This window comes from Nocardiopsis sp. CNR-923, assembly GCF_001942255.1.
In the GTDB taxonomy this organism is placed as follows: Bacteria; Actinomycetota; Actinomycetes; order Streptosporangiales; family Streptosporangiaceae; genus Nocardiopsis.
The window spans coordinates 1-57671 of sequence record NZ_MKKC01000075.1 but is presented as its reverse complement, the minus strand read 5'-3'; the positions used below and the strand labels follow the sequence as shown (position 1 = coordinate 57671).

Annotated in this window: 44 protein-coding genes and 6 pseudogenes; 19 read left to right on the top strand and 31 right to left on the bottom strand. The window is 72.0% G+C overall.

Annotation, left to right across the window (positions count from 1 at the left end; translation table 11 throughout):
- The first annotated feature begins 204 nt into the window (after positions 1-204).
- Positions 205-1056 carry a glyoxalase gene (locus BJF83_RS10460; protein ID WP_262391458.1) on the top strand — a complete coding sequence of 284 codons (852 nt, stop codon included), beginning with the start codon at positions 205-207 and terminating at the stop codon, positions 1054-1056.
- 37 nt (positions 1057-1093) lie between these two features.
- Here BJF83_RS10460 and BJF83_RS10455 read toward each other — a convergent pair whose 3' ends face one another.
- From BJF83_RS10455 to map, 9 genes and pseudogenes are all read right to left on the bottom strand, one after another.
- Positions 1094-1693, bottom strand: coding sequence for a PadR family transcriptional regulator (locus BJF83_RS10455; protein ID WP_075926130.1), 600 nt, complete (start codon positions 1691-1693; stop codon positions 1094-1096).
- A gap of 3 nt (positions 1694-1696) precedes the next feature.
- Positions 1697-3667, bottom strand: coding sequence for an acyl-CoA dehydrogenase (locus BJF83_RS10450; protein ID WP_075926129.1), 1971 nt, complete (start codon positions 3665-3667; stop codon positions 1697-1699).
- A 137-nt stretch (positions 3668-3804) separates the two neighbouring features.
- Complete coding sequence (locus tag BJF83_RS10445; RefSeq protein WP_075926128.1) at positions 3805-4071, bottom strand: helix-turn-helix domain-containing protein; 267 nt, start codon at positions 4069-4071, stop codon at positions 3805-3807.
- Positions 4072-4444: 373 nt separating this feature from the next.
- A pseudogene (locus tag BJF83_RS10440) lies at positions 4445-5451 on the bottom strand (LD-carboxypeptidase).
- Between the two features lie 87 nt (positions 5452-5538).
- Entirely contained in the window at positions 5539-6912 is a 1374-nt protein-coding gene (locus BJF83_RS10435) for a M20/M25/M40 family metallo-hydrolase (protein ID WP_075926127.1), read from the bottom strand.
- 137 nt (positions 6913-7049) lie between these two features.
- Positions 7050-7883, bottom strand: coding sequence for a M55 family metallopeptidase (locus BJF83_RS10430; protein WP_075926126.1), 834 nt, complete (start codon positions 7881-7883; stop codon positions 7050-7052).
- Between the two features lie 194 nt (positions 7884-8077).
- Positions 8078-8329 carry a hypothetical protein gene (locus BJF83_RS10425; protein WP_075926125.1) on the bottom strand — a complete coding sequence of 84 codons (252 nt, stop codon included), beginning with the start codon at positions 8327-8329 and terminating at the stop codon, positions 8078-8080.
- Positions 8330-8722: 393 nt separating this feature from the next.
- Positions 8723-8977 (bottom strand): hypothetical protein, encoded by a 255-nt coding sequence (locus BJF83_RS10420; protein ID WP_075926124.1) that lies wholly within the window; start codon positions 8975-8977, stop codon positions 8723-8725.
- Between the two features lie 546 nt (positions 8978-9523).
- Positions 9524-10375: a type I methionyl aminopeptidase gene (map, locus tag BJF83_RS10415; RefSeq protein WP_075926123.1), complete on the bottom strand. Its 852-nt coding sequence runs from the start codon at positions 10373-10375 to the stop codon at positions 9524-9526.
- 119 nt (positions 10376-10494) lie between these two features.
- On the opposite strand from map, the gene BJF83_RS10410 reads away from it, so the two are divergent.
- Both BJF83_RS10410 and npdG read left to right on the top strand, forming a co-directional pair.
- Positions 10495-10674 (top strand): hypothetical protein, encoded by a 180-nt coding sequence (locus BJF83_RS10410; RefSeq protein WP_143831847.1) that lies wholly within the window; start codon positions 10495-10497, stop codon positions 10672-10674.
- A gap of 144 nt (positions 10675-10818) precedes the next feature.
- Positions 10819-11514: an NADPH-dependent F420 reductase gene (gene npdG / locus BJF83_RS10405; protein ID WP_075926121.1), complete on the top strand. Its 696-nt coding sequence runs from the start codon at positions 10819-10821 to the stop codon at positions 11512-11514.
- 150 nt (positions 11515-11664) lie between these two features.
- Here the strand turns inward: npdG and BJF83_RS10400 are convergent, their stop codons facing one another.
- A complete protein-coding gene (locus BJF83_RS10400) occupies positions 11665-12705 on the bottom strand; it encodes an LLM class F420-dependent oxidoreductase (RefSeq protein ID WP_075926120.1) in 1041 nt (346 codons plus the stop codon).
- Positions 12706-12902: 197 nt separating this feature from the next.
- Complete coding sequence (panB, locus tag BJF83_RS10395) at positions 12903-13757, bottom strand: 3-methyl-2-oxobutanoate hydroxymethyltransferase (RefSeq protein WP_075926119.1); 855 nt, start codon at positions 13755-13757, stop codon at positions 12903-12905.
- Between the two features lie 266 nt (positions 13758-14023).
- Between panB and BJF83_RS10390 the strand changes: the two genes are divergently transcribed.
- The 5 genes from BJF83_RS10390 (at position 14024) to BJF83_RS30475 (ending at position 20467) form a co-directional block, all read left to right on the top strand.
- Complete coding sequence (locus tag BJF83_RS10390) at positions 14024-15628, top strand: MFS transporter (RefSeq protein WP_075926118.1); 1605 nt, start codon at positions 14024-14026, stop codon at positions 15626-15628.
- A gap of 43 nt (positions 15629-15671) precedes the next feature.
- Positions 15672-16118 (top strand): Rrf2 family transcriptional regulator, encoded by a 447-nt coding sequence (locus tag BJF83_RS10385; protein WP_075926117.1) that lies wholly within the window; start codon positions 15672-15674, stop codon positions 16116-16118.
- A 129-nt stretch (positions 16119-16247) separates the two neighbouring features.
- A complete protein-coding gene (locus BJF83_RS10380) occupies positions 16248-17429 on the top strand; it encodes a globin domain-containing protein (RefSeq protein ID WP_075926116.1) in 1182 nt (393 codons plus the stop codon).
- A 93-nt stretch (positions 17430-17522) separates the two neighbouring features.
- The gene (locus BJF83_RS30480) at positions 17523-19007 is read left to right on the top strand and encodes an AAA family ATPase (protein ID WP_158070353.1); all 1485 of its coding nucleotides are present in this window, start codon (positions 17523-17525) and stop codon (positions 19005-19007) included.
- Complete coding sequence (locus tag BJF83_RS30475; RefSeq protein WP_316042246.1) at positions 18929-20467, top strand: LuxR C-terminal-related transcriptional regulator; 1539 nt, start codon at positions 18929-18931, stop codon at positions 20465-20467. Before BJF83_RS30480 ends, BJF83_RS30475 begins: the two co-directional genes overlap by 79 nt.
- A 265-nt stretch (positions 20468-20732) precedes the next feature.
- Here BJF83_RS30475 and BJF83_RS10370 read toward each other — a convergent pair whose 3' ends face one another.
- The 3 genes from BJF83_RS10370 to glnA (BJF83_RS10360) all read right to left on the bottom strand — a co-directional run bounded on the left by BJF83_RS10370 (position 20733) and on the right by glnA (BJF83_RS10360) (position 24086).
- On the bottom strand, positions 20733-22106 hold the full coding sequence (locus BJF83_RS10370; RefSeq protein ID WP_075926115.1) for a rhodanese-like domain-containing protein: 1374 nt from the start codon (positions 22104-22106) through the stop codon (positions 20733-20735).
- 121 nt (positions 22107-22227) lie between these two features.
- Positions 22228-22497: a metal-sensitive transcriptional regulator gene (locus BJF83_RS10365; RefSeq protein WP_075926114.1), complete on the bottom strand. Its 270-nt coding sequence runs from the start codon at positions 22495-22497 to the stop codon at positions 22228-22230.
- A gap of 227 nt (positions 22498-22724) precedes the next feature.
- Complete coding sequence (gene glnA / locus BJF83_RS10360) at positions 22725-24086, bottom strand: type I glutamate--ammonia ligase (RefSeq protein WP_187347124.1); 1362 nt, start codon at positions 24084-24086, stop codon at positions 22725-22727.
- Positions 24087-24312: 226 nt separating this feature from the next.
- Between glnA (BJF83_RS10360) and BJF83_RS10355 the strand changes: the two genes are divergently transcribed.
- Together BJF83_RS10355 and BJF83_RS28905 are read left to right on the top strand one after the other, a co-directional pair.
- Positions 24313-26100: an NAD+ synthase gene (locus tag BJF83_RS10355; protein ID WP_075926112.1), complete on the top strand. Its 1788-nt coding sequence runs from the start codon at positions 24313-24315 to the stop codon at positions 26098-26100.
- A 129-nt stretch (positions 26101-26229) separates the two neighbouring features.
- Positions 26230-27666, top strand: a complete 1437-nt coding sequence (locus tag BJF83_RS28905; RefSeq protein WP_262391457.1) for an RNA polymerase sigma factor — start codon at positions 26230-26232, stop codon at positions 27664-27666.
- 137 nt (positions 27667-27803) lie between these two features.
- Here the strand turns inward: BJF83_RS28905 and BJF83_RS10340 are convergent, their stop codons facing one another.
- Together BJF83_RS10340 and BJF83_RS10335 are read right to left on the bottom strand one after the other, a co-directional pair.
- The gene (locus BJF83_RS10340) at positions 27804-30812 is read right to left on the bottom strand and encodes a LuxR family transcriptional regulator (RefSeq protein WP_075926110.1); all 3009 of its coding nucleotides are present in this window, start codon (positions 30810-30812) and stop codon (positions 27804-27806) included.
- Between the two features lie 153 nt (positions 30813-30965).
- Positions 30966-31151, bottom strand: coding sequence for a hypothetical protein (locus tag BJF83_RS10335; RefSeq protein ID WP_075926109.1), 186 nt, complete (start codon positions 31149-31151; stop codon positions 30966-30968).
- A 289-nt stretch (positions 31152-31440) separates the two neighbouring features.
- On the opposite strand from BJF83_RS10335, the gene BJF83_RS28900 reads away from it, so the two are divergent.
- The 4 genes and pseudogenes from BJF83_RS28900 (at position 31441) to BJF83_RS10320 (ending at position 34723) form a co-directional block, all read left to right on the top strand.
- Positions 31441-31860 carry a hypothetical protein gene (locus tag BJF83_RS28900; RefSeq protein ID WP_262391456.1) on the top strand — a complete coding sequence of 140 codons (420 nt, stop codon included), beginning with the start codon at positions 31441-31443 and terminating at the stop codon, positions 31858-31860.
- A 64-nt stretch (positions 31861-31924) separates the two neighbouring features.
- Complete coding sequence (locus BJF83_RS28895) at positions 31925-32053, top strand: hypothetical protein (RefSeq protein ID WP_262391455.1); 129 nt, start codon at positions 31925-31927, stop codon at positions 32051-32053.
- A gap of 100 nt (positions 32054-32153) precedes the next feature.
- Positions 32154-32492 (top strand): hypothetical protein, encoded by a 339-nt coding sequence (locus tag BJF83_RS10325; protein ID WP_075926108.1) that lies wholly within the window; start codon positions 32154-32156, stop codon positions 32490-32492.
- A gap of 379 nt (positions 32493-32871) precedes the next feature.
- Positions 32872-34723 (top strand): annotated as a pseudogene (locus tag BJF83_RS10320) (carbohydrate-binding module family 20 domain-containing protein).
- A 13-nt stretch (positions 34724-34736) separates the two neighbouring features.
- Here BJF83_RS10320 and BJF83_RS10315 read toward each other — a convergent pair.
- Positions 34737-37787: pseudogene (locus BJF83_RS10315) on the bottom strand (bifunctional [glutamine synthetase] adenylyltransferase/[glutamine synthetase]-adenylyl-L-tyrosine phosphorylase).
- A 140-nt stretch (positions 37788-37927) separates the two neighbouring features.
- Complete coding sequence (glnA, locus tag BJF83_RS10310) at positions 37928-39352, bottom strand: type I glutamate--ammonia ligase (protein WP_075926107.1); 1425 nt, start codon at positions 39350-39352, stop codon at positions 37928-37930.
- A 329-nt stretch (positions 39353-39681) separates the two neighbouring features.
- Between glnA (BJF83_RS10310) and BJF83_RS10305 the strand changes: the two genes are divergently transcribed.
- Both BJF83_RS10305 and BJF83_RS10300 read left to right on the top strand, forming a co-directional pair.
- Positions 39682-40152, top strand: a complete 471-nt coding sequence (locus BJF83_RS10305) for a transporter (RefSeq protein WP_075926106.1) — start codon at positions 39682-39684, stop codon at positions 40150-40152.
- 278 nt (positions 40153-40430) lie between these two features.
- Positions 40431-41864, top strand: coding sequence for an LCP family protein (locus BJF83_RS10300; protein WP_075926134.1), 1434 nt, complete (start codon positions 40431-40433; stop codon positions 41862-41864).
- 266 nt (positions 41865-42130) lie between these two features.
- Here BJF83_RS10300 and BJF83_RS27445 read toward each other — a convergent pair whose 3' ends face one another.
- The 11 genes and pseudogenes from BJF83_RS27445 to BJF83_RS10245 form a co-directional block, all read right to left on the bottom strand.
- Complete coding sequence (locus BJF83_RS27445) at positions 42131-42406, bottom strand: hypothetical protein (protein ID WP_158070352.1); 276 nt, start codon at positions 42404-42406, stop codon at positions 42131-42133.
- A 187-nt stretch (positions 42407-42593) separates the two neighbouring features.
- A pseudogene (locus tag BJF83_RS10290) lies at positions 42594-43315 on the bottom strand (DUF4191 domain-containing protein).
- Positions 43316-43533: 218 nt separating this feature from the next.
- The gene (lipA, locus tag BJF83_RS10285; RefSeq protein ID WP_075926105.1) at positions 43534-44484 is read right to left on the bottom strand and encodes a lipoyl synthase; all 951 of its coding nucleotides are present in this window, start codon (positions 44482-44484) and stop codon (positions 43534-43536) included.
- A 97-nt stretch (positions 44485-44581) separates the two neighbouring features.
- Entirely contained in the window at positions 44582-45286 is a 705-nt protein-coding gene (gene lipB, locus BJF83_RS10280; protein ID WP_075926104.1) for a lipoyl(octanoyl) transferase LipB, read from the bottom strand.
- 9 nt (positions 45287-45295) lie between these two features.
- On the bottom strand, positions 45296-46228 hold the full coding sequence (locus tag BJF83_RS10275) for a TIGR01777 family oxidoreductase (protein ID WP_075926103.1): 933 nt from the start codon (positions 46226-46228) through the stop codon (positions 45296-45298).
- Between the two features lie 322 nt (positions 46229-46550).
- Positions 46551-47192 (bottom strand): NADPH-dependent FMN reductase, encoded by a 642-nt coding sequence (locus BJF83_RS10270; RefSeq protein ID WP_083678482.1) that lies wholly within the window; start codon positions 47190-47192, stop codon positions 46551-46553.
- A gap of 168 nt (positions 47193-47360) precedes the next feature.
- Positions 47361-48890, bottom strand: coding sequence for a 2-oxoglutarate dehydrogenase, E2 component, dihydrolipoamide succinyltransferase (sucB, locus tag BJF83_RS10265; protein WP_262391459.1), 1530 nt, complete (start codon positions 48888-48890; stop codon positions 47361-47363).
- The gene (gene lpdA / locus BJF83_RS10260) at positions 48811-50187 is read right to left on the bottom strand and encodes a dihydrolipoyl dehydrogenase (protein ID WP_075926101.1); all 1377 of its coding nucleotides are present in this window, start codon (positions 50185-50187) and stop codon (positions 48811-48813) included. The genes sucB and lpdA overlap by 80 nt, the downstream gene beginning before the upstream one ends.
- A 122-nt stretch (positions 50188-50309) precedes the next feature.
- Positions 50310-51822, bottom strand: a pseudogene (locus BJF83_RS10255) (leucyl aminopeptidase).
- Between the two features lie 306 nt (positions 51823-52128).
- Positions 52129-52886 (bottom strand): annotated as a pseudogene (locus tag BJF83_RS10250) (adenosylcobinamide-GDP ribazoletransferase).
- A gap of 26 nt (positions 52887-52912) precedes the next feature.
- A complete protein-coding gene (locus BJF83_RS10245; RefSeq protein ID WP_075926100.1) occupies positions 52913-53905 on the bottom strand; it encodes a bifunctional adenosylcobinamide kinase/adenosylcobinamide-phosphate guanylyltransferase in 993 nt (330 codons plus the stop codon).
- 206 nt (positions 53906-54111) lie between these two features.
- On the opposite strand from BJF83_RS10245, the gene BJF83_RS10240 reads away from it, so the two are divergent.
- Positions 54112-54318: a hypothetical protein gene (locus BJF83_RS10240; RefSeq protein WP_075926099.1), complete on the top strand. Its 207-nt coding sequence runs from the start codon at positions 54112-54114 to the stop codon at positions 54316-54318.
- 224 nt (positions 54319-54542) lie between these two features.
- Here the strand turns inward: BJF83_RS10240 and BJF83_RS10235 are convergent, their stop codons facing one another.
- On the bottom strand, positions 54543-55547 hold the full coding sequence (locus BJF83_RS10235) for an aldo/keto reductase family protein (RefSeq protein ID WP_075926098.1): 1005 nt from the start codon (positions 55545-55547) through the stop codon (positions 54543-54545).
- Between the two features lie 132 nt (positions 55548-55679).
- A complete protein-coding gene (locus BJF83_RS10230; RefSeq protein ID WP_262391454.1) occupies positions 55680-56321 on the bottom strand; it encodes a DUF3043 domain-containing protein in 642 nt (213 codons plus the stop codon).
- A 117-nt stretch (positions 56322-56438) separates the two neighbouring features.
- On the opposite strand from BJF83_RS10230, the gene BJF83_RS10225 reads away from it, so the two are divergent.
- Both BJF83_RS10225 and BJF83_RS10220 read left to right on the top strand, forming a co-directional pair.
- Positions 56439-57197, top strand: a complete 759-nt coding sequence (locus BJF83_RS10225) for a PspA/IM30 family protein (protein WP_075926096.1) — start codon at positions 56439-56441, stop codon at positions 57195-57197.
- The gene (locus BJF83_RS10220; RefSeq protein WP_075926095.1) at positions 57194-57472 is read left to right on the top strand and encodes a hypothetical protein; all 279 of its coding nucleotides are present in this window, start codon (positions 57194-57196) and stop codon (positions 57470-57472) included. Before BJF83_RS10225 ends, BJF83_RS10220 begins: the two co-directional genes overlap by 4 nt.
- The last annotated feature ends 199 nt before the right edge of the window (positions 57473-57671 follow it).

The window sequence follows — 57671 nt, the reverse complement described above, 5'->3', positions numbered from 1 at the left end:
GCGCGCCAACCCGAAGCCGAAGGTGTCGCCCAGCCGAACCTGACGTGAGTCCTCCTCATGTCAGGGGTCTTCCGGGTGTCGCGGAAGCCCCAGTGCGCGGGCCTCGGGCATCCCGGAGCCGCCTCAGTAGTCAAGTTTGACTAGATGTACTCGTGCGGCCTACGCTCGCTGAGTAGTCAAACTTGATCAATTGGGGGTCGGGTCATGGTCGGACGCGTCGGGACGACGGGGGACGAGTACGTGGGCACGTCGCCCACCGAGCGCGAGCAAGGCCCCGAGCGGCGGTCGACGGGCGTGCGCGCCAACGAGAGGGTCGTCCCGGTGCTGCACTGTTTCGATCCTGAGGCGACGATCGAGTTCTTCCGCGCGATCGGCTTCGAGGTCACCCACGACCAGCGCAGGCCCTACCTCTACCTCGCGTTGCGCTGGAGCGGCTTCGACCTGCACTTCGGCCGCCCGCCGAAGGGCCTGGACCCCGCGATGGAGCACACCGGCGGGTGCCTGGTCATGGTCGACGACGTCGCCGCCTACCACGCCGCCGTCACCCAGGGCATGCGCCGGACCTACGGCAGGGTCCTTGGTCGCGGTCTCCCCCGCGTCACCCGGTACCGGCCCGGCGCGAGCCGCTTCACCCTGATGGATCCCTCCGGCAACTCCATCATCGTCATCCAGCGCGACGAGCCGGAGGAGCTGGAGTACGGCGGCTCCAAGGATCTGCCGCCGCTCGCTCGGGCCCTGGACAGCGCCCGGATCCTGCGCGACTTCAAGACCGACGATCTGTCGGCGTCCCGGCAGATCAAGTCGGCCCTGCGCAGACACGGGGACCGGGCCACCGACGTGCAGCGCGCCACGGCTCTGGCGATGCTGGTCGAATTGTCCACCGCGCTGGGCGAGCACGAGGACGCGGCGGACTGGCTCGGCCGACTGCGCGGCACCGCCCTCACCGAGGAGGAGCGCCGCGTGGTCGAGGCGGAGTTGCGCAATGCGGATGACCTGCGCCTCTGGCTGGACGGGGGAGCGGGCGGGCCGGACGACGGAACGGTCGGCAGTCCCTGACGGTCGCTCCGGTCCCGGCGGCCCCTGCCCCGGCCGGTTACGCGTCCCCGGCCAGCAGCCCCTCGAACGGCGCGCCGCCCTCGCCCGCGAAGGCGTGCGCGCCGCCCTCGATCCGCCGGATCAGCGCACGGGTCCACTCGGCGTCGGACTCCGCCGTGTGCGTCCACAGGTCCATGATCTCGCCGATGTGGCCGTCCCCCTCGGGCCCCCGCTCCGGGTCGTAGTGGTCGAGCACGCCCGCACGCCACGACTCCAGGCCGCAGACGCGTCGGCGCAGCAGCCCGAGGACCTCCTCGCGCGGCAGGTCCACCATGAACCCGAGCGCCGCGGACAGCGCGTCCAGCCGTTGGTCGTGGCTGGACAGCGCCGCGCGCAACAGGGACAAATACTCCTGTGTCCCCCGCTCGGTCATCCCGTACTCAGTGCGCGGCGGCCCGCCGGCGGTGGACGGCGCGACCTCGTGCGCGACCAGCAGTCCCTGCCGGGCCAACTGCTTGAGCGCGTGGTAGACCGACCCGGGTTTGGCCGTGGACCACTCGTGCGCGCCCCAGTGCTCCAGGTCGGCGCGCACCTGGTACCCGTGCGCGCGGCCGTGCAGCCGGACCGCGCCCAACACCAGCAGTCTGATCGCCGACACCGTTCAGTCCCGGGCCGGCGCGGCGTCGCCCTGGCGCGCGTGCTCGGCTCCCAGGGCGATCGGCGCGCCCAGCCAGGCGTCGCGTAGACCGAAGGCGTTCACCAGTGTCACCGCGTAGGGGCGCAACCCCCGGCACAGTTCGTTGACCGCCTGGCTGACCGCCTTGGCCCGGGTCGCGGACAGGCGCTCGTGTTCGAGGAACCAGGCGCGCTCCTCCTCGACGACCGACAGCACGTACAGGTCGCACACCCGGTTGAGCAGCTTGGCGGTCGCCTGGTCGCCGCAGCGGTCGATCCCCGCCACGAACGCCTCCAGCACCACCCGGTCCATGTGCGCCCGTCCCGCCGTCAAGACGTGGTCCTGGGCCCGGTTGAACACCTCGAAGGCGTCGCCGCCGTCCCGCCGCGCCCTGCGCAGCCGCCGGGCCAACCCCTCGACCACGTGCTTCTCCCGGTCCTCCAGCAGCTCCAGCTGCCAGCCCCGGTTGTACAGGTCGGCCTCCTCGCCGCGCCCGGGCGCGGCGGCGATCAGCCGGTCGATCAGCGGCTTGGCCGCCGTGCGCTCGATGACGCCCTCGAACACCCGGCCCGCCATGAACCGCACGAGGCCCAGTTGGTCCAGGTCGCCGAAGGACTCCCGGAAGTCGGTCAGCAGACCCTTGGTGAGCTGCTGGAGCAGGACCGTGTTGTCGCCCTCGAACGTGGTGAAGACGTCGGAGTCGGCCTTGAGCTGGGGGATGCGGTTCTCCGCCAGGTATCCGGCACCGCCGCACGCCTCACGGCAGGTCTGGATGGTGCGGGTCGCGTGCCAGGTGGCCACCGCCTTGATCCCGGCGGCCCGCGACTCCAGTTCGCGCTGGGCGTGCTCGTCGCGCTCGGTGGCGCGGGACAGCTCGCTCAGGCGGGTGACCAGCTCCTCATGGGCGAAGTGCAGCGCGTAGGTGCGCGCCAGCGCGGGCAGGAGCTTGCGCTGGTGGGCGAGGTAGTCCAGGATGCGGACCTCGTGCTCGGGCTCGCCGTCGGAGGCGGGCCGGATGAACTGGCGCCGGGTGTCGGCGTAGCGCGTGGCGATGGTCAGGGCCGCCTTGGTCGCCGAGCCCGCGGTGCCGGCCACACTGATGCGGCCCCGGACGAGGGTGCCGAGCATGGTGAAGAAGCGCCGGTTCTCGTTGTCGATCGGGCTGGAGTAGGCGCCGTCGGCGGCGACGTCCCCGTACCGGTTGAGCAGGCTGGTGCGCGGCACCCGCACCTGGTCGAACCACAGGCGGCCGTTGTCGACGCCGTTGAGCCCGGCCTTGACTCCGCAGTCCTCGATCCGCACGCCCGTCGCGGGTGAGCCGTCCCCGTCGCGGATCGGCACCATGAGGGCGTGCACGCCGTGCTCCGTGCCGCCGGTGCTCAGTTGGGCGAAGACCACGGCCACGCGGCCGTCGCGGGCGGCGTTGCCGATGTAGTCCTTGCGCGCCGACTCGTCGGGGGTGTGGACCACGAACTCCTCGGTCGCGGGGTCGTAGGTGGCGGTGGTGCGCAGGTGCTGCACGTCGGAGCCGTGGCCGGTCTCGGTCATCGCGAAGCAGCCGGGGAGGTCGACGCTCAGCACGTCGGCCAGGTACTCGGCGTGGTGGCGCTCGGTGCCCAGCGCGCGGATCGCCCCGCCGAACAGTCCCCACTGCACGCCCGCCTTCACCATGAGGGACATGTCGGCGACGAGCATCTCGAAGGCGACGACCGAGGCGCCGACGTCGTCCCGGCCGCCGACGGACTCCGGGAACCCGTAGGCCGGGATCTCGGTCCTGGCGAGCGCCTTGAGCTGGGTCAGGACGCGGGCGCGGTGCGCGTCCACGGACAGGCCGTGGACCGGGGCGAACTCCTCGCCCTGGAGGAGGTCGCGGGCGCGTTCGCGGGCCCACGCCCAACGTCCGTCCAGCAGGCCGCGCAGTTCGGCCTCGTCCACGCGCAGTGCCCGGTCGCTCATGTCTCTCCCTGGTGGTGCTCGACGGCGCGGCCACTTTCGTACCACTGCCGGACACGGGAGTGTCGGGAACACGCCGTGACCACGGGTGTGGCGGCTCCCACGGTGGGCGGGGGAGGCAAGCACGCGCCGAGGGGTGGTCAGACGGCGGCGGTCTCCGGGACCGCCTCGTGCACACGGCGCAGGAGGTCGTCCAGGGACAGGTCGAGCGCCGTGGCCACGGCGGCCACGGTGAAGAAGGCCGGGGTGGGGATCCGACCGCCCTCGATCTTGCGCAGGGTCTCCACCGAGATCCCGGCCTGACGTGCGACGTCGACCATCGTCCTGTCGCCGCGGGCACTCCGCAGCAGGGATCCGAGCAGGCGGCCCCGCTCGATCTGGTCGGCGCTCAACGGTTCACGAACCATGCCTGGAGTCTAGGACGTGTGCCACGGACACTCGCCCCGCCGCGCGACGGGCGGCAGCCACGGCACACGCCCCAGCGCCCGTGTCAGGTACAATCATACCGGTAGGGCTGGTGGGAACCCGGGTGGGGGAGACCCCGTGGTCGAATTCAGGCCCCCCAGGGGATCGCCCGCACGAGCGCGACCGGCCGTCTCCGGGGCGACGGCGACCTGGTGCTGGTCGTCGTCGAGGTAGGTCCGGTGGCCCTCACCGCGCGGTGGCCGCCGCCTCCCCCTCCAGATGGCCCTCGGTGATTCGCATCGTGTGGTGGGACAGGAGTGCTTTGCTGTCTTTCGCGGCCATGCGGAGGTTCCGCGACCTCAAGCTGAGTCGGGGTCAAGCCCTTCGGCTCCCCTGTGCCAGGCCCGGGACGGCCAGCTCCAGCGTGCCGTTCTCGGCGTCGATCCACGCGGGTACCCCCAACGGGACGGTCAGCTGGGCCGCGCAGTGCCCGAACTCCAGTCCCCACAGCACCGGCACCCCCAGCGGCGACAGCCGGTCGCGCATCAGGTCGGCGATCACCCCCAGGTCGGGCGGGCAGTCCGTCCACGTCCCGAGCGCCACCCCGGCCACCCCGTCCATCCACCCGGTGCGCAGCAGGTGGGTGAGCATCCTGTCGATCCGCGCCACGTCCTCCCCGACGTCCTCCAGCAGCAGGATCCCCCCGTCCGCAGACAGCCTGCTGTGGGGTGTGGCGAGCCCGTCGTTGAGCAGGCTCAGGTTCCCGCCGAAGGTCACCCCCCGCGCCCGTCCCGGCGCCAGCGCGTGCGCCCCCGCCGACGTCAGCACCGTCCGCTGCTCCGGCGAGAACAGGGTCGTGCGCAACTCGTGCTGGGCCACCTGATCGCCCACGAAGTACCGCGTCCCGACCACGGGACCGTGCACCGTCGCCACCCCCAGCTCGACGGCGAGGGCCTCGTGCAGCGCCGTGATGTCGCTGAACCCGACCAGCGCCTTGGGACGGCGTGGCGCATCGCCTCGAAGTCGAGCAGGTCCAGGGTGCGGTGCGCGCCGTCGCCGCCGCGCACACAGAACACCGCCGCCACGCCCGGGTCGCACCAGGCCTGCTGGAGGTCGGCGGCCCGCGCGGCGTCCGGACCGGCGAGGTAGGGCAGTCGGGGGTGGCGCTCGCGCACGTGCGCGCCGAACTCCACCCGCAGCCCCCAGCTACGCACGACCTCCGCCGCGGCCGCCAGCCGGGCGGGCGGCACCGGGCTGCACGGCGCCACCAGGCGGACCCGGTCCCCCTCGCGCAGCCGAGGCGGCCGGACCAGCTCCCGCACGCCCCGGGCGCTCCTCACGGCTCCGGTCACGGCCTCCCGGGCCCCGCGCACCTCGGTCATCGTCTTCCCCACCCGTCACCGTCCATGGTCGCCGCCGTCTCCGGTGGGACGTGCTCCGTCCACGCCCCGTTCCGGGGCGCGGTCCCGTCAGGACCGCAGGAACGCGTCCAGCACGCGCACCCCGGATCTCAGTCCCTCCAGAGGAACCCTCTCGTCCACTCCGTGCAGCAGACCCGGGTAGTCCATCCCCTCCGGCAGCCGCATGGGCGAGAACCCGTAGCAGTCGATGCCCAGCCGCGCGAACACCTTGGCGTCCGTGCCGCCCGCCATGCACACCGGGACCACGTGCGCTTCCGGGTCGTGCGCCACCAGCGCGGACCGCATCGCCGCCAGGGCGCGGGTGCCCAGGGGCGCGTCCACGGGGGGAGAGACGTGGTCGTAGGACCAGTCCACGCGGTCGCCGGTGAGCGCGTCCATCGTGCGTGCGAACTCCTCCTCGGCCCCCGGCAGGACCCGCCCGTCCACCCCGCCGACCGCCTCTCCCGGCACCACGTTGACCTTGTATCCGGCCGACAGTGTCGTGGGCGTCGCCGAGTTGCGCACCGTCGGGGCCACGAGCGGTGCGGCCGTGCCGAACCGGGCCACGAGGGCGTCGACCGCCTCGTTGGTGTCGGTGTCCCCCGGCACGCGCTCGACCTCCAGCGCGGCGGCGATCGCGTCGATCGCGGCGCGGGTCACCGGTGTCAGACGGAGGGGCCAGCGGTGGGCGTCGATCCGGGCCATCGCGGCGACCAGGGCGCCGACGGCGTTGTCCGCGGGCGGCCGGGAGCCGTGACCGGCCGTGCCGCGGGCGCGCAGGCTGAGCCAGGCGCTCCCGCGCTCGGCCGCGGCGACCGGGTAGAGGCGGACCGGACGGCCCGTGGCGGTGCGGGCGTGGACCGTGTGGCCCCCGCGCTCGCCGACCGCGAACCGGCAGCCCTCGAACAGGTGCGCGTGCTCGCGCACCAGCCAGTCGGCGCCGAAGGCGGCGCTGTCCTCCTCGTCGGCGACCAGGGCCAGCACGATGTCGCGTCTGGGGCGCAGTCCGCTGCGCGCCCAGTGGCGGACGACGGCCGCGGCCATGGCGACGGTGTTCTTCATGTCCACCGTCCCGCGACCCCACAGCGACGGGGCGCCGGTGACCGGGCAGTCGGCGATCTCTCCCCCGAAGGGCGGTACCGACCAGTCCTCGGCACGGGCGGGGACGACGTCCAGGTGGGCGTGGACCAGCAGGGCGGGGGCGTCGGGGTCGGTGCCGGGCACGCGCGCGACGACGTTGGACCGCCGCCGCGCGGGTTCCAGGAGCCGCGGAGTCAGTCCGGCGTCGGTCAGCGCCTCGGCGGCGAACTCGGCGGCGGCCCGTTCGTCGCCCTTCCCACCGCCGAGGTTGGTGGAGTCCCTGCGGACGAGTTCGCGGGCCAGGTGGACTGCGTCGTCCCCCGCCGCGGTGAGGTCGTACGTCGCGTCGGAAGGGTCGCCCACGGGTGCGGCCTCGCTCTCGACTGGGGTCGTTGGGGCCCGGTGATACGGGTGTGATCACGGTGACCCGCGCCACGGTCTCACCGTACACAGCCGCATCGGTCAGCGGCCCAGAAGACGCCCTTCGACGGCGCGGCCCGTCATCCGTAGTCCTCCTCCACCGCCCGCGCGGCGAGCGTGGTCACCGCCTTGAAACAGCGGATCATCTCGTAGGCGCTCGGCGAGGTGTAGCGGACCCGCAGCACACCCGTGCGCGTCACTCCGGGTACGACGTCGGCCGCCTGTGCCAGGTGGGCGGCGTCGAATTCCACCTCGACGGCGTGCGTCCGGGGCTCCTCGGGGTCGAGCCGTCCGGCGAGCACCATGGCGGCCCGGGCTCCGTCGCGGATGTCCCCGGCCGTGCGCGCCGGCGGGAGGCAGCGTGCCGCGTAGCGACTCACGTGCTCCTTGACCGTGACCGTGCGGGCGAACGGCGCGTAGCTCGCGGCGTCCCCGCACGCGCGGTCGTCGCCGGTGACGAGGATGACCGGGACGCCGTACTCGGCGGCGACGGCCGCGTTGAGCCGCCCCTCACTGGCGGGCTCGCCGTCCAGCCAGACCCCGGTCACCGCGTTGGGCAGGTAGGTGTGCGCGAGCACCCCGTCGTCCCCGGCGCCGCAGTGGTAGCCGAGGAAGACCACGCCGTCGCAGTCGCCGTGCTGGATTCCCTCGACCATCGACAGGTCCTTGTGGCGGCCGGTGATCATGCTGGCGCGTTCGTCCAGGCGCTCCAGGAGGAGGTTGCGCATCGTGGCGTGGGCCTCGTTGACCAGGACCTCGCTCGCTCCGCCCGCGAACAGGCCCGCGACCGCGGCGTTGACGTCGCCGGTGAACATCGCCCGGCAGCGCTGCCACTGCTCGGTTCCGGGCTCGACGTCGGCGGGCCAGGTGACGCCGGTGGCGCCCTCCATGTCGGCGGAGACGAGGATCCTCATGCGGCGACCCTAACCCTCCGGCCCCGGGATATCCACGGAGCGGGGGATCCGGCGCGACGCCGCGCACACGAAAGTGCCCTCCGCACCCGGGTTCCGGGTGTGGAGGCGCGCCCTGTGGTGCCGGGGAGCTCGGGACTCCCCGACACCAGGCTCACGATCCGGACGTAGGCGTCCGGTGCTCGCCGTCTGTCCGACTAGTCGAACCAGGGACGGTCGAAGCCGCGGTCGCAGCCTCGGTCGCCGCGGAAGCCGCCACCGAAGCCGAAGCCGAAGTGGTCGCGGTCGAACGCCGCGGAGCAGATGCTCTGCGAACCGGCGCCGAACGGGCCGGCGAAGGTGGCGTTGGCCTCGTAGAAGCTGTCGGCGAAGGCGGCGGCCGGCAGGCCGAGAGCCAGCGCCGGGGCGGCGACGACGGTGAGCAGAACTCGCGAGATGGACTTCGTCATGGGATCTCCCCCCTGTGTGTGGATCGGTGCGTTCGCTCCGGTCCCTTCCGACCGTTCCGCCGTGGTCCGGGTCGACGGAGGCTCCTTAGCCCCCGTACTTGTCTCCGTGGCCCCGGGACGGTCCGGCCGGTCCACTCTGTTGAGCGGCACGTTTATGAGGATGCGCAGATTGTGGCCGAATATGCGCGCTTTGTAACCGTATTGACGAAGTGTGCGGTGAGAAGTGGTGATTTGGGGCCTGAAGTGTCGGTGGGGTGACAGCTCGACGGCCGTTTCTCTGGGGGCGGGGAGTGCTTCACGGGGGTCGGACGCGTGAAAGGCGCCGGGGAGGCTGTGCTCCCCGGCGCCAGGCTCGCGATCCGGATGGCGTCCGGCGCTCGCCGCTGTCGTGATCTACCAGATCCAGGGGCCGACGCGGTCGTCACAGGGACCGCGGCCGAAGCCGCCGAATCCGCCGAATCCGCCGAAGCCGAAACCGAAGCCGTCGTTGATCGCGGCGGAACAGACGCTCTGCGAGCCGGCGCCGTACGGGCCGGCGAAGGTCGAGTTGGCCTCGTAGAAGCTGTTCGCGAACGCGGCGCTCGACAGACCCAGCACCATGGTCGGCGCGGCGACGGCGGTGATCAGGATTCGCGAGATGGTCTTCATCTGGGATCTCCTCCCTGTGTGTGGACCGGTGCCCTCGCACCGGCCGCTCCCGCTCGTTCGAGCGGCACGACTATGAGGATGCGCCAATCGTGTCCCGATATGCGCACTTTGTCACCGGATTGACCAAGTATGTGGCGGTATGGGGGTATTTGGGGTCTGAACTGTCGGAAAAGTGACAGCTCGACGCCGTTCCTCGGGCTCCCGGACACGGATCCGCGGCGTCCCGGACACGACGGCGCCCCGGGGCTCGGGGCACCCGGGGCACTCGTCGGACCGAGGCACGTCCTCGGGGACGCGCGGCGTGCCGGGGGGCGCCGGCGGTCGGCGGGCACACGGCCAGAGCCGTGCTGGGGCTCGCGCGGCCGGGCGCGTCCGTGGCCCACTCACCGGGGCGTGTGCCGTGGCCGCCGCGCGTAGGGAGCGGCGTGTCCGGTGCGGCTCGCGCAAGGCCGAAGAAGGAGTGAGGGCGGGGTCCTTGCGACTGGGGAGAACGCGGGGAGAGTCGTGCCGGGGCGTCGCGCAGCAGGGTATGGGTCCGCGGCCCGCCTAGGGAAGGGTGAGGATCTCCGCGCCGGAGTCGGTGATCACGAGCGTGTGCTCGAACTGGGCCGTCCACGACCGGTCGGCCGTCACCGCGGTCCACCCGTCGTCCCACATGTCGTACTCCACTCCGCCCAGCGTGATCATGGGCTCGATGGTGAAGGTCATGCCCGGCACCATGACCGTGTCCGCGCGCGGGTCGTCGTAGTGCGGGATCACCAGGCCTGAGTGGAACTCCGGGCCCACCCCGTGACCGGTGAAGTCGCGGACCACGCCGTACCCGAAGCGCCTGGCGTAGGACTCGATGACCCGGCCGATGACGTTGATCCGGCGGCCCGGACGGCACGCCCTGATCGCGCGCGCGGTCGCTTCGCGGGTCCGCTCCACCAGCAGCCGGTTCTCCTCGGACACGTCCCCCGCCAGGAACGTGGCGTTGGTGTCGCCGTGCACGCCGTCCTTGTAGGCGGTGATGTCGATGTTGACGATGTCGCCGTCGGAGATCACGGTGTCGTCGGGGATTCCGTGGCAGATGACCTCGTTGAGCGAGGAGCACAGCGACTTCGGGTAGCCCTTGTAGCCGAGGGTGCTGGGGTAGGCGCCGTGGTCGAGCAGGAACTCGTGGCCGATCCGGTCGAGCTCGTCCGTGGTCACCCCCGGCTGCACGTGCTTGCCGACCTCCTGGAGCGCCCGGGCGGCGATCCGTCCCGTCTCGCGCATCCGCTCGATGGTCTCGGGCGTCTGCACGTCCCCCAGGACACCTTCGACCGGGTGCTTCCGTCCGACGTACTCCGGCCGGACGATGTGGGAGGGAACCGAACGTTGTGGCGAGATGCGCCCAGGAACCAGCGGAGGAGTCATGGGCACAGATTGTAGTTCGTGCCCACCACCGTCCGAGTTCGGCGATCCGGTGCCCACGGGTGTGAGGGGTGCCCCGCGACGGGTAGGTGCGGGGCACGGACGACGGGAGGCGGGTGACGGTGAGCAAACCGCACACGGGTGACTGGTGGTACTGCCTGAAGCACATGCGCGTCGAACAGGGGGCGGGCTGTCCCAACCGGGAGCGCATGGGGCCCTACGAGGACGAGACCACGGCGGCACGGGCGCTCGCCATCGCGGCCGAGCGCAACGAGGAGTGGGAGGACGGGGAGGACCGCTGAGAGGGGCGGGGTCGCGCGTGCCCGGCCGCGCCCACCTCTGGCAGGATCGGCGCGTGACCCCCGCCGCGCACGGCGGGGGAGCGTCGCGGCGTGCGCCGCGACGCCCAGGCCCGACACCGACCGCCCCGTCCGGGAGGAAACCCCATGACCGAACCGACCACGCCAGAGGGCGCCGACATCGCGGACAGGACGGTCTCCGTCCTCGGTGGCACGGGTGACCAGGGGCGGGGGCTGGCCCGCCGGTTCGCCCTGGCCGGGCACACCGTCCTCATCGGCTCCCGCAGCGCCGAGCGGGCCGCGACCGCCGCCGCCGAACTCGTCGCGGCGGAGAAGAGGGAGATCGACGTCAGCGGCCTGTCCAACGCCGAGGCCGCCGCGGCCGGCGACATCGTCATCGTCGCCGTGCCGTGGGCCGGACACCGCGAACTGCTGGTCGGCCTGGCGGACGTCCTGGCGGGCAAGATCGTCGTGGACTGCGTGAACCCGCTCGGTTTCGACAGGCGCGGCCCCTACGCGCTGGAGGTCCGCGAGGGCAGCGCCGCCCAGCAGGCCGCCGACGTGCTGCCGGACAGCCGGGTGACCGCCGCCTTCCACCATGTGTCCGCGGTGGTCCTGCTCGACCCGGACGTGGACACCGTCGACCTCGACGTGCTGGTGCTGGGCGAGGACCGCACGGCCACCGACGAGGTGCGGGCCCTGGCCGAGCGGATCCCCGGTGTGCGCGGTGTCTTCGGCGGCAGGCTGCGCAACGCCCACCAGGTCGAGGCGCTCACCGCCAACCTCATCGCGGTCAACCGCCGGTACAGGACGCACGCGGGCATTCGGATCACGGGGCTTTGACCGTCCCCTCCCCGAAGGGAGGCGATCGACGGGCTTCCTCCCGCCGTGGGACGTGCGAGGATCGCGGGTTCGACCCGACCGAACGCCCCACGGACGTTCGGTCGGGTCCGGACCCGACCGGCCGCGTGCGCGCGGCGGTCCGGCGGTGGGTCAGGACACCCAGCCCTTGACCTTGTCGACGAGCGCCGTCGGGTTCTCGCCGATCGGGGTCACGTTGAGCTGGGTCACGCCCGCCGCCCGGAACGCCTCCACGCGCTCGCGCACGTAGGACTCCGGACCGACCATGTTGGTCAACTCGACGAACTCGTCCGGCACCGCCGCGGCGGCCTCGTCCTTGCGCCCGTCCAGGTACAGGTCCTGGATCGTCTCCGCGGCCTCCTCGTAGCCGTACCGGCGCGCCAGGGTGTTGTAGAAGTTCCTGCCCTTGGCGCCCATGCCGCCCACGTACAGCGCGATCATCGGGCGCACGAAGTCGAGCAGCCGCTTGGTGTCCTCGCCCTCGCCGATGGCCAGCAGGCCTCCGGCCGCGATCTCCAGGTCTCCCAGGGAGGGGTCGCGCTTGGAGCGCCCCTTCACGAGGGCCTCCCCCCACACCTGCTCGGACTTCTCCGGGACGAACAGGTGGGGCAGCCAGCCGTCGGCGGTCTCCGCGGTCATCTGGACGTTCTTCTCACCCAACGCCGCGACGTAGATGGGGATGTCGGGGCGCACGGGGTGGTTGATGATCTTGAGGGGTTTGCCGAGCCCGATGCCCTCGGTCGCGGGGAGCGGGAGCTGGAAGACGGATCCGTCGTGGGTGAGGCGCTCCTCGCGCGCCCAGATCTTGCGGCAGATCTCGATCGTCTCGCGGGTGCGCGCCAGGGGCTTGGTGTAGGGGACGCCGTGCCATCCCTCGATCACCTGGGGGCCGCTCGCGCCCAGGCCGAGGATGGCGCGGCCCCCGGAGAGGTCGTCCAGTCCCGCGGCGGTCATCGCCACCAGGCTCGGCGTACGGGTGTACAGCGGAAGGATGGCCGACCCGATCGCCACCGTCTCGGTGCGGGCGGCGATGTAGCCCATGAGGGTGGGGCTGTCGAACCCGTAGGCCTCTGCCACCCACACGGTGTCCAGGCCGGCCTTCTCCAGTTCGACCACCTGTTCCACGGCGGCCTTGGGCTCGCCCGCGTACTGGAGCGGCATGGAAATGCGCATCTGTCCTCCCCGGAGGGCCGGTCCCCGGCCCGTGTCGGTGCTGGGTACGCAGCGACTGTACTACCGAGTACCGTTCGGAAAGCAGCCCGCCTCACACTCTGGAAGCGGGTCCGGGAAGGCATCGGACACGACACCGCCGGTCGGAGCGGGTGCACCGACCGGCGGATCGGATCGACCGGAGCCGAATCCGGCTCGGATCAGTTGGCGTAGGAGTGGCGTTCCTCGGGGAAGACGCCGCCCACGACCTCGTCGGCGAAGCCCGAGGCCGCCTCACGCAGCGTCTCGGCGAGGTTGGCGTAGGTCTTGACGAACTTGGCCACCTTCGGGCTGAGGCCGGCCATGTCCTGCCACACCAGCACCTGGGCGTCCGTGGACGGACCCGCGCCGATGCCGATGGTCGGGATGCTCAGCTGTTCGGTGATCTGGGCGGCCAGGTCGGAGGGCACGCACTCCAGCACGACCGAGAACGCGCCCGCCCGCTCCAGCTCCTTGGCGTCCTTGAGCAGAGTGGCGGCGGACTCCCCCCGTCCCTGGACCCGGTAGCCGCCGAGGGTGTTCACGGACTGGGGGGTCAGGCCGATGTGCCCCATGACCGGGATCCCGGCAGAGACCAGCAGTTCGACCTGGTGGGCCACCGCGTGGCCCCCCTCCAGTTTCACCGCCTGGGCGCGGCCCTCCTTCATGAACCGGGTCGCCGACTCCAGGGCCTGCTGGGGCGAGCCCTGGTAGGCGCCGAACGGCAGGTCTGCCACGACGAGGGCCCGCCGCGTGGAACGGGACACGGCCGCGGTCAGCGGCACCAGCTCGTCCATGGTCACCGGCAGCGTGGTGTCGTAGCCGTAGACGACGTTGGCGGCGGAGTCGCCGACGAGCAGGACGGGGATCCCCGCATCGTCGAAGATCCGGGAGGTGAGGGCGTCGTAGGCGGTCAGCATCGGCCAGCGCTCGCCGCGCCTCTTGGCCGCGGCCAGGTCGCGGACGGTGACGCGCCGACTGGTGACCCCGCCGTACAGGGTCTTGCCGTCAGAGGGGGGCTGGACTGAGGTGGTCATGATGTTCTTCCTCCGTGGTCTCGAAGCACCGTGTGGTGTCCCCGGACGTGTGGATGAGATCGTCCCGCGCGCACGCGGGGCAGCCCTGAGGGCCGGTGGGTCCCAGCGGGACCCCGCACGTGCGGAGCGGGAGCCGCACCACCGTGCGGTGGGCGACCGGCGCCGCACGCCAGCATCATCGCATGCCGCCGATTCGCCGCATTCCTTGGGATACAACCGGATCGGCGCATGGGATCATTCCGTGGAGCCCTGGGTGGAGGTGGGACGTGGACGAACAGACCGCGTATCGTCGTCGGTGGGGTGCCCTCGCGGTGCTCGTCATCTGTCTGCTGGTGATCGTCGCCGACAACACGATCCTCAACGTCGCGTTGCGGACGCTGTCGGACCCCGAGATCGGGGTCGGGGCGAGCCAGTCGGAACTGGCGTGGGCGATCAACTCCTACACGCTGGTCTTCGCCGGTCTGCTGTTCACCTTCGGGGTGCTGGGCGACCGCTGGGGGCGCCGCCGCCTGCTGGTGTGCGGCCTGGTGGTGTTCGGGGCGGCGTCGGCCGGCTCGGCCTACGCGGTCTCACCCGACCAACTCATCCTGGCCCGGGCCGCGATGGGGCTGGGCGCGTCCATGGTGATGCCGCAGACGCTGTCGATCGTCACCCACGTGTTCCCGCCCGAGCAGCGCGGCCGGGCGATCGGGATCTGGGCGGGTGCGGGGGGTCTGGCCCTGGCGATCGGACCGACGGCGGGCGGACTGCTGCTGGCGCACTTCTGGTGGGGGTCGATCTTCCTCATCAACGTGCCGTTCGTCCTGCTGGGGCTGGCTCTGGCGTTCCTCCTCATCCCGGAGTCGCGCGACCCGGACCCCGGACGGCCGGACGTGGTGGGCGTGGTGCTGTCCGTTCCGGGCCTGGTGCTGTTCGTCTACGGCATCATCACGGCGGGCGAGCGGGCGTCGCTGGCCGACTGGGACGTGTACGGAGCGCTCCTGGCGGGTGCGGCCCTGCTCGCGGCCTTCCTCGTGCACGAGTCGCGCACCCCCGACCCCTCGCTGGACGTGCGGTTCTTCCGAGAGCCCCGGTTCAGTGTCGCGATCGCCGTCGTCATGGTGCTGTTCTTCAGCATGGCGGGGATCATCTTCTTCCTCAGCTTCTACTGGCAGAGCGTGCGCGAGTTCACGCCGTTCGTCGCCGGGATGCTGGTGCTGCCCTCGGCCGTGAGCCAGATGATCATGGCTCCGCTGAGCCCGACGCTCGTGCGGTGGGCGGGTCCGCGCTGGGTCGCCGCGATCGGCGTCCTGGTGGCGTGCGGGAGTTTCGTGTTCTTCAGCCGGCTCAGCCAGGACACACCGGTCCCGCTCATCCTCGTGGTGTTCTTCCTCCAGACCGCGGCGATGGCGAGCGTGCTGACCCCGGCCACCGACGCGATCATGTCCGCGGTCCCGCCGGGCAAGGCCGGCGCGGCCTCGGCGGTGCAGAACACGGTCCGGCAGATCGCGACGGCGTTGGGGGTCGCGGTCCTGGGCGCGGTGATCTCCACCCGCTACCGCGCTGAGATCTCTCCCGCGCTCGACGCGTTCGCGGAGGGGGCCGCCGACACCCGCCCCGAGGACCTGCACGCGGCGGGGGAGTCGATCGAGGGCACCCTGGCGGTCGCCCGTCACGCCGGAGAGCAGGGCAGCGCACTCGTGGCCCCGGCCGAGGAGGCGTTCATGTCCGGGCTGCACCTGGCCGCCCTCGTCTCGCTGACGATCGGACTGCTCGGTCTGGCCGTGGTGCTCATCTGGATGCCGCGTGAGGTCGGCCGCCACCAGCCCGCCGAGGGGCGGACACGGTCGGCGGTGGTCGCGCACGGACGCGGGGAGGAGTCCGCCGGCTGACGCGGCGTGGGCGGCGGGAGCCGGTCGCGACTACCGTGGGGGCATGCGCCTGACCGCCTTCACCGACGTCTCCCTGCGACTCGTCATGCGGCTCGCGGTGGCCGGGGAGGGCGAACTCCTGACCACCAGGACCGTCGCGGGGATGCTCGCCGTGCCCTACACCCACATGGCCAAGGCTGTGGCCCGCCTGTCCGAGACGGGGATCGTGGAGGCGCGCCGGGGCCGGGGCGGCGGCCTGCTGCTCACCGATCGGGGACGACGCGCGTCGGTGGGCGAGATCGTCCGGGACCTGGAGGGCTACGGGGACCTGGCGGGCTGCGAGGACGACCCGCCCTGCCCCCTCAGGGCCGCGTGCCGGTTGCGCTCGGTCCTGCGTGAGGCCCGCGAGGCCTTCTACGCGTCGCTGGACGGCGTGAGCGTGCAATCCCTCGTGACGCAGCCGACCCACGACGTCCTGACCCTGTTGGATCCTCCTCGAAGCCCGTTCTGAGCTGCTTCTTCTCGGGTTCGTGGACCCCGGTGCGCGATGTCCGCGGAGCGATTTTAATATGCATCTCAGATGCTAATTTTCTGTGTCCGGGCGTCCTGCCCGGGCCACCTGACAACTTACGGAGGACCCATGCTCTCCACCGAGTCGGCGACCGTCATCCGGGCCACCATCCCGGTCGTAACCGAGGCGATGGACGAGATCTCCAGCCGCTTCTACGCGTCGATGCTCGGCGACCGGCCCGAACTGCTCGACGGGCTCTTCAACCGCGGCAACCAGGCCACCGGTGAACAGCGCCGGGCGCTCGGAGGATCGATCGCCGCGTTCGCCACCGCGCTCCTGGAGCACCCGGACGAGCGGCCGGACGCCCTGCTCTCGCGGATCGCCCACAAGCACGTCTCGGTCGGCGTCACCGACGACCAGTACGTCATCGTGCACAAGTACCTGTTCGGCGCCATCGCCGAGGTCCTCGGCGACGCGGCGTCCTCGGAGGTGGTCGCCGCGTGGGACGAGGTGTACTGGCTCATGGCCGGCGCCCTCACCGCTCTGGAGGCCCGGTTGTACGCGCGCGCCGGCCTCGACGGAGGCGACGTGTGGCGCGTGTGGCGCGTGGTCGAGCGCCGGGAACTGACCCGCGACGCGATCTCCCTGACCCTCGAACCCGAGGACGACGGACCCGCCCCGGACTTCCGTCCCGGCCAGTACGTGAGCGTGCGGCTGCGGATGCCCGACGGCGTCCGGCAGGCACGCCAGTACACCCTGACCGGCGCGGAGGGGCGACGGCGGGCGATCACCGTCAAGCGCGTACGCGCACGGGAGGTCCCCGAGGGGGAGGTCTCCACCCTCGTGCACGAGACCGTGCGCGTCGGGGAGGCGCTGGAGGTGTCCGCCCCCGCCGGAGACGTCACGCTCTCGGACGACGCCCGCCCCGTCGTGCTGGCATCCGCCGGAATCGGTTGCACCCCCATGCTGGCGATGCTGCGCCACATCGCCGAACACGACCCGGAGCGGCGCGTCCTCGTCCTGCACGCCGACCGGTCGGCGCACGACCACGCGCACCGGGAGGAGACGGCGGCCCTGGCCGAACGGATCGCCGGCGCCGACCTGCTCACCTGGTACGAGAGCGGGGAGGCAGACGGGTCCGGGCGCATGGACCTGAGCGGCGTGGACCTGCCCGAGGACTGCGAGGTCTACCTGTGCGGCCCGCTGCCGTTCATGCGCGATGTGCGCGCCCAGGTGCTGGCCGCGGGCGTACCGGCGCGCAGCGTCCACTACGAGGTGTTCGGCCCCGACCTGTGGCTCGGCCTCGACTGAGTTCGGCCAAGCCGGAGCCGGACGCGAAGCGCGCCGTGTCCGGTGCGGTCCAGGCAGTGCCGTCCGGTGTACGAAACCGACATACTGGGCGGCATGCTGGACCACCACGCCTCGGCCTTCGTAGGCCGCGACCACCACCTTGCCCGGCTCACCGACGACGCGCGCCGCGCCCGCGAGGACGGGGCCAGGGCGGTGCTGATCCGCGGCGACGCGGGGGTCGGCAAGACCCGGCTCGTCGACGAGTACCTGCGTCGCACCCCGCTGGCCCGCGCCGCCGTCGGCGGATGCCTCGAAATGGGCACGGACGGTGTCTCGTTCGCGCCCTTCACCACTCTGCTGCGCCAGCTCGCCCGGCAGGAGGAGGAGCGGCCGTCCACCGCGCACAACCGCGAACTGTCCCGGCTGGTCCCCGAACTCGGCGAGCGTCCGGACCCCGCTGACGAGAACCGCGCCCGGCTCTTCGAGGCGGTTCTCACCTTCCTGGAGGAGTGCGCCCGCCCGGACGGCCTCGTGGTGGCCGTCGAGGACCTGCACTGGTCCGACGCCTCCACCCGCGACCTGCTCGTCTTCCTGCTGCGCAACCTGGGCCCGGCCCCCCTCCACCTGCTGGTGAGCCTGCGCACCGACGACCTGCACCGCACCCACCCCCTGCGCCGTCTGCTGCCCGAGCTCCAGCGCCTGCCCCGGGTCGGAAGGCTCGACCTCGGTCCGCTCTCCCGCGACGAGGTGGCCGCCCAGGCGGCCGTGCTGCGCGGATACGCGCTCGCCCCCGGCGACGTGGACCTGCTCTACGAACGCAGCGGCGGCAACCCGCTGTTCGTCGAATCCTTCCTGGCCGTCCCCGACCTCATCGGAGCCGGTCTCCCGGACGGCCCCCGTGATCTCCTGCTCGCCGCGGTCGAGACACTGCCCGACGCCACGCGCCGCCTGCTCGGCCTGGTCGCCACCGGAGGCGAACACGTCGAGCACACGCTTCTGGCGGCGGTCGCGCGACGGGCGGGCACCAGCGAGGAGGACCTCGACCGAGCCCTGCGGCCAGCCGTCGACGCCCAGGTGCTCCGCGCCACCGCGACCGGGTACTCCTTCCGGCACGCCCTGCTCGCCGAGGCCGTCCACACCGACATGATGCCCGGCGAGCGCGTCCGCGCCCACCGCCGCTACGCCGAGGCCCTGGAACGGGGCGTGGTCGGCCTGTCGGCGGCGGAGCGGGCGATCCAGCTCGCCCACCACGCCCACGAGGCGCGCGACCAGCCGCTCGCGCTGACCTGCGCATGGCGTGCCGCCGACCACGCGGCCGACGCGGTCGGCCACCCCGAGCACCTGGCGCTGCTCGAACGGGTCCTGGAGCTGTGGGACAGGGTTCCCGACGCCGCGGAGCGGGTGGGCCAGCCGCGGGGAGAGGTGCTGCGCCGGGCCGCCGAGGTGTCGCTGGTGGCCGGCTCGCTGCGCCGCGCGTCGCCCACGCGACGGACGGTCTGCGCGAACTCGGGGTCACGGGGTTGCACGACTCGGGAGCGCCCCGCCCGGCCGATGCGGAACTCATCGCCGGACTCCGGCACGCGCGCGCCCAGGCGTTGAAGGAGCTGGGTCGGGACGGCGCCCTGGAGGACCTGGGCGACGCGTTCATGGTCATTCCACCCGGGCATCCGCGCCGGGCCGCGATCGGAGCCACCTTTGCCGCCACGCTGATGATGCGCGGCCACGCCGACGAAGCACGACGCTCCGCCGCCCGTGCGCTCTCCCTGGCCCGGGTCCTGGGCGATCGCCGAAGCGAGGCGGACGCGCTGATCACCCTGGGCACCCTCGCCCAGTCCCGGGACGGCGGACAGGGGCTGGAGCTGTTGGACCAGGGCGTCGCGCTCGCCCGTGAGCACGGCTTCGTCACGGTGGAGCTGCGCGGGCTGGTCAACCGGGGCGGCGCGCTCCAGCACCTCGGCCGCGTCGAGGAGGCCGCAGCCAACGCGGTGGAGGGGCTGCGGCGCTGTGCGGAGTCGGGACTCGCGCGCACCCAGAGCGGTCCGTTCCTCTACGCTATGGCGGTGTCCCGCCTGACCGAGGGACGCCTGGAGGAGGTCGAGCCGTTCCTGGACCGGATCACCGGCGACTCCGTGGTCCAGTCCAGGGCGTTGACCGTGGTGATGGAGGTCGCCTTCCACCGCTGGGACGTGGACCGGCTGCGGGCGGCCATGGCGGAGTTCCGTCGGCTGCTGCCCGAGAGCAGCAGCTCACCGACCGAATACCTGCCCTTCCACGTGAACTCGATGCGGCTGGCCCTGCACGAGGGGCGCCCGCAGGAGGCACTCGGACTCGCCCGCGACCTGCTGGACCGCGCGACGGCCTACCTGTGGCGCCTCCCGGAGGACCTGTACGCCTTCACGCTCCCCCACATCGCCGAGGTCGCGGTCGTTGTCGCCGAGGACGCGCGGCGGCGCGAGGAGGTGGGGGACATCCTCACGTCGGCACGCGAGGCTCGGGACCGCCTGCGCACGCAGCGGGACCATCCCGGCCGCGGACTGGCCGCGGAGCACCTCGGCGGACTGGTCGCCGAGGACCACGAGGAGGCTCTGGCGTCCTGCGCGGCAGCACTGGAGTTGGCCGCGGCACAGGGGCGGACGCTGCACCGTGCCGAGATCCTGCTGGCGGCCGTCCGTGCCGCCCTGCGCGCAGGTGACCGCCGCCGTGCCGCCGCCCACCTCGCCGACGCGGACGCGACGGCGGCGCGCTGCGGTCTCACGTTCGTGGGCCGTCAGGCGGCGCTCCTGCGGGTGCGTCACGGTCTGGTGGACGGGGCCGTGCGCGCACTGGAGAGCGGCGCCCGTCCGGCGCGCGCGGCGTCGGTCCCGCCCGCAGGACTCACCCGGCGCGAGGCGCAGGTGCTCGCCGAGGTCGCCAAGGGCGGCACCAACCGGGAGATCGGCCTGGCGCTGTCCATCTCGGCCAAGACGGTCAGCGTGCACGTGACCAACCTCATGGCCAAACTCGGGGTGTCCAACCGCAACGCCGCCGCCGTGCGCGCCCGCGAACTCGGCGTCGGCTGACGTCCGCGGCGGGTCACGGCACACGTCCCCGGACAGCACGTCGCGCCCCCGGCCCAGCGTTCGGGCGTCGTCCAGGTCGCAGCCGTTGGTCGCCGAGGCGCCCAGCACGAGCGTGCGGACCGCGCCGGATGGCGTCGGACCAGACCCGGGGGAAGGTTCACGGGGCCGTGGACGGGGGGCGGTCTCGTACGCGGCCGGGGTGCGAACGTCCAGGAGGACGGCGCCGGTATCGGCGTCGATCGGGCGCCCGACCCTCCTCCCTCTCTCAGGCCGCGACGGCCCGGTAGGCCTCGAACCCGCCGATGAGGTCGGACACACCGTCGCGGCCCCGGCTGCGCAGGTAGCTGGCGGCGACGCTGGAACGGTAGCCCCCCGCGCAGTGCACCACCGTGGCGCGGTCCCTCGCAAGCTCGTCCGCGCGGGAGGCCAGTTCCGCCATCGGGATGTGGACGGACCCCTTGATCGCTCCGGACTCCCGTTCGGCCGCGCCGCGCACGTCGAGCACGAGCGGCGCGTCGGGCTCCCCGAGGCGGCGGAGCAGGTCGGCGGCCTCCACACGGGGTGCGCGCTGCACCTGGCCGGGGATCGAGGCCATGGCGGCCTCCGGTGACGCGAGGTATCCGGCGACGGTCTCCAGACCGACGCGGGCCAGACGGGTGACGACCTCGCGCTCGCGGCCCGGGTCGGCCACGATGAGGATGTCCCGGCCGGGCTCGACGACCATCCCGGCGGTTTCGGCGAAGCGGCCGTCGATCCCGATGTTGATCGCTCCGCGCAGGTGTCCGGCGGCGAACGCCCGCTGGTCGCGTGCGTCGACCACGACCGCGCCCTGCGCGCGGGGGCGCAGGAACGCGTCCCGTCCCAGAGGGCGGGTCAGGGCGTCCAGGTCGACCGGTGCGCGCAGCTCACGGTTGCGGGCGGCGTCGTAGGGGAAGTAGGCCGGGACGGCCTCCTGCCCCTCGGTGACCAGCGCGACGAACGTGTCGACGTCCATCGGCTGGCACGCGTAGTTGCTCGCTCGCTGGTCGCCGATGGTGGACCAACGCTCGGTCGACAGGTTCTTCCCGCACGCGCTGCCCGCGCCATGGGCCGGGAACAGGCGCGTGCGGTCCGGAAGGGACATGAGCTTGCGGTGCACCGAGTCGTAGAGCATCGGGGCGAGCGTCTCGGGGGCGTGGCCGAACGAGGCGACCAGGTCCGGACGGCCGACGTCCCCGACGAACAGCGCGTCCCCGGTCAGGACCCCGTACGGGACGGCGTCGCCGGCGTGCTCGTACACCAGGACGCTGATGGACTCGGGTGTGTGCCCTGGGGTGTGCAGGATCTCCAGGGTGACGTCGCCGAGGCCGACGCGTTCGCCGTCGGCGAGGCGCCGGACCGGGAAGCGGGTCTCGGCCCGGTCCCCGTAGCCGATCCACGCGCCGGTGCGCTCGGCGATCTCGAAGTGGCCGGAGATGAAGTCGGCGTGCAGGTGCGTGTTGATCACACCCTCGACGGTCAGGCCCTGCCCGCGCGCGTCGTCGAGGTACTCGTCGACGTCGACGCGCGGGTCGACGACCACCGCCCTGCCGGTCGTCTCGTCGCCGACGAGGTAGGAGGCCTGGGACAGGCAGTCGAGGTAGTACTGGGCGAAGATCATCGACGCTCCTCGTGCCGGAAACACTCCCGGGGTATCGGCGAGCGAGCGAGATATACACCCGGGGGTAGGCACATCCCCGTCGTGTCCGCCGGCGCGGGTGTCGACGGAGACGCCCCGGCCGTCAGGCCAGTGCCAGGAAGAGCCTTTCCAGTTCCGTCTCGGTCATGGGCGGCTCCTCTCCGCGCTCCCGGGCGGCGTCGCAGTGTCGCATGCCGGTGGCCACGGTCGTGAACCCGGCGCGGTCCAGCGCCTTGGACACCGCGGCGAGCTGCCGGAGCACGTCCGCACAGTCCTCGCCCTCCTCGATCATCGAGATCACGCCGTTCAGCTGCCCCTGTGCGCGGCGCAGCCGGGTGAGCGCGTCCTTGACCGTCTCCGGCTTCAGTTCCACTGTCGACCAGATCCGTTGATCACAACATACCCCCACCCGTATCCACTTCGCGCTGGGTGAGGAGCGACGCGGACCACGTCGTCCGGAACGGGCGTCCACGCAAGACGCTCGGCTGGAAGACTCCAGCCGAGCGTCTGCGTACGCTCGTCTGATCAACGAGGTGTTGCGAGGACCCGTTGAATCCGCCCCCGCTCCGGGGCGCAGGGCCCCGGGAGGCGGCCGCGGACTCAGAGCGTGGGCAGGTACCGCTGGAGCTCGTACGGGGTGACCTGGCGACGGTAGGAGTGCCACTCCGCCCTCTTGTTGCGCAGGAAGAAGTCGAAGACGTGCTCGCCCAGGGTCTCGGCGACCAACTCGCTGTTCTCCATGATGCGCAGCGCCTCGTCCAGGCTCTGCGGCAGCGGGCGGATGCCCAGTGCGCGGCGTTCGGAGTCGGTGAGCGCCCACACGTCGTCCTCGGCGCCCGGGGGCAGTTCGTAGCCCTCCTCGATGCCCTTGAGCCCGGCCGCCAGGATCACCGCGTAGGCCAGGTACGGGTTGCAGGCGGTGTCCATGGAGCGGATCTCGATCCGGCTGGAGTTGGACTTGCCGGGCTTGTACATCGGGACCCGCACCAGGGCGGACCGGTTGTTGTGGCCCCAGCAGATGTAGGCGGGCGCCTCGCCGCCGGCTCCGGCGGAGGCGGCCGGGTCGTCCCACAGCCGCTTGTAGGAGTTCACCCACTGGTTGGTCACGGCGGTGATCTCGTCGGCGTGCCGCAGCAGACCGGCGATGAACCCCCGGCCCACCTTGGACAGCTGGTACTCGGCGCCCGGCTCGTGGAAGGCGTTGCGGTCGCCCTCGAACAGGGACAGGTGCGTGTGCATGCCCGACCCCGGGTACTCGGTGAACGGCTTGGGCATGAAGGTGGCGTACACGCCCTGCTCCATCGCCACCTCCTTCATCACGAGCCGGAAGGTCATGATGTTGTCGGCGGTGGTGAGCGCGTCGGCGTAGCGCAGGTCGATTTCCTGTTGGCCCGGGCCGCCCTCGTGGTGGCTGAACTCCACGGAGATGCCCATGGCCTCCAGCATGTTGATGGCGTTGCGCCGGAAGTCGTGCGCGCTGTTGTGCGGGGTGTGGTCGAAGTAGCCGCCCGAGTCGTTCGGCTCGGGGAACTCCCCGTGCTCGGGGAACTTCTTGAGCAGGTAGAACTCGATCTCGGGATGGGTGTAGAAGGTGAACCCCAGGTCCGAGGCCTTGCCCAGCTGTCTCTTGAGCACGTGTCGCGGGTCCGCCGACGACGGCGAGCCGTCCGGCATCAGGATGTCGCAGTACATGCGGGCGGTGCCGTGCGGCTCGTTGCGCCAGGGCAGCACCTGGAACGTCGAGGGGTCCGGCTGGGCGAGCATGTCGGCCTCGTACACACGGGCGAAGCCCTCGATCGCCGAGCCGTCGAAACCGATGCCCTCGGTGAAGGCGGCCTCCAGTTCGGCCGGAGCCACGGCCACGGACTTGAGGTACCCGAGCACGTCGGTGAACCACAGCCTCACGAACCGGATGTCGCGCTCCTCCAACGTGCGGAGCACGAATTCCTGCTGTCGATTCACGATCAACCTTCCTCGATGCCGGTCAGTCCCGATCCCGGTCCGCCAGCGCGGAGCCAAGCCGGACACAGTGTCCCAGACCCAGTCTGCCGTGCGCATATTTCCGGGGTATTTCCGCACGTGCCGCCGGGGGCGGTGACATCGTGCCCCCGCACTCGCATTATGACCGCTCCCGGGTCGGCGGAACCGCAGTCCACGTGCGCGCCACGCGGCGGCTACCCTCGAAGGCGTGGCACAGCTGAGGATCGCACTCGCCCAGGTCAACCCCACCGTCGGCGACCTGGCGGGGAACCGCCGCATGGTCGTCGGGGCCGTCCGGCGGGCCGCCGAGGAGGGCGCCCACCTCGTGGCCCTGCCCGAGATGGTCGTCACCGGCTACCCGGTCGAGGACCTGGCCCTGCGCAACTCCTTCGTGTCCGCCTCCATCCGTGCCACCCGCGAACTCGCCGCCGACCTGGACCGCGCGGGACTGGGGGACCTCCCGGTCGTCGTGGGACACCTCTCCCGGCGGGAGGGGGCGGCGCCCACCGGGTTCGCGCCGCACGGAGGTCTGCCCGCCGGAGCCCCGCAGAACGCGGTCGCCGTCCTGCACCGGGGGCGGTCGGTGCTCTCCTCCGCCAAGCACCACCTGCCCAACTACGGCGTCTTCGACGAGTTCCGTTACTTCGTCCCCGGCGACACCCTGCCCGTCCTGCGCGTCCACGGGGTCGACGTGGCCCTGGTCGTGTGCGAGGACCTGTGGCGGGAGGCCGGACCGGTCACGGCCGCCCGTGCCGCCCGTGTCGACCTCGTGCTCTCCGTCAACGGCTCGCCCTACGAGCGGCACAAGGACGACGTGCGCCTCGAACTGTGCCAGCGGCGCGCGCGCGAGACCGGCGCCGCGCTGGCCTACGTGAACATGGTCGGCGGCCAGGACGACCTCGTCTTCGAAGGCGACTCCCTGGTCGTGGACGCCGACGGCGAGCTCCTGGCGCGCGCCCCCCAGTTCGACGAGACCCTGCTCGTGGCCGATCTCGACCTTCCCGACCGGTCCGAGGCCGGGGCGCCCGACGGCACCCGGGTCGACGGTCTGCGGGTGGTCCGCCACACGCTCTCCGACACGCCGGTCACCCCCTACCCTCCACGGGGGAACACCGTCACGCCCAGGCCCGATCCGCTGTCCGACATCGGCGAGGTGTACCGCGCGCTGGTCGTGGGACTGCGCGACTACGTGGCCAAGAACGGGTTCTCCTCCGTCCTGGTCGCCGTCTCCGGCGGCATCGACTCCGCGCTGGTCGCGACCATCGCCGTGGAGGCGCTGGGCGCCGACCGGGTCCACGGCCTCCTGCTGCCCAGCGCGCACTCCAGCGGACACTCCGTCGGCGACGCGCGGGAGCTCGCCAGACGGCAGGGGTTCACCACCCGGACCGTACCCATCGCCCCCGTGGTCACGGCCTACGAGCGGGCCTCGGCGGACGTGGGGGCGCCGCTGGACGGACTCGCCGCCGAGAACCTGCAGGCACGTGTGCGCGGAACCCTGCTCATGAGCCTGTCCAACCAGGAGGGCCACCTGGTCCTGGCCACCAGCAACAAGAGCGAGTCCGCCACCGGGTACTCCACCCTCTACGGAGACTCCGTGGGCGGGTTCGCGCCGATCAAGGACTGCTGGAAGACCCTGGTGTGGGACCTCGCGCGCTGGCGCAACGCCGACGCCGCGCGCCACGGCCGGATCCCGCCCGTCCCGGAGAACTCCATCGCCAAACCCCCCAGCGCGGAACTGCGGCCCGACCAGCTCGACAGTGACGCACTGCCCGACTACGACCTCCTCGACGCGGTCCTGGACGCCTACATCGGCACCGACAAGGGCGAGGCCGAGCTGATCTTCGCCGGTTTCGCCCCGGACCTCGTCCGCAGGGTCATCAGCCTGGTCGACCGCGCCGAGCACAAGCGGCGCCAGTCCGCCCCCGGGACCAAGATCAGCTCCCGCAACCTCGGCCGTGACCGTCGGCTGCCCATCACCAACCGCTGGACGGTCTGAGCCCACGCCTCTCCTCGACCAGATCCGGATGGAGTTCTCCGGTTCTTTCCGCTTGCCCGTAACGCCGCGCCGGGTCCGGACATGTGTGGTGGTGAAGGACGCACCACCACCGATGAAAGAGGGGTCGCGTTGCCCCGACAACACCCGGGCCGTTCCGGACGTGAGGCAGTCGCGCGTTTCGAGAAGCTCTACGACACCACGTTCGGTGACGTGCTCGGCTACCTGCTCCGCCGCACGGAGGACACGGACTACGCCGCCGACCTGGTCGCCGACGTCTTCACCGCGGTGTGGACGCGGATCGACGACGTCCCCCCCGGGGACCAGGCCCGGCCGTGGGTCTTCGGAGTGGCGCGCAACGTGCTCTCCAACCACCGCCGCGGCGTCCGGCGCCGCAACGCGCTGGCCGCCCGGCTGCGGACCGACCTGCGTGCCGTGACCGTGGCTCCGCCCGAAAACCGCGACGCGGACCTCGGCGAGATCGGCGCGGTGTTCCGCTCCCTGCCGGAGCGGGACCAGGAGATCCTCTCCCTCGTGGGATGGGAGCACCTGGACGCCGCACAGATCGCGTGGTGCTGGGGTGCTCGCGCGGCACCGCCCGCGTTCGCCTGCACAGGCGCGCGGCCGGTTCGCCCGCGCCCTGCGCAAGGCCGGGGTGGACCTCGGCCACCTCGACACGGCGACCCCTCCACCAACCGTCACAGCGAGAGGAGCGGTGTGATGACCGACGACCGGACCGACCGAGCCGTGGCCAGGCTCCGCCCGGCGGTGGACGCGTCGTTCGACCCCGCGGCGCCCGCCGCGCGGGAGTTGCGTTCGATGATCACCACTCACACACAGGAGGCCACCGTGCCCATGCCCCCCCGAACCCGACGACTCCTCATCGCCGCGCCGATCACCGGCGCCCTCGCCCTCGGCGCCGTCGCCGCCACCGTCCTGCTCTCCCCGTCCGAGGACGGGACCGGACTGGGGCCGTCCACCGCCGACGCCGCCGTCCTGGACATCAGCGTGGACGACGGCCTGGTCGTCGCCGAGGTCCTGGACCCGACCGCCGACGCCGAGCGCTACGCCGCCGAGTTCGCCGAGCACGGCCTCGACGTCGACCTGCGCTTCGTGCCCGCCTCGCCCACGCTCGAAGGCACCCTGGTGTACATGGATGGCGACACCGCCGGTGAGGAGACGGACAACCGGCAGGTGGAGGTCATCGAGTCGTCCGAGTGCACCATCGTCTCGGGTGGCGCCTGCCCGGTCGGCGTGAAGATCCCGCAGGACTACGCCGACCCGATCGAGCTGGTGTTCGGCCGCAAGGCGCAGCCCGACGAGCAGTACGACAGCTCGAACGCGCCGACCGAGGCGGGCGAGGCCCTGGAGGGCGTCGACCTCAGCGACATGAGCGTCGGGGAACTGCGGACCACCCTGGCCGAGATCGACCAGGAGATCGTCGAGTACCGTCAGGACCCGACGTCTGAGTCCGGTGAGGTGCGCACGCCGGGCGCGACGAGGTCGGTGACGAGTGGCTCGTGGACGACGTCGTCCTGTGGGGGCCCGGCCAGGTCCTGGCCTTCGTGACCGAGCCGAGCTGACCTGGTCCGAACGATTGAGGGGCGGGTGCGTGCGGGGGCACGCACCCGTCCCTCCCGCGTCGGTCCTGGCGCGGCCGTGCCGTGTGCGGACCGTCGGCGGGTCTCCCCCCCACTGGGGTGCGGTCAGACCAGTCCCAGTTCGCGGGCGCGCGCACCGGCCGCGGCCCGGTTGGCCACCCCCAGCTTGCCCAGGATGTTGGACACGTGGACGCTTGCCGTCTTGGGGGCGATGAACAGCGCCTCCGCGATCTGGGCGTTGGTGCTCCCGACCGCCAGCAACCGCGCCACCTCCGTCTCGCGTGCGGTCAGCCCGGCCGGAGCGGCGGGCGGTCCCGCCCCCTCGGACAGGGCCGTGCCGAGCCTGCGCGCCAGGTCGGCGGCGGCGCGGGCGAGCGGCTCGGCGCCGCGGGCGACGGCCGCGGCGTGGACCTGGCGCATGTCCCGCGCCGCACCGGACCGGTCGCCGGCCCGTACGGCCCACTCGGCCGCGCACAGACGTGCGCGGGCCAGGTACAGCGGCATCGGCGTCCGCTCCCAGTCCGTCACGGCCGTGCGCCAAGCGGTCAGGGCCCGCCCCGGTTCGGCGCCGTCGATCACCGCGAAGCGGGCAGCGCACGAGGCGGCGTGGGCCCTTTGCACCGGCCCGGTGACCGGCATCGCGGCCGCGACCTCGCCCGCCAGCGCGCGCACCCGCCGGGCCCGGTCGGCGGTCCCGGGGGGCCTGCCGGGATCCAGGCCGAGCTGCGCCGCCTCGGCCATCACCTCCACCAGCGGCCACGAATACCCCGGACCGGCCGCCAGAGCCACCTTCTCCAGCACCTTCTCTGACAGGTCGAGGGCCTCGTCCACGGCGCCCTCCGCCAGATCAGTCTCCAGCTGCGCCAGTGCCGACAACTGGACGAGGTTCATGCGCTGGGCGGTCAGGACCCGAGATCGCTCCTCCGGGCCGGCCGCCCGCCGGGCCGCGGCCAGGTCCCCCATGGCGGCGGCCGTCCTGGCCGCCACGGGCTGGATGTACCAGCGGTTCTTGGAACCGCGACCGACGTGCCTGGTGGCGGTGACGATCTCGCGGGCCCGGGCCAGGTCACCGAGCTCGAAGAGGATCTCGGCCCGGTTCTGGTTGTTGAACGTGCTGTGCACCGACGCCCACCCGAGCGCGGCGTGCCGCGCGAGCGACTCCTCCAGCACCTCCAGACCCTCCCGGTGTCGCCCGAGCTCACGCAGGAAGTGTCCGAGGTTGCCCGCGCCGCGGGCCTCCAGCCCGGGGTCGGCGTTGGCCGCGGCCCGACGGATGCCCTCCTGGAGCATCGGCCGCCCCCGCTCCGGGTCGCCCGTGGACATGAACAGTCCGCCCAGTGTGATCCTGGCGTCGGTGGCCGCGCAGCTGTCGCCGGGTGAGTCGGACCGCTCGGCGAGCCGCAGGGCCGATTCCGCGAGCTCCTGCGCGGTCAGTCCGGCCTCGGCCAGATCGGCCAGCCGCCGCTGGTCCGGCCCCGGTTCGCGGTCGACGCGGTAGAGCAGGCTCTCGCGGGCCAGGATGGACAGCAACAGCCCGTACCCCGGCATGTGCGGCGGGTGCAGTTCCAGTGCCCGCACCAGGTCGAGGACGCCCCCGCCGTCGGGGTCGTGGGCGCGCGCCTGGCCGCGTCGGCGCAGCAGCACGGCCCGGACCATCCGGGTGTGGTCGTCCTCGTCGTGCGGCAGGACGGCCAGGGCCTCGTCGGCGAGTTCCAGGGCCCGAGCGTGACGGTCGGCGCCCAGGGCCGCCCCCGCCGCCAGGCTCATCACCTCCGCCCAGGTGCGGCCCTGGACCCGTTCCCGAGCGTCCGGAACCCGGGCCCACAGGCTCAGGACGCGCTCCAGCATGGCCAGCTCCTCACCGGCGGCGAGGGCCTCCCCGGCGCGCACGGCCGCCCACCAGGACGCCTGGAGCGCGTGCGGCAGCTCCTGGGCGGCCATGAAGTGGTGGGCCTGCTCGGCGGCGCGGCGGTCGGCGGGCACCGATTCGGGATAGGCGTCGATGAGCTGGGCGAAGCGCAGATGGAGCCGGGCGTGCGGGCCGGGCAGCAGTTCGCTGTGCACGGCGTCGCGCAGCAGGGCGTGCCGGAAGCGGTAGCCGGTGCGGCCGGCACGCAGGACGTTGGCGTCGACCAACGTGTGCAACGCGTCCTCCAGGTCGCGTTCGGGTAGTTCGGCGGCGTGGTAGAGCATCTCGTGCTCGACGTCGCCGGACACCGCGCCCACCGACGCGACCCGAAGGACCGACACGGCGGTCTCATCGAGCCGGTGCAGCGGTTCCAGGAGAAGGTCGCGGAAGTGGTCCGGGACGTCGGGACGCTCTCCGTGGGAGAGATCCACCGCACCGGCCAGGCTTTCCACGAAGAGCGGGAAGCCGTCGGTGCGCCGATAGAGCCCGTCGACTTCGTCCGGCGTCAGCTCGGCGCCGCGGATCGCCGCCGCCTGGAGGCCGACCTCGTACCGGCTCAACGGTTCCAACCGGAGGCGGTGCACGCCCGGAAGCCGTTCGAGTTCGGGCAGGAGTCGGCGCAGCGGGTGGGTGCGGTGCAGATCGTCGCTGCGGTAGGTGGCCACCAGCTGCACCCCGGGCTCGTCCAGGTTGCGGACCAGGAAGACCATCAGGTCGCGGGTGGCGCTGTCGGACCAGTGCAGGTCCTCCAGGACGACGGTGACGCCGCCGTCCCGCGCCGCCTGGGTCAACAGCCGCAGTATCTGCTCGAAGAGGATGCCCCGGCCCTCCGGCCGCTCCACTGCGACCTCGCCCAGTTCCGGCAGCAGCCGGGCGAACTCGCCGACCCCGCCCGGGGCGGCCGCCTCGAACACCGCGCGCCCGCGCTCGCGGAGGAACTGGCGCAGCACCGCCGTGAACGGCGCGTAGGCCAGCCCGTCGACGCCCAGCTGGAGGCAGCCGCCGACGAAGACCGTTCCCTCCGGGAGGGTGGCGACGAATTCGCTGACCAGACGGCTTTTGCCCACCCCGGCGTCCCCGCCGACCAGGACCGTCCCCGGCGCCTGTGTGTGCGCTCGTCGGGCGTGCTCCCGGAGGAGACGGAGCTGGCTCTCCCTGCCGACGAAAGTGGCGTTGGGCTGTACGAGAAGGGGCATAACGCCCATTATGCCGTCGGCGTCCGCACCGACCGGCGTCGTCCCTCCCCGGACTCGCGCGCGCACGAGCGTCCCCGGCCGGTGCTCAGACCGGACCGCGGTCCCGGGCAGGTGCCACGGCCGGGCGGGTCCCAGCGCTCTGCGCCCCAAGCCGTTCGGCGATCACGCGGCCCGACCGAAGCGTCCCTCGCGGTCCTGTCGGGTCCGCTGGCCGCGGCGGCGCTCCTCCCGGAGTCTGGTCCGCTCCCGGGCCCGGGCCGCGCGCGCGGCCCGGACGTGTTCGATCTCCCGCAGCCGCTCCTTCGTCATGGACTGGGCGTTGGCGTACATGAGCTCGCTGTGCAGCACGGTGGTTCTCTCCCCGTCCGGCGGAACCCGGTGTTCCGCGTCTGGAGTCAACGATCGCCCTAAGAACACCCGGCGCGCATGGGGAGGAATCCCAGTCTTGTCCGCACGGCGGCCCGCCGAACCCTAAGACCCGTCTAAGACGGGGCCGGTTCGGGGACCGACGCCGGTCGGGGACGGAGCACGGCGGCGGCGAGCAACGTGCGTCGCCACCCGGGCGTGTCACCGCACGTGTTTGGACGGCCGCCCGTAGTTGTCTGGTGCTGTCGAGGAGTGCGAACGAGGGGGAGACATGGGTTGGATCGCGCGGGGGAGCCGATGGGCGGCGACCACGGCGCTGGCCGTCGCGGTGTCCGGGGGGCCAGCGTGGGCGGACGAGGGGGACGACGCCGCGGGGCGCGGGTCCGTCCTCGCCGAGCTCGACCGGGCCGCGCTCGTGCGCCTGGTGTTGACCGCGCCGGACGAGTACCCGCTGCCGGGGGAGGAGGCGGAGTTCCGGGCGACCGTGGCCAACGACGGCGTGTCACCGGTGGAGGGGGCGCTGCTCGCCCAGCACGTGCCCGAGGAGTTGGAGATCGTGGAGGTCGGCGGCGAGGGGGTGCTCGAAGGGGGTATCGCGAACTGGCGGGTGGACGTGGCCGAGGGGGAGGTGGCCGAGTTCGTGCTGCGCGTGCGCGTGCCCGGAGGCGCCGACGCGGGAACCGGCTCATGAGCACGGCGTGCCTCCTGCTCGTCCGGGACGCGATCCCACCTCCTGTGCGACCGGCGCTCTGGTCGTGGGCGAACCCACGGTCCTGTCCCGGGTGAACGCGTTCGTGGGCGCGGGGTCGGTGCGGGTGGCGGGCGCGCTGCTCGGTCTGGCCCTGATCTGGTCGTTGTGGCGCGTGCGCAGGTCGCGCTGTTGAGGCGGATCGGGGCGCACGGCGCCGATGCGCCGTGCGTATCGTTACGTCGGTGTGTCATTAAAAGGGGTCTTAAAACTACACGCCGTAGTAGCCTGGCGCCATGGACATCTTCTACTCCGCGCTCGTCTTCCTGCACATGATCGGCCTGGCGGGCATCATCGCGGGCTTCCTCATGCAGGTCATCTCCGGTCACCCCAAGTCGGCGAAGGTCCTGCTGCACAGCTCCCTCCTCCAGTTCGTCACCGGACTGGCCCTCGTCGGCGTGGCCGAGACGGCCGGGGGGGCGGAGCTCGACCACGTCAAGGTGGGCGTCAAGCTGGTCATCGCCCTGGCGGTGGTGGTCCTGGGCGTGCTCAACCTGCGCAAACCCTCGAACCGGCTGGCCGCCGCCGCCGGTGTCCTCGCGATCCTCAACATCGGCGTGGCCGTCTTCTGGTAGGGGCGGGCCCCTCCGGGGCGTCCGATTCCGTGCGTGCGCCGGCGGCGGCGGGGTGTGGCCCCCTGCGGTCGCCGGTTCTTTGTGCCCCCTTGCAGACTCTTGCGTAAACCTTCCGGGTTTTTGCGCTCAGCGCTCCGTGCTTCCGCCGCAGGTCAGGGCGCGCACCTTCGTCTCGTTCACGCGATGATCTCGACGTTATGGCAGTTCACAGCCGGTGTAATCACCGATTGTCATGGAAGAAACACGACAACAACGCCCCGTTCACAAGCCCCATCGGGTCTGTTAGGTTCATCACCCTATAGAAAACTCTTGCAGTTTACGCAAGAGGGCGTCGGCGGGGCAGTGCGGCCCCGCCGGGAATCCTCCCAAGGAGGCACGCATGACCTCGACACGGCACCGGTTCGGCGGGGCCGCCTTCGCCCTCCTCCTCGGCGTCGCACTGGCCGCCCCGGTCCCGGCCGCGACCCCCGCGGCCGCCCAGACGCCATCCTCGGTCCCCCGCGAAACCTTCGATTCCGCCGAGGCCAACGGCGAGACGATCGTCCACCTCTTCCAGTGGACGTGGGACTCCGTGGCCGCCGAATGCGAGGACTTCCTCGGCCCCCGGGGGTTCGGCGCGTCCAGGTCTCCCCGCCCCAGGAGCACGTGGTCATCCCCTCGGCCGAGGGCGGCCAGTACCCCTGGTGGCAGGACTACCAGCCCGTCTCCTACCGGATCGACAACACCCGGCGCGGCACCGCCGCCGAGTTCCAGTCGATGGTCGACACCTGCCGCGACAACGGCGTGCGGATCTACGTCGACGCCGTGATCAACCACATGACCGGCCCCGGCTCCGGCACCGGCAGCGCGGGAACCGAATGGCGGTACTACGCCTACCCCGACCTGTTCGGCGACGGGTCGGCCGCCTACCGCCACGCCGACTTCGGTCCCTGCTACGAGCCCGTCTCCGACTGGAACGACAAGTGGCGGGTGCAGAACTGCCAACTCCTGGAGCTCTCCGATCTGAACACCGCCGACCCCCGGGTCCGTGAGCGCATCCGGCGCTACCTCAACGCCCTGGTGGACATGGGCGTGGCGGGGTTTCGCGTGGACGCCGCCAAGCACGTCCCGGAGGCCCACGTCCAGGACATCTTCGCCGGCCTGCACGACGTGCCCGGATTCGGTGGCGAACCCGACGTCTACCACGAGGTCTACGGCGACGCGACCATCCCCTACACCCAGTACGCGTTCGACGGCGACCGCGTCACCAACTTCGACTACCAGCGCGACATCGCCGCGCGGTTCGCCGACGGCGCCGTCTCCGGACTGGCGGCCCTGCCCGACTACGGCGGACTCACCGACGACCAGGCCACCGTCTTCATCGACAACCACGACACCCAGCGGTCCCACCCCACGCTGACCTTCAAGGACGGGGACCGGTACCACCTGGCCACCGCCTTCATGCTCGCCCACCCCTACGGGCACCCGGTGGTGATGTCGAGCTACGACTTCGCCGACGAGGCCCAGGGGCCGCCCAGCGTCGGGGAGGTCGAGGGCGACCCCGCCGGATGGATCACCGAGGACACCGACTGCTCCAGCGCCGCCTGGGTCTGCGAGCACCGGCACCCCACGGTCGCCGGCATGGCCGCCTTCCGCAACGCCACCGCGGACGCGACGTGGTCCCGCGCGCGACCGACGGAGACTCCCGCCTGGCCTTCGACCGCGGCTCCCGCGGCTTCGCCGCCTTCAACGCCAGCGGCGCGGCCTGGAACCTGACCGCGCACACCGATCTGCCCGACGGCGCCTACGAGAACGCTGCCGGGGAGGGCGCGTTCACCGTCTCCGGGGGTCGGGTCACCGTGACCGTCCCGGCGGACGGAGCCGTCGCACTGCACGTCGGCGGTGTGTGCGACGACCCCGGCGAGTGCGGGGGCGACGACTGCGCCACCGTGCCCGCCGAGTTCCACGTCCGGGCCGAGACCTACTGGGGCCAGGAGCTGTACCTGGTGGGCTCCATCCCCGAACTGGGCTCCTGGAACCCGGCCCACGGCGTCCGCCTCAGCACCGACCAGGGCTCCTACCCCTGGTGGACGGGGTCGACCCGACTCCCCGTCGGCGCCCTGTTCGAGTACAAGTACGTGAAGATCGACGGCGCCGGGAACGTCGTGTGGGAGACCGGCGGCAACCGCGTGGCCACCGGAGACGACAGCGGCGGCGGCTGCACCCAGGTCTTCACCGAGTACTGGCGTTGACCGCCCCGGCCCCTCAGTCGTCGTAGAACGCGTGCTCCATGACCGACCGCGCCCGCCGTGTGGTCCGCAGGTACACCTCGGTCAACCGCTCGGCGGGCCCCTCGGCCACCTCCTCGACGTCCTCGCCCTCCGCGCCGCCGCTGCACCCCATCGCCTCCGCGATCGCCGCTCGTACCCGCAGATCGGTGGGCAGCGAGTCACCGCCGTGACCGCGCACCAGCATCACCATGCCGCGCACCCGCGACGCCAAGCGCCAGGCCCGTTCCAGGACAGCCCCGTCGTCGGCGCCCAGGAACCCGTGGGCCACGGCCACCTCCAAGGCCTCCAGCGTGCTCGTGGTGCGCAGGTCGGGATAGCGTGGGCGTGCCGCAACTGCACCAGCTGGGCCACCCACTCCACGTCCGACAGCCCGCCCCGGCCCAGCTTCGTGTGCAGCGTCGGGTCCGCGCCGCGCGGCAGCCGCTCGGCCTCCATACGGGCCTTGAGTTTGCGGATCTCCAGGACCGCGGACGCGTCGAGGCCGCCCGCCGGGTACCGGATCGGGTCGATCAACGCGGTGAACGCGGCGCGCAGCTGCGGGTCGCCCGCGATCGGCCGCGCCCTGAGCAGCGCCTGGCTCTCCCACACCTGCGACCAGCGCCCGTAGTAGGCGGCGTAGGAGTCCAGCGTGCGCACCACCGGACCGCTCCGCCCCTCCGGGCGCAGGTCCGTGTCGACCTTGAGCGGCGGTTCCGCGGCGGGCATCTCCAGCAGCCTGGCCAGCTCGCGCACGATCGCCAGCGCCTGCCGCGTCGCCGCGACCGGATCGGCCTCGGGCAGCGGATCGTGCACGTACATCACGTCGGCGTCGCTGGCGTAGGTGAGCTCTCCGCCGCCGAACCGCCCCATCGCGACCACGCACACCCGCGTGAGCGGCTCGTCCCCGGACGCGGCGACCACCCTGTTGCACGCCGCCCTCAACGCCGCCTCGATCGTCACCGCGGCGATGTCAGTCAGCGCCGCGCCCACCTCCTGGACCGACGACACCTCCAACAGGTCGGCGGCGGCCGTCCGCAGCAGTTCGCGGCGGCGCAGCGCCCGCACCGCCGACACCGACTCCTCCGACCAGTCGTAGCGCCGCAGCGCCGCCTCGGCCTCCGCCGCCAGCACCTCGGGCCGCCGGCGCTCCAGGTCGGCGTCGTCCGCCAGCGTCGCGACCGCGTCGGGGGCCCGGAGCAGCAGGTCGGTGACGTACCGGCTGGTGCCCAGCAGCCAGGCCATCCGTTCGGCCACCCGCACGTCGTCGCGCAGCAGCCGCAGGTACCAGGGGGTGGTTCCCAGGGCATCACTCACCTGCCGAAAGCCCAGCAAACCCGCGTCCGGGTCCGGCGCGTCGGAGAACCACCCGAGCATGACCGGCAGCAGCGTCCGTTGGATCGCCGCACGCCTGGACACCCCCGAGGTCAACGACTCCAGGTGCCGCAGCGCCCCGCCCGGGTCGGCGAATCCCAGCGCCTCCAGCCGTGCACGCGCCTGGTCGGGCGAGAGCCGCGCCTCCTCCTCCGGCAGCGCGCGACGGCGTTGAGCAGCGGACGGTAGAACAGCTTCTCGTGCAGCCGTCGCACCTCGGCGGACACCTTGCGCCGGGCCTCGGTCAGCTCGCGCACCGGGTCCGCCGTGTAGCCCAGCGCCCGGCCGAGCCGACGCAGCTGGCCCGGACCGTCGGGGCTGGCGGGGTCGGGCATCATGTGCGTGCGCCGAAGCCGCTCCAACTGCAGCAGGTGCTCCACCCGGCGCAGGAACCGGTAGGCGTCGGCCAGGCCCGCCGCGTCCTTGCGGCCCACGTACCCGTGCGCGGACAGGGCCGCCAACGCGTCCAGGGTGTGCCCCGACCGCAGCCGATCGTCCGTGCGTCCGTGGACCAGCTGGAGCAGCTGCACCGAGAACTCGATGTCGCGCAGCCCGCCCGGCCCCAGTTTCAGCTCGCGCTCGGCCTGCCCGGCCGGGATGTGCGCCACCACGCGGCGGCGCATCGCCTGCACGTCCTCCACGAAGTCTCGCGCCCGGCCGCCTCCCAGACCAACGGCGAGATCGCCGCCTGGTAGGCCGCGCCCAACTCGGCGTCCCCCGCGATGGGGCGCGCCTTGAGCAGCGCCTGGAACTCCCAGGTCTTGGCCCACCGCTCGTAGTAGGCCAGGTGGCCCGACAACGGGCGGACCAGGGGGCCGTTCCTGCCCTCCGGGCGCAACGCCGGGTCCACCTCCCACAGCACGCCCTCGGCGTCGGTCTCGGACGGGATCCGCATCATGGCGGTGGCCAGCCGTGTGGCGGCGCGCATCGCCGCCTGGTCGTCCACCGGCTCCTCGCCGTCGGGGACCACGGCGGGCTCGGCCACGAACACCACGTCGACGTCGCTGACGTAGTTCAGCTCCCGGCCGCCGCACTTGCCCATCCCGATCACCGCCAGACGGCAGCTGGCCGCGTCCTCGGGGCGCTCGGCGCGGGCGACGGCCAGCGCCGCGTCGAGGGTCGCGGCGGCCAGGTCCGCCAGTTCGGCGGCGACCTCGTCGACGGTGCACAGGCCGGACAGGTCGCGTCCGGCCAGGCGCAGGACCCGCCTGCGGTAGGCCACGCGCAGCGCGTGCCGGAGGCCGTTCAGCGAACCGCCGTCGAACACGGCGGCGGTCGGCGCGCGGGAGTCGGGGTCGGCGCCGACGGTGTGCAGCAGGCCCCGGCGCAGCTCCTCGGGCTCGGGAGAGCGGGCGGCGTCGGCGCCGCGCAGTTCCCGCCAGTCACCCGGGTGGCGGACCAGGTGGTCGGTGAGCGCGGTGCTGGTGCCGAGCACGCCGCACAGCCGGGTGCGCAGGTCCGGGTCCTCGCGCAGCACCGTCAGCACCTCTTCGGCGTCCGGGGCGGTCTCCAGGACTCGGATCAGGCCGAGTAGGGCCTGGTCGGGGTCCGGCGCCACGGCGAGGGCGTCGATGACGTCGGTGTCGGTCCGGGGGTCCAGACCGGCCTCCCCGACCAGGCGCAGGGCCCGGGTGCTGTCGCTGAAGCCACGCCTGGCCAGCGCGCCTGCTGTCATGTTGGTGTTTCCGTCCCTTGCCACGCGTCAACGGTAGCCGGGCGGACCCCGGAACCGGGGCGGGGCCGGTATCCGAGCGGATACGGCCCCGAGCGGGGTGCGCGCACCGGGCGCGTCACCCCCGGGAGCTGTCCGACGACCTAGATGTCGTAGTAGAGCTCGAACTCGCGCGGGTGCGGACGCAGGCGCAGGGAGTCGATCTCCTCCGTGCGCTTGAAGTCGACGTAGGTCTCCAGCAGGTCCTTGGTGAAGACACCGCCTTCGAGCAGGAACTCGTGGTCGGCCTCCAGGGCCTCCAGGGCCACGTCCAGCGACGCGGGCACGGTCTTGATCGCCTGGGCCTCGGCCGGGGGCAGCTCGTAGAGGTCCTTGTCGACCGGCTCCGGCGGCTCGATCTTGTTCTTGATGCCGTCGATGCCCGCCATGAGCATCGCGGAGAAGGCAAGGTACGGGTTGGCCGACGGGTCCGGCACGCGGAACTCGATGCGCTTGGCCTTGGGGTTCGAACCGGTGAGCGGCAGGCGGATGCAGGCCGAGCGGTTGCGCTGGCTGTAGACCAGGTTGATCGGGGCCTCGTAGCCCGGCACCAGGCGGTGGTAGGAGTTCACCGTCGGGTTGGTGAAGGCGAGCAGCGCCGACGCGTGCTTGAGCAGACCGCCGATGTAGTAGCGGGCGGTGTCGGAGAGCTGGCCGTAGCCGGACTCGTCGAAGAACAGCGGGGCGCCGTCCTTCCACAGGCTCTGGTGGCAGTGCATGCCGGAGCCGTTGTCGCCGAACAGCGGCTTGGGCATGAACGTGGCCGTCTTGCCCGCGGCGTTGGCGACGTTCTTGACGATGTACTTGTACAGCTGGACGCGGTCGGCCTGCTGGAGCAGCGTGCCGAACTTGATGCCGATCTCGGCCTGGCCGGCGGTGCCGACCTCGTGGTGCTGGAGTTCGACCTCCAGGCCGGAGTCGATCAGGGCGCGGACCATGTCGGAGCGCAGGTCGCTGTAGTGGTCGACCGGTTCGACGGGGAAGTAGCCGCCCTTGTAGCGCGGACGGTAGCCGCGGTTGCCGCCCTCGATCGAGGACCCGGTGTTCCAGGCGCCCTCGATGGAGTCGATCTCGTAGAAGCCGGTGTTGGCCCGGGTCTCGAACTTGACGTCGTCGAAGATGTAGAACTCGGCCTCGGGGCCGAAGAAGGCGGTGTCCGCGACGCCCGAGCCGCGCAGGTAAGCCTCGGCCTTGCGGGCGACGTTGCGCGGGTCGCGGCTGTAGGACTCCAGCGTCAGCGGGTCGTGCACGAAGAACGTCATGTTCAGCGTCTTGTGCTTGCGGAACGGGTCCACCACGCCCGTGCTCAGGTCGGGGAGCAGCAGCATGTCGGACTCGTGGATGGCCTGGAAACCGCGGATCGAGGACCCGTCGAACATCTGGCCATCGGTGAACGTCGACTCGTCGACGTTCTCGGTCGGAAGGGTGACGTGGTTCACGCCTCCGAACAGGTCCGTGAACCGGACGTCGAGGAACTTGACGTCCTCGTTTCGGATGTAGGCGAGCACCTCGTCGACGCTGCTGAACAAAACGAACCTCCGTGCAGGTGGCTGAGACGGCCGGCTCCCCGTCCGCTCCGTCGCGGATGTCCTGGAGCGCACGCCGCCTCCCGGCTTCGCCATCGAAGCTAGGAGCGGGTGGTTTCCACGCCATGTCTCGATTGTTTCCTGCAGGTTACGGAGTCCGCCGTTTTCGCAGACCAACCCGTGTTACCCGGTGATTCCACCCCGGAACGGGAGGAATCAGGGCGTGTGTCGGAGGGTTCCCGTGACCGGGGCCACGCCTGTGCGCGCCGTGTGCGGCCCGCTAACCACCGCGGTCGGCATCGCCCCGTCGACCGGGCCGATACCGTGAGGGCATGAGCGACGACAGGGGCGGCGGCACGGCCGAGGACGACTTCCGCTACCGGGGCAACCGCCTGGGACTGCCCGAGAGCGGCTCCGGTTCGGTGCCCGGCGTCGGCCGTCGGCTGGCCGGTCTGGCGCTCGACTGGGCGCTGGCGCTACTGCTCGCCTGGGCCGCCTACCGCGCGGGGCTGATCGGCTCCGGCCTGTCCGGGGAGGCTGAGGTCGCCCCGCTGATCAGTAACACGGCCCTGGTCGTGTACGCCGCCACCAGCATCGTGTCGCTCACACTCTTCGGCACGTCCGTGGGCCGCCGCATGGTCGGGGTCGCGATCACCGCGACGGGTGAGCGCTCCTGGCCGTGGTTCGTGTCGATGACCGTGCGCACCCTGCTGCTGTGCCTGGTCGTCCCCGCGGTCGTCTACGACCGGGACACCCGTGGCCTGCACGACCGCGCCGCGGGCACCGTGGCGACGCGCTTGTGAGCATCCTGTTAAGGAATCCTCCGGTTCCGCGGTCGGCCGACGCGGGTTCTGCGCACCGTCCCACCGCTCTCGCCAGTGCTTCCACCGCCGTTGACGTCCGGGGGCGTCGCAGGGGCGTCCGAGCGCGCGCACTCCTGTCCGAAAATCGGCGCAGAGAGGGACGCACCCCTTCTTAGCTGCTGTTAACATCCGTTCATTACTCTCCCTGGGAACGATTTCGACCCATGGGTCCCATGACCCCGCCCTTCGACGGGCCGCAACGCACCATCAAGGTTGGTATGGCTGGAAGACGCTCCGCCCCCCGCTCCCCGCGTGTGCTCGACCCTGCGCGGATGTCCGCCGGTCAGTGGGTGGCGTGCGCGGCCACCGCGCTGGCCGTCACCGTCAGTCTGGGCGGATACGGGTGGTATCAGGGGATCGTCGGCAACATCACCACGCACGACGTGGACACCGACGCGTGGGACCGGCCGGTGAGCGTCGAGGGCGTGGTGAACCTGCTCATCCTGGGCTCCGACATCCGTTCGGGGGAGAACGCCGACTACGGCGAGGCCGAGGGCGAGCGCCCCGACACCATGCTCATCGCCAGCATCAACGTGGACGACGGGACGGCGACTCTGGTGAACCTGCCCCGCGACCTGGTCGTGCAGCTGCCCGGGTGCGAGCCGGCCGAGGGGTACGACGGGATGATCGCCCAGACGGCCATGCTCAACTCCGCGATGACCTTCGGTGGCGTCGGCTGCCAGTGGAGCGCCGTGGAGCAGGTCACGGGGGTGCACCTGGACCACTTCGTCATGATGGACTTCACCGGGTTCAGGGACATGGTGGACGCCGTCGGCGGTGTGGAGATGTGCATCCCCGAACCGATCGCCGACCCCAAGGCCCACCTGGAGCTGGACGCCGGACTGCAGACCCTGGACGGCGAGGAGTCGCTCGGCTTCGTGCGCTCGCGCTACAGCACGGAGGACGGCAGCGATCTGTCCCGGATCGAGCGCCAGCAGGAGTTCATGGGCGCGATGCTGCGCCAGGTGTTGAGCAGTGAGGTGATGACGAGCCCGGTCACCGTCACCAACTTCCTCGGCGCGGTCACCGACTCGATCTCGACCGACGGCGAGCTGACCGTCGACATCATGACCGACCTCGCCATCGCCATGCGCGAGGTCGATCTGGGCAACGTCCAGTTCGTGACGGTCCCCAACGGTCAGAACCGCAGCGACCCGAACCGCCTCAGCATGCGCGAGCCCGACGCCTCGGAGCTGTTCCAGGCGATCAACAACGGCGAGGACCTCACCGGCGCCGACGAGGAGGAGCCCGAGGAGACCGACGACTCCGGCGACGAGAGCGCCCCCGCTCCCTCGGAGATCACGGTCGACGTCCGCAACAACACCGGCGTCACCGGTCTGGCGACCGAGGTCCAGGCGCAGTTGGAATCGGAGGGCTTCGACGTCACCAACACCGGCAACCCCGAGGCGCGCTTCCCGGGCGTGACCACCGTCTACCACGCGCCCGGCCAGGAGGCCGCGGCGTCCGTCCTGGCCGAGGCCGTGGGAGAGGCCGTGGTCGAGCAGGCCGAGGGGCTGACCGCAGACCTCGAACTGGTCCTCGGACAGGACTGGGACGGTGTCGGGGGCGGGGAGAACGCCGAGTCGCAGGCCTCCGTCACGGACGAACTGGGCGGCACCACGGCGGAGGCCGCGCAGGACAGCCCCTGCTGACGCGGGGCTGAAGAGGACCGCTTCGGATGGACCCGCGTGGCGGCCGTGCCGGTCGACGAGCATCCGTCCGATATATCCGTTCTCGTGTGCCGGGCGCAGATCCCCCGTCGGACACCCCTCCCCGTCCCCTACCAGATCGGTGCCCCCCATGGCTCCCCAACGCGTGTCCCCCTCCTCGCCCCGCGCCCGATCATGACCGCCGGGCCGTGGTTCGCGTGCGCGTTCACGGCCCTGCTCATCGCGGTCAGCCTGACCGCCTACGCGGGTTACGCGTCCGCGCGCGACATCCAGACCGAGGAGATCGACACCGACGCCTGGGGCGATCGCCCCGTGAGCGTCGAGGGCGTCCGCAACATCCTGCTCCTCGGCGTCGACACCGAGTCGGGCGGCGACCGGCCCGACGTCCTGGTCATCGTCAACGCCAACGTCGACGCGGGCGAGGTGACGATGGTGAACGTGCCGCGCGACCTCATCGTGGACATCCCGGTCTGCCATCCGGTGGACGGCTCCTCCGGGTGGTCCGGCGGCCGGGACCAGATCAACCACGCGGTGGTGTACGGCGGGCTCGGGCGAAGACGCAGGAGACCCGCTCGACGGGCTGGACAGCAGGTCCGCCGCCGACCGGGTCTCCTGCGACTGACCGCCGATTCTGCCCGGGAACCCCATCACCCGGACGCGCGAGGGGGCCGTCCCGCCTCGGGACGACCCCCTCGAAGGTCCGGGACCGCCCTAGCCCATCCGGCCGCGCATCCCCTTGGGGAGCTTGGCGCCCTTGGGCATCGGTCCCTTGGGCATCTGCATGGCGGGCGGGAGCGCCTTGAGCCGGTAGTTCAGCTCGGCGATGTCCGGCTTGTCCAACAGCCTCGGCAGCTTGACCAGCGTCCGCTGGAGCTTGTCGAGCGGGACCTGGTCCTCGCCGTTGCCGACCTTGAAGTCGTAGATGTGGATGTCGTGCGCCACGCGCGCGACCCGCTTCTTCTCACCCGCGATCAGCGGGCGCAGACGGCCCGGGTCGCCTTCGCCGACGAGGATCACGCCGGGACGGCCGACCACGCGGTGGACGACGTCCATCTGCTTGTTCCCGGCCACGCCGGGCTCGACGACCCAGTTGCCGCGCATGTTCTCCAGGATCGCCATCCCCGCGCCCAGACGGCCGTCGAGCATCGTGTACTGGACGCGCTGGGCCGAACGGGTGAAGACGATGAAGCCGGCCAGGAAGGCCACGGGGAGGCCGGTGAGCGTCCACACCAGCCAGGAGCCGGTCCAGGCGCGATCCCCACGGCGACGGCGAGGACGACGACCGCGACGGCCACGGCGATCGGGATACTGCGCGGGCTCTGCTGGTGGACGACCTTGGCGACCATGCCGATCTGCTTGAACCGACCGGGTTGCCTGTCGGCCTGGCCCTTGGCGGGGGTCGTCTTCTCGGAACCCTTGGGCTTCTTCGCCATCGTGCTCTCAGGCAGCGCGCGCCGACGGGGTCGGCGGGGAAACGGCGTCCCTGGGCTGCCTTGCCTCCTCTTCGCGGTCGACTACGTGCGGCGCCATCCGGCGCCGCCGGCGGGGCGCCTCTCCCCACCAGGATAGGCGGGCGGCCCCACGACTCCGGAACGGTGACCCGAGGGCCACCGTTCCAGCTTGGTTACGACTGTGCCGTCACGTCCGAACCCTACTCGTCCGTCCCGGAGACGACCTGTGCGTCACGCTTCTCCCTCGCCTGCTTGTACAGGCGTCCGGCGCGGTAGGACGAGCGCACGAGGGGTCCGGACATGACTCCGGCGAAGCCGATCTCCTCGGCCTCCGCGCCCAGCTCCACGAACTCCTCCGGCTTGACCCAGCGGTCGATCGGGTGGTGCAGCTTGGAGGGGCGCAGGTACTGGGTGATGGTCAGCAGGTCGCATCCGGCCGCGTGCAGGTCCCGCATGGCCTCGCTGATCTCCTCGCGGGTCTCGCCCATGCCCAGGATCAGGTTCGACTTGGTGACCAGGCCGTCCTCGCGGGCGCGGGTGATGACCTCCAGGGAGCGCTCGTAGCGGAAGCCCGGGCGGATGCGCTTGAAGATGCGCGGCACGGTCTCCGTGTTGTGCGCCAGCACCTCGGGACGCGACCCGAAGACCTCGGCCAGCTGTTCGGGGTCGGCGTTGAAGTCGGGGATGAGCAGTTCGACGCCGGTGCCCGGGTTGAGCTCGTGGATCTTGCGGACCGTCTCCGCGTAGAGCCACGCGCCGCCGTCCTCCAGGTCATCGCGCGCCACGCCCGTGACGGTCGCGTACCGCAGCCCCATCGTCCTCACCGAGTTGGCGACCTTGGTCGGCTCCATGCGGTCCAGCGCGGTGGGCTTGCCCGTGGCGATCTGGCAGAAGTCGCAGCGGCGGGTGCACTGGTCGCCGCCGATGAGGAAGGTGGCTTCCCGATCCTCCCAGCACTCGTAGATGTTGGGGCACCCGGCCTCCTGACAGACCGTGTGCAGGCCCTCCTTCTTGACGAGGGAGTGGAGCTCGGAGTACTCGGGCCCCATGTGCGCCTTGATCTTGATCCACGGCGGCTTCTTCTCGATGGGGGTCTCGCTGTTGCGCGCCTCCACGCGCAGCAGCTTGCGGCCCTCAGGAGCGACGGTCAACGCGAACCCGTTCCCTTCTGTGCCCCGTGACGGGGACGACTCCGCCCCTCGCGGGGGCACTGGGTCCCGGCGGGGGACTGGTGGCTGGTCTGGGTGGTCATCCTCGGGCGGTGGCGCCGGAGAGCAGCGCGACGCCGTCGGTGTGGCCGTATCCGTCCGCGCCGAGGACGTCCGCGAGGTGTCGTTCGATACGCGGCCGAACATCGCCGACGGTCACGTCGCGCCCGACCTCGGCGGTGATCGTGGTGACTCCGGCGTCGGAGATGCCACACGGGACGATCCGGTCAAACCATGACAGGTCATTATCGCAGTTCACCGCGAGCCCGTGCATACCGACCCCGCGTGCGATACGGCAGCCGATCGCGGCGATCTTGCGTTCGATCAGGCCGCGGTCGGGGTCGGCGTCCAACCACACCCCGGTGCGGCCCTCGATCCGCCTCCCGGTGAGGCCGTACTCCGCGATCGTGCGGATGACGGCCTCCTCCAGCATGCGGACGTAGGCGATCACGTCGATGGGGTCGCGCAGTCGGACGATGGGGTAGACGGTCAGCTGGCCCGGCCCGTGCCACGTGATTTTCCCACCGCGGTCGATGTCGACCACGGGGGCGCCGGGGTCGGTGATGGGACGATCCCACCTCCCGGTGCGCTTGCCCGCGGTGTACACGGGCTCGTGTTCCAGGAGGAGGACCGTGTCGGCCACCTCGTCGGCGACACGGCGCTCGTGGAGCCGCCTCTGGAGATCCCAGCCCTGGTGGAACGGGACTGGCGCGTCGCCCATCCATGCGAAAACGAGATCACTCACGCCCCCACCTTACGCCCCGGCGCGGCGGCGGGGTCGGGTCAGGATGTCGGATAGCGCACTGTCGATGGTGGAGAACGTGAAGGAATAACCGGCCTTCACAAGACGTTGCGGCGCCGCTCGCAGGTCCAGCAGCGCGGTCTCCGCGGCGACGTCGCCGAGCGTCGCGCGCAGCGCCGTGGCCGGGACGGGGAGCAGGGTGGGGCGGCCCAGCGCCCGTCCGAGCGCCTCGGAGAAGGCCGCGTTGCTCACCGGCTCCGGGGCACACAGGTTCACCGGGCCGGTGATCTCGGGGCGCTCCAGGAGGAAGCGGAGCGCCCCCACGTGGTCCCGCAGGGCGATCCAGCTCAGGTACTGGGCTCCCGACCCCAGGCGTCCGCCCAGCCCGGCCTGGTACAGCGGCAGGACCGACCGCAGCAGGCCCCCGGAGCGGTCCAGCACGGCCGCCGTGCGCAGGTGCGCCACCGACAGGCCCGCCTCCTCGGCGGGAACGGTGGCGGCCTCCCAGGCCTGGGCGACCTCGGACAGGAATCCGGTGCCGGGCGGGGAGGCCTCCGTGGCCACGGTCCCTCCGGTGTCCCCGTAGAAGTGCAGTCCAGATCCGCTGAGCAGGCGTGGGGGAGGCGTGTCCATGGCGGCGACCGCTCGGCACAGGTGCCGGGTGCCCCGGACCCGACTGCGTCGGATGAGCGTCCGTCTGCGCCGGGTCCACGGGGTGTGGGCGATCGGCGCGCCCGCCAGGTGCACGATGGCGTCGGCGCCGTGCAGGGCGACGGTGTCCACCCTGCCCTGTTCGGGGCGCCACTCCGCCTCCTCCAGACGGGCGGTGCGCTCCGCGCGCGGGGCGTGACGCACCAGTCGGATCACCGAGTGGCCGTCCGCGAGCAGGGACGCGGCCAGCGCGCCGCCGATGAGCCCCGAGGCTCCTGTGATCGCGACTCTCATGGCCTCAGGCCTACCCCAGCAGGCGACCGCGGACCGCCGGGCGCGCGCGGATGAGGCGGGCGCCCACAATTTTCCGGCCTTTTTCGGCGAAAGACCTGCGGGAGTCGTCGCCGTCTTCTAGGTTGAGGATGGGACATGGAACTCCGCGTCAGCGCGGGGATACCTTGGGCGACGCATCGCCGTTTCGGTCGTGCTCGCCCGCCCTCAGACCTTTGATGATGGGGATCATCAGGGGATGGTGATTGGTGGGGTAAAAGCGGGGCGGCGCCATCGGCGCCGCCCGTCCCGCGTTCCGCGGAGCGTGCGACGGAGTCCAGGACGGTCATCGGCCGCACGGGTCCCAGCGCGGGCGGCGTCCCGCCGAGACGCGCGGACCCTCGCATGGCGATCGGGGTCGGAGGGTCAGGGCGTCCCGGATAGGCTCGCGCCCCCGCGCCGACCGCAGGGCCCGCGCCCACCACAGCAGGCGGTCGAGCAGGGTGTCCACGGCGGCCTCGGCGCCGGACATGTCCTCCTTGGGAGAGCCGTCCGGGGCGAACAGCGTCTGCGCGTTGTGGAAGCTCACCGTGTCGCGCAGGGTCGCCGTGTGCAGCTCGCTGAAGACCAGCCGGAGTTGCTCGACCGCCCGGAGACCGCCGGACAGCCCGCCGTAGGAGACGAACCCGACCGGCTTGGCGGTCCACTCGTGGCGGGCGGAGTCGATCACCGCCTTCAGCGGTCCGGGGAACGCGTGGTTGTACTCGGGGGTGAGGACGACGAAGGCGTCGGCGGCCTCGATCCGGGCGCCGAAGTCGCGGAGCGGTTCGCCGTGGCCCTGGCCGGAATCGAGGTCGGCGACATCCAGCACGTCGAGTTCGCCGCCACCGTGCCCTCGCGCCCGGTCGAGGAACCAGCGGGTGACCGCCGGACCCGTCAGACCGTTCCGGTTACCGCCCAGGATGACCGCGATACGAAGTTTGTCCATGCACGTCCTTGTGTCCACTGGTCGGGGGCGAACGGCGTCCACGGTAGAACCTCAAGCCGCCTTGAGGGCAACGCGGGGTTCCCCGCGCGGGTCCCGGACGCCGCCGGGCCGGACACCGCGAACGGCGTCCGGCCCGGCGGGAACGGCGGGAACGGCGGGAACCAGGGTCTACAGGCCCAGCTCGGCCTCGAACGCGCCTTCCTCCAGGCGCTTCCTCACGGCCTGCAGGAAACGGCCCGCGTCGGCGCCGTCGATGAGGCGGTGGTCGTGCGACAGGGACAGGTAGACCATCGACCGCACGGCGATGACCTCACCGCCCATCGCCGGGTCCTCCATCACCACCGGACGCTTGACGACCGCGCCCGTGCCGAGGATCGCCACCTGCGGGGTGTTGATGATCGGCGTGCCGAACAGGGCGCCGCTGCTCCCGGTGTCGGCGATGGTGAACGTGCCGCCGCCGAGCTCGTCCGGGCTCAGCAGACCGGTGTGCGCCCGCTCGGTCAGCGCGGTGATGTTGCGCGCCAGGTCGGTCAGGCCCAGGCGGCCCGCGTCGCGGATCACCGGGACGAGCAGACCGCGGTCGGTGTCCACCGAGACGCCGAGGTTCTCGACGTCGTGGTAGCTGACGTCGTTGTTGTCGCCGTCGATGACCGCGTTGAGCTTCGGGTGGCTCCCCAGGGCCTCCACCGCCGCGAGTGCGAAGAAGGGGAAGAAGTCCAGCGCAACGCGCTCGCGCTGGGCGAAGTCGGCGCCCGCCTGCTCGCGCAGGCGCGCGATCTTGGTGACGTCGACCTCGATCACCTGGGTGGTCTCGGCGGCGGTGTTGAGCGACTCCACCATGCGGTCGGCGATTGACCGGCGCAGGCGGCTCATCTTCTCGGTGCGTCCGCGCAGGGAGGTGTCCGTGGCGCCCTTGCGCGCCGTCGTGGACGGGGAGGCGGGGGACGCGGCCCGCGCGGCGGCCGCCTTCTGCTCCTCTGCGGCCCGGAGCACGTCCTGCTTGCGGATCCGTCCGCCGACGCCGGTGCCCCTGACCCGGCCCAGGTCCACGCGGTTGTCGGCGGCGAGCTTGCGGACGAGCGGGGTCACGTACGCCTCGGCGACGGCGTCGGTGCCCGACGCGCGGCCGGTGCCGCTGAGCGTCTCGATGTCCACGGCGGGGACCTCGTCGGTACCGCGGGACCTGGCGGCCGGGGCGGTGGCCGTCGGCGAGGCGGCCTTCGGAGCGGGCTCGGGCTCGGCCTTCGGGGCCGGGGCCTCGGGCGCGGCGGTCTCGCCCTCGCCGCCGATGATCGCGATCTGGGCGCCGATGTCGACCGTCTCGTCCTCGTCGACGAGGATCTTGGTGAGTACGCCCGCGACCGGGGACGGGATCTCGGTGTCCACCTTGTCGGTGGAGACCTCCAGGAGTGGTTCGTCCACCTCGACGGTGTCGCCCACGTTCTTCAGCCACTGGGTGACGGTGCCCTCGGTGACGCTCTCACCCAGGGCGGGCATGGAAACGGAAGTCGGCATGGGTTCCTCGTTGGATCTGGGCGCGGAATCTGCCCAGCGCCTTGACTGGGCGGCGCGGGTGTGGCGGGGGCGGGCCGCGGCGGCCCGCCCCCGGGTGGTGCGGTCAGTCGTGCACGTGCAAAGGCTTGCCCGCCAGAGCCAGGTGCGCCTCGCCCAGCGCCTCGGACTGGCTCGGGTGCGGATGGATGAGCTGGGCCACCTCCGAGGGGAGCGCCTCCCAGTTGTAGATCAGCTGACCCTCGGCGATGAGCTCGCCCACGCGGCTGCCGACCATGTGGACGCCCAGGACCGGGCCGTCCTTCTCGGCGATGACCTTCACGGCGCCCTGGGTCTGGAGGATCTGGCTCTTGCCGTTGCCCGCCAGGTTGTAGTTCACCTCCACCACGTCGTGGCCGCGCTCCTTGGCCGCCTTGGTGGTCAGGCCGACCGAGGCCACCTCGGGCTCGCAGTAGGTGACGCGCGGGACGCCGTCGTAGTCGATCGCGGGCGGGTTGAGCCCGGCGATGCGCTCGGCGACGAAGATGCCCTCGGCGAAACCGACGTGCGCGAGCTGGAGGGTCGGAATGAGGTCGCCGACCGCGTAGACGTCGCCCACACCGGTGTGCAGGTTCTCGTCCACCTTGACGAAGCCGCGGTCCAGGGTGAGGCCCTGCTCCTCGTAGCCGAGGCCTTCGGAGACGGGGCCGCGGCCGATGGCGACGAGCAGCACCTCGGCGTCCAGGGTCTTGCCGCCCTTGAGCGTGACCGTCACACCGGAGTCGGTGGTCTTGACCGACTCGAAGGGGGTGCCGAGCTCGTACTTGATCTTGCGCTTGCGGAAGGCCCGCTCCAGCAGCTTGGAGCTGGACTCCTCCTCCACCGGGACCAGGTGGGGAAGTGCCTCGACGATGGTGACGTCGGCGCCGTAGGATCGCCAGACGCTGGCGAACTCCACGCCGATGACGCCGCCGCCCAGGACGATGACCGAGCCGGGGACGCGGTCCAGGCCGAGGGCCTGGTCGCTGGTCATGACCTTCTCGCCGTCGATGTCCAGACCCAGGGTCTTGGGCTTGGAACCGGTGGCGAGCAGGACGTTGCGGCCCTTGTAGACGGCGCCGTCGACGGTGACCTCGTCCGGTCCGGTGAGGCGGCCCTCACCCTCGACGACGGTGATCTTGCGGGACTTGACCAGCCCGGTCAGGCCCTTGTGCAGGCCGTTGACCACCTTGTCCTTGTAGGTGTGGACCGCCTCGATGTCGATGCCCTCGAAGGTGGCCTTGACACCGAAGTTCTCGCTCTCCCGAGCGGAGTCGGCGACCTCGGCCGAGTGCAGGAGCGCCTTGGTGGGGATGCAGCCACGGTGGAGGCAGGTCCCACCCAGCTTGTCTTTCTCGATCAGGACGACGCTCATGTCGAGCTCCGCCGCGCGTAGCGCCGCCGCGTAGCCGCCGCTGCCGCCGCCAAGGACGACGAGGTCGAATGTGCCGCCGCTCTCACTCACGGGAACGAACTCCTTGTTTGTGGCTGGTGATTCCGGGTGGTGGGCCGCGCGACCGGCACGCGTGGGGGGACGGCGCCCGGTCCGCGGGACCGGGGAGGGGCGCCGCCCCTCCCCGGGTCCTGCTACTCGGTGGTGTACTGCTCGGCGATGCGGACCAGGGTGCGCGTGCCCGCACCCGTGCCGCCCTTGGCCGTGTAGCCGTGCGGTCCGCCCTGGTTGAAGGACGGGCCGGCGATGTCGAGGTGCGCCCACCTGACGCCGTCCTCGATGAACTCCCTGAGGAACACGCCCGCGGAGAGCATGCCGCCCCAGCGCTCTCCGGCCACGTTGGCGATGTCGGCGACGGACGAGTCCAGGCCCGAGCGCAGCTCGGAGGGAAGCGGCATCGGCCACGCGGACTCACCGGCGGCGCCGGCCGCGGCGACGACCTCGTCGCGGATCGCGTCGTCGTTGGACATGACGGCGAACACCCGGGTGCCGAGCGCGACGAGCTGGGCGCCCGTCAGCGTGGCGATGTCCACGATCAGGTCCGGCTCGTCCTCGTGCGCGCGGACCAGGCGTCCGCCATGACCAGGCGGCCCTCGGCGTCGGTGTTGAGGACCTCGACGGTCTTGCCGCCGTAGATGCTCAGGACGTCGGAGGGGCGCTGCGCGGTGCCGCTGGGCATGTTCTCGGCCACGGCCAGGTAGCCCACGACGTTGACCCGCAGCTCCAACGCGGCGATGGCGCGCATGGCGGCGAGCACGGAGGCGGCGCCGGCCATGTCGGACTTCATCCAGTCCATCGAAGCCGCCGGCTTGAGGGACAGGCCGCCGGAGTCGAACGTGATGCCCTTGCCGACGAAGGCGACGGTCTTCGTGGCCTCCGGGTGGGTGTGGGCCAGGCGGACCAGCCGGGGCGGGTTGGCCGACCCCTGGCCGACCCCGGTCAGACCGCCGTAGCCGCCCTCGGCGAGCGCCCGCTCGTCCAGGACCTCGATCTGCAGGCCGGTCGCGGCGGCGACGTCCTGGGCCGCCGCGGCCAGGTCCTCGGGGACCAGGTCGGCGGGGGCGGCGTTGACCAGGTCACGGGTGAGGGCGACGGCCTCGGCCAGGACCCGGGACCGCTCCACGGCCTCGGCGGCGCCGGCGGCGGTGGAGACCACGGTCAGGTCGAGCGTGTGCTCGGCGCGGGTGCGCGCCTTCTCGCCGGTGCGGTACCGGTCGAAGGAGTAGGCGCCCAACTGGGCTCCGAGCGCCACGGCGCCCGCCTGGTCGGCGGTCTGTGCGGGGAGGGCCAGGACGACGCGACCGGCGCCCCCGGGGCGCGAGGACAGCGAACGCAGGGCGGCGCCGGCGGCGCGGGACAGGGTGTCGGAGTCGACGGGACCGTCGGCGGGCGCCGGGCCGAGACCGACCGCGACGACGACCGGGGCCGGGACGGCTCCGAGGGAGGCAAGGGTGTGCACCTCCTCGGGTTCGCCGCTCGCTCCCAGGAGCGACAGTGTCGCGTCGAGGCCGCCGGAGAAGGCGGCGTCGACGTCATGAGCGCCCGACGCGGGCTCGGAGCGTCGCCTCCGGAGTGGTAACCGACGACAACCGCGTCGGCGTCGAGCGAACTGGGGGACTCCGTATGTACTGACAACGACGTGCTCACGTTCCCGATGCTAGTCGCCCCGTGAACACGGCGGCGACGCGGCGCCCCGCGCCCCCGCGGGCCCTGACGCGGCACTCCGCGCACCGCGGGATCAGGGTCGTTCCCCCGGGCGACCAGGCCCGCCGCGCGCTGGGAGGGGCCCTCTGGCCGCCGGTGGGGGGTGTCGCACGGGATCGCCCGGAGTGGTGGCCGCCGTCCGCGCGGACGGGCCGCGAAAATCGATGTGAAAAAATGTGATGATGGTGACATCGGCCCGTCCGGGAGTCGGACACCGGTACGGAACGGTCCCCTCCACGAGCCGCTCCGTCAGCCCCAGGAGGCGACGGCCGCCGCCACGACCAGCGCCGCCGCGGTCGCGCACTCCACCAGCGCCCCCAACACGTCCCCGGTGATCCCTCCCAGCCGCCGCACCGACCGCCGCAGCACCGCGCCCGCCGCGGACAGCCCCGCCACGGCGCCCGCGGCACACCCCGCCGCCGACCACGGCGAGACGAGCAGGCCCGTCGCGCACACCGCCGCCACGACCGCGCACGCCGCCGCGGCCAGCGGGAGGCGCACGGTCCCCGCCACCCACGCGCCCAGCCCCTCGGACCGGGCCGAGGCACGCGCGGCGTGCACGCCAGGGCCACCGCCAGCCGTCCCACGGACCACGCCGCGGACGCGCCGACCACGGCGGTGCCGGGCCCCGCCCCGACCAGCTGCCCGAGCGCCAGCACCTGCGCGGCCATCACGACGACCAACGTGACGACGCCGAACGGTCCGATGTCCGACTTGCGCATCACCGCCAGCGCGTCCTCGGCACGGCCGCCGCTCCCGAGCCCGTCGGCGAGGTCGGCCAACCCGTCCAGGTGCAGGGCACGCGTGAGCAGGGCGCCCAGACCCACGGCCGTCAGGGCGGCCAGCGGATCCGACAGCCCCAGCTCCGAGACCGCCGCGGCCACCGTCCCGAGGACCGCGCCGAGCACCGCGCCCAGGGGAGCGGCCCAGAACATCGCCCACCCGGTGGCGGCGCGGTCCGCGCGCTCCACCCGCACGGGCACGACCGTGAACGTCCCCACGGCCATCCGCGCGCCCGCGGCGGCGTCGCCGGTCAGGGCAGCTCCAGTACGCGTCCCGCCGTCACCAGGACGACCTCCTCGGACTCGGCCCCGATCCACTGGTTGAGCCTGCCCAGGTGGTCGCGGAACAGCCGTCCGGCACGGGTCGGCGGGACGACGCCGGAACCCACCTCGTTGGACACCGCCACCACGTGGGCAGAGGTGCTCCGCCACGCCTCCAGCAGGTTGGACGCCTCAGCCCGCACCCGAGCCTCGGCCTCGGGCGAGGGCGGGTCCTCCCACACGCCGTGCCGGTCCATGACCCCGGTCAGCCAGGTGCCCAGGCAGTCGACCAGGACAGCGCCGTGCGCGCCCCGGAGCAGTGCCACCACATCGGAGGTCTCCTCGGTCCGCCACCACCGCGGGCGGCGCTCGGCGTGGGCCGCGACCCGTTCGGCCCACTCGGGGTCCTTCCCCGGATCAGGTGGGGGACCGGTCGCCGCGTAGACCACCCGGGGTTCGGCGAGCAGGCGCAGCTCCGCCTCGGTGGACTTGCCGGACCGCACCCCGCCGGTGATCAGCACCCGGTGCGGGCCGCGCGGGCGGGGCTCGGGCCAGACCGAGGGCGGGCACGACATCACGTGGCCGTCACCGGGGGCGAACGCGCCCCACAGCCGGGTCCGTCGGGCGAACTCGCGCGGGGAGCGGATCCGGTGGTCGCCGCCGACCGCCACGACGGCCGTCGTCACCCCGATCACCCCGCGACGGCGCAGCTCCCCGATCGCCTCCGGCCGCCGGACCACGTCGACGATCACCATGTCGACCGGCTGGGGCGGGGTCGCCGAAGAGTGTTCGAGGGCCCCACCAGGGGCCTCGGCGGGCGGGCCGCCCGGCAGCGGCCCCGGTTCGGGACGGGCGAAGAGGAGGCGTCCGCCGTGGGGGCCCTCGACCAGGACGCCGTCCGTCGTGTGCCCGACCGTGTACTCGGGCGGCACCGGACCGACGGGACCCTCCTCGCGGAGGCGGAAGCGGTCGTCGACGGTCACGCGCAGGGGCAGACGGCGCTCCGTCTGAGCCTGGTTGCAGGAGGCGCAGGTGCACTGCGGGGCCGGCCAGCCCGCGTGACCCGCTGTCCCGAGGAATCGGATACGCACTCGAAGAAGTAAACAGCATGGGGCGCCAAGCCTTGGTTAAGCTCGGGGCGGGATCCGGTGAACGACACCGGGAGAACCGCGACGAAGGGCGGCCGGACATGGCGTGGACCTGGCGGTACATCGGGGCCGACGGTGCGACCCCGCCGGACGGGGACCTGCCCGCCGAGGCGTTCACCTCCCGGGGCGACGCGGAGAGCTGGCTGGGAGAGAACTGGCGGGCGCTGGCCGAGGACGGAGTGGGCCGGGTCGCTCTCATGGACGGCGACCGGGAGGTCTACGCGATGGCGCTGGCGACGGCCGAGTAGCGGGCGTGTTCGCGGATCCGACACCACGTGACCATCGGGGCATGACGTCCACCCACCGCGGTCACGCGGTGCTCGAACCCGTCACATCCCCCTGTGGCGGCTCCGGCGGACCGGGCGGCTGGACCGCTCCCACCCGGCCCGGGACATGGCGCGTTGAGCGGCTCGGCCCCGGAGACGGCGAAGCCCCGGGCGCCGAAGGACGACCGGGACTCCCACCGCGACCCCTACGCGCGGATGTTCTCCGGGCTCCTGGTCAGCGCCGGGTCGCGCTGGACGCTGTCACCCAGGATCTCGTCGACGCGGGCGACCAGGTCGTCGTCGAGCTTCACGCCGGTGGCCCCGACGTTGTCGCGGACCTGTTCGGGGCGCGAGGCGCCGACGATCGCGGCGGACACGTTGGGGTTGCGCAGGACCCAGGCGACCGCGAGCTGGGCCATGCTCAGACCGGCTTCGGCCGCCAGCGGCTCCAGCCGGGCCACCCTCGACAGCAGCTTCTCGTCCTCGGTGAGGTCCCTGAGGAACCTGCCGGCCTCAGGTTCGGCCGCGCGCGAGCCGCTCGGCGCGGGGCGGCCCACCTTGTACTTGCCGGTGAGCATGCCGCCCGCGATGGGCGACCACACGATCTGGCCGATCCCCTCGCGCTCGCACACGGGGACGACCTCCGACTCGATGACCCGCCACAGCATGTTGTACTGCGGCTGGTTGGAGACGATCCGGTCGAAGCCCATCTCGTCGGCGATCCTCAGCGCGCGCTCGATCTCCTCCGCCCGCCACTCGGACACCCCGACGTAGAGGACCTTGCCCTGGCGGACCAGGTCCTCGAAGGCCCGCATGGTCTCCTCCAGCGGGGTGGTGTAGTCGAACCGGTGCGCCTGGTACAGGTCCAGGTAGTCGGTCCCCAGACGGCGGAGGGAGTCCTCCACGCCGCGGATGACGTGTTTGCGGGACAGGCCCCGGTCGTTCCGGCCCTCGCCCATGGGCCAGAACACCTTGGAGAAGATCTCCAACCCGTCCCTGCGCTCACCCTTCAGCGCGCGGCCCAGGACTTCCTCCGCCTTGCCGAGCGCGTAGACGTCCGCCGTGTCGAACGTGGTGACGCCCGCGTCCAGTGCCGCGCGCACGCACGCGACCGCGGTCTCCTCCTCCACCTGCGAACCGTGCGTGATCCAGTTCCCGTAGGCGATCTCGCTGACCACCAGACCGCTGTTACCCAGATGCCGAAAATCCATGCGGAGCACTGTAGCGGTGGAAGACGTCGGCTCGCGAGGGTCGGTCCGGCAGGAGAAGCGAGTGCTCACGGGCTGTGAGGAGGTGGGGCCGGTGCGCGCACCCGGCCCCGATCGCCTGATCGGGCGGGCGCCTCAGCGCACGTAGCGCGGCGTGGGGTCCTCGCGGACCTTCACCCGGGGCTTGGGCAGGCGCAGGCGGCGGAACTGGATCTGGCGCATCGCCGCGTACAGGCCCGAACCCTTCACACTCGGGTCGTCCGGGAAGTACTGGCCGGCGCGCCGCTTCACCGTGCGGCCCACGAGGACGCCCTCGATGACGATCGTGACCATCATCAACGGCCACAACACGTAGGCCACGACCATCTGCGCGGTGGGGTTGTTCACGAACATCAACAGGACGATGACGACCGACAGGGGCAGGAAGAACTCGCTCAGGCTGCGGCGCGAGTCGACGAAGTCACGGGCGAAGGCCCGTGCGGCACCGTGGTCCTGCGGGCGGAAGTAGCGTTCCTCGCCCTTGGCGGCGCCGCCGTCGCGGGCGGTGCGACCGCGCTGGCGGTCGAGGCGCCCGCGGTAGGCCCGGTAGGCCTCCTTGCGCGACTGCGGAGCGTTGAGCGGCCGGCGCAGGTCCCGTTCGGATTCCTTACGCTTTGGGGTGGGGACACCCTTCTTGGGGGTATATCCCTTAGGTTGGGTGGCCTCAGTGGCCTCATGGCTGGCGGATTCGGATGAGTGCGAATCCGTGGCTGCGGAAGCGGAGCGACGTCGGAACACACCCTCAGGGTAGCCGGTCACAGCTTTATGGCGACCGCGGGCCAGACCGCGTAGGGTTGGGCGAAGCGCCCGCTGGGAACAGCCGATGTACGCACCGAGAAGGGGACGGCCACGCCGATGAGCGTGTTTCAGCGACTTTCGATGATCTTCAAGTCCAAGGCCAACAAGGCCCTGGACTCGGTCGAGGACCCCAGGGAAACCCTCGACTACTCTTACCAGAAACAGCTTGAGCTCCTACAGAAGGTTCGTCGTGGTGTGGCGGACGTCGCCACCTCCCGCAAGCGCGTCGAGTTGCAGATCCAGCAGCTGGAGCAGCAGTCCGGCAAGCTGGAGACCCAGGGGCGCGCGGCGCTGACCCAGGGTCGGGAGGACCTCGCCCGCGAAGCCCTGACGCGGCGCTCCGGTCTGAGCAGCCAGATCGAGAGCCTGCGCGAACAGCACGCCAACCTCCAGGGCGAGGAGCAGAAGCTCACCATGGCGGCCCAGCGCCTCCAGGCCAAGGTGGACGCCTTCCGCACCCGCAAGGAGACGATCAAGGCGACCTACACCGCAGCCCAGGCCCAGACGCAGATCAGCGAGGCCTTCTCCGGCATCTCGGAGGAGATGGGCGACGTCGGCATGGCGGTGCAGCGTGCCGAGGACAAGACCGCCGAGATGCAGGCCCGCGCGGGCGCGGTCGACGAACTCCTGGCCTCCGGGGCGCTCGACGACGTCACCGGCACCGCCAAGGACGACATCCAGGCCGAGCTCGACCGGATGGCCAGCTCCACCGGTGTCGAGGCCGAGCTGGAGCGCATGAAGCTGGAGCTCGGGCAGGGCAACGGCGGCGGCTCCGCGCCGCAGATCGAGGGCGGCAACAACCGGGAGGGCTCATGATCGTCCGCATCATGGGTGAGGGGCAGCTCGACCTCACCGACGCCGACCTCGACGTCCTGAACTCCTTCGACGCCTCGTTGGAGGCGGCGATCGAGTCCGGCGACGAGGACAGGTTCCGGGAGGCCCTGCACGACCTGTTGGCCAAGGTGCGTGCGGACGGCAAGCCCCTGCCGCCCGACGCGCTGGAGCCCTCACAGTTCATCCTCCCGCCCGCCGACGCCACCATGGACGAGGTGCGAGAGATGCTCCAGGACGACGGCCTCATCCCCGGCTAGTCTGCCTGGCCGGGTACGCCGCCGTCCGTCCAGGCGGGCGATCCGGACAGCGGCGCGCGACCGGAGCGGTCGGAGGCGTCCCACACCAGCGCGCGCGTGTCGCCCACGCCGCCGCGACTTGGCGTCGCGGCGGCCGTGGTGTGTCGTCAAACCTTCCGACCTGGGCGACTAGACTTCGGACCAGGGGGGTCGTCATGGC

What these genes read in the sequence shown, in the direction of transcription:
- BJF83_RS10460 (WP_262391458.1), top strand. Translation starts at nt 205, where the DNA reads ATGGTCGGACGCGTCGGGACGACGGGGGACGAGTACGTGGGCACGTCG.
- BJF83_RS10450 (WP_075926129.1), bottom strand. Translation starts at nt 3,667, where the DNA reads ATGAGCGACCGGGCACTGCGCGTGGACGAGGCCGAACTGCGCGGCCTG.
- BJF83_RS10445 (WP_075926128.1), bottom strand. Translation starts at nt 4,071, where the DNA reads ATGGTTCGTGAACCGTTGAGCGCCGACCAGATCGAGCGGGGCCGCCTG.
- BJF83_RS10430 (WP_075926126.1), bottom strand. Translation starts at nt 7,883, where the DNA reads ATGAGGATCCTCGTCTCCGCCGACATGGAGGGCGCCACCGGCGTCACC.
- BJF83_RS10425 (WP_075926125.1), bottom strand. Translation starts at nt 8,329, where the DNA reads ATGACGAAGTCCATCTCGCGAGTTCTGCTCACCGTCGTCGCCGCCCCG.
- BJF83_RS10420 (WP_075926124.1), bottom strand. Translation starts at nt 8,977, where the DNA reads ATGAAGACCATCTCGCGAATCCTGATCACCGCCGTCGCCGCGCCGACC.
- map (WP_075926123.1), bottom strand. Translation starts at nt 10,375, where the DNA reads ATGACTCCTCCGCTGGTTCCTGGGCGCATCTCGCCACAACGTTCGGTT.
- npdG (WP_075926121.1), top strand. Translation starts at nt 10,819, where the DNA reads ATGACCGAACCGACCACGCCAGAGGGCGCCGACATCGCGGACAGGACG.
- BJF83_RS10400 (WP_075926120.1), bottom strand. Translation starts at nt 12,705, where the DNA reads ATGCGCATTTCCATGCCGCTCCAGTACGCGGGCGAGCCCAAGGCCGCC.
- panB (WP_075926119.1), bottom strand. Translation starts at nt 13,757, where the DNA reads ATGACCACCTCAGTCCAGCCCCCCTCTGACGGCAAGACCCTGTACGGC.
- BJF83_RS10385 (WP_075926117.1), top strand. Translation starts at nt 15,672, where the DNA reads ATGCGCCTGACCGCCTTCACCGACGTCTCCCTGCGACTCGTCATGCGG.
- BJF83_RS10380 (WP_075926116.1), top strand. Translation starts at nt 16,248, where the DNA reads ATGCTCTCCACCGAGTCGGCGACCGTCATCCGGGCCACCATCCCGGTC.
- BJF83_RS30480 (WP_158070353.1), top strand. Translation starts at nt 17,523, where the DNA reads ATGCTGGACCACCACGCCTCGGCCTTCGTAGGCCGCGACCACCACCTT.
- BJF83_RS10370 (WP_075926115.1), bottom strand. Translation starts at nt 22,106, where the DNA reads ATGATCTTCGCCCAGTACTACCTCGACTGCCTGTCCCAGGCCTCCTAC.
- BJF83_RS10340 (WP_075926110.1), bottom strand. Translation starts at nt 30,812, where the DNA reads ATGGGCGTTATGCCCCTTCTCGTACAGCCCAACGCCACTTTCGTCGGC.
- BJF83_RS28900 (WP_262391456.1), top strand. Translation starts at nt 31,441, where the DNA reads ATGGGTTGGATCGCGCGGGGGAGCCGATGGGCGGCGACCACGGCGCTG.
- BJF83_RS10325 (WP_075926108.1), top strand. Translation starts at nt 32,154, where the DNA reads ATGGACATCTTCTACTCCGCGCTCGTCTTCCTGCACATGATCGGCCTG.
- BJF83_RS10305 (WP_075926106.1), top strand. Translation starts at nt 39,682, where the DNA reads ATGAGCGACGACAGGGGCGGCGGCACGGCCGAGGACGACTTCCGCTAC.
- BJF83_RS10300 (WP_075926134.1), top strand. Translation starts at nt 40,431, where the DNA reads ATGGCTGGAAGACGCTCCGCCCCCCGCTCCCCGCGTGTGCTCGACCCT.
- BJF83_RS10275 (WP_075926103.1), bottom strand. Translation starts at nt 46,228, where the DNA reads ATGAGAGTCGCGATCACAGGAGCCTCGGGGCTCATCGGCGGCGCGCTG.
- BJF83_RS10270 (WP_083678482.1), bottom strand. Translation starts at nt 47,192, where the DNA reads ATGGACAAACTTCGTATCGCGGTCATCCTGGGCGGTAACCGGAACGGT.
- BJF83_RS10240 (WP_075926099.1), top strand. Translation starts at nt 54,112, where the DNA reads ATGGCGTGGACCTGGCGGTACATCGGGGCCGACGGTGCGACCCCGCCG.
- BJF83_RS10235 (WP_075926098.1), bottom strand. Translation starts at nt 55,547, where the DNA reads ATGGATTTTCGGCATCTGGGTAACAGCGGTCTGGTGGTCAGCGAGATC.
- BJF83_RS10225 (WP_075926096.1), top strand. Translation starts at nt 56,439, where the DNA reads ATGAGCGTGTTTCAGCGACTTTCGATGATCTTCAAGTCCAAGGCCAAC.
- BJF83_RS10220 (WP_075926095.1), top strand. Translation starts at nt 57,194, where the DNA reads ATGATCGTCCGCATCATGGGTGAGGGGCAGCTCGACCTCACCGACGCC.